General features: G+C 67.6%; 49 protein-coding genes and 1 pseudogene (1 of these 50 cut by a window edge). 18 read left to right on the forward strand and 32 right to left on the reverse strand.

Features of this window, described 5'->3' with window-relative positions; translation table 11 throughout:
• Positions 1-184: 184 nt before the first annotated feature.
• Genes ACPUER_RS14945 through phnS form a run of 7 tightly spaced genes read right to left on the reverse strand, consistent with a single transcriptional unit; the run spans position 185 to position 7,473 of the window.
• On the reverse strand, positions 185-736 hold the full coding sequence (locus tag ACPUER_RS14945) for a phosphonate degradation HD-domain oxygenase (RefSeq protein ID WP_175960182.1): 552 nt from the start codon (positions 734-736) through the stop codon (positions 185-187).
• Positions 737-740: 4 nt separating this feature from the next.
• Positions 741-2,195: a phosphonoacetaldehyde dehydrogenase gene (gene phnY / locus ACPUER_RS14950; protein WP_425131462.1), complete on the reverse strand. Its 1,455-nt coding sequence runs from the start codon at positions 2,193-2,195 to the stop codon at positions 741-743.
• Positions 2,192-3,499: a phosphonoacetate hydrolase gene (gene phnA, locus ACPUER_RS14955; protein WP_425131463.1), complete on the reverse strand. Its 1,308-nt coding sequence runs from the start codon at positions 3,497-3,499 to the stop codon at positions 2,192-2,194. The genes phnY and phnA overlap by 4 nt, the downstream gene beginning before the upstream one ends.
• Positions 3,496-4,356 carry a 2-aminoethylphosphonate ABC transport system, membrane component PhnV gene (phnV, locus tag ACPUER_RS14960; RefSeq protein WP_425131464.1) on the reverse strand — a complete coding sequence of 287 codons (861 nt, stop codon included), beginning with the start codon at positions 4,354-4,356 and terminating at the stop codon, positions 3,496-3,498. The genes phnA and phnV overlap by 4 nt, the downstream gene beginning before the upstream one ends.
• Positions 4,346-5,266 (reverse strand): 2-aminoethylphosphonate ABC transporter permease subunit, encoded by a 921-nt coding sequence (locus ACPUER_RS14965; RefSeq protein ID WP_310136523.1) that lies wholly within the window; start codon positions 5,264-5,266, stop codon positions 4,346-4,348. Before ACPUER_RS14965 ends, phnV begins: the two co-directional genes overlap by 11 nt.
• Positions 5,244-6,347: a 2-aminoethylphosphonate ABC transport system ATP-binding subunit PhnT gene (phnT, locus tag ACPUER_RS14970; protein WP_310136524.1), complete on the reverse strand. Its 1,104-nt coding sequence runs from the start codon at positions 6,345-6,347 to the stop codon at positions 5,244-5,246. Before phnT ends, ACPUER_RS14965 begins: the two co-directional genes overlap by 23 nt.
• 34 nt (positions 6,348-6,381) lie before the next feature.
• On the reverse strand, positions 6,382-7,473 hold the full coding sequence (phnS, locus tag ACPUER_RS14975; protein WP_175960176.1) for a 2-aminoethylphosphonate ABC transporter substrate-binding protein: 1,092 nt from the start codon (positions 7,471-7,473) through the stop codon (positions 6,382-6,384).
• 353 nt (positions 7,474-7,826) lie between these two features.
• Here phnS and ACPUER_RS14980 point away from each other — a divergent pair, with 353 nt between their 5' ends.
• Positions 7,827-8,936, forward strand: a complete 1,110-nt coding sequence (locus ACPUER_RS14980; protein ID WP_425131465.1) for a 2-aminoethylphosphonate--pyruvate transaminase — start codon at positions 7,827-7,829, stop codon at positions 8,934-8,936.
• Positions 8,937-9,047: 111 nt separating this feature from the next.
• Here ACPUER_RS14980 and ACPUER_RS14985 read toward each other — a convergent pair whose 3' ends face one another.
• From ACPUER_RS14985 to aroQ, 3 genes are read right to left on the reverse strand one after another with little or no spacing between them, the layout of a single operon-like run.
• Positions 9,048-10,391: an MFS transporter gene (locus ACPUER_RS14985; protein ID WP_175960173.1), complete on the reverse strand. Its 1,344-nt coding sequence runs from the start codon at positions 10,389-10,391 to the stop codon at positions 9,048-9,050.
• Positions 10,392-10,424: 33 nt separating this feature from the next.
• Positions 10,425-11,294, reverse strand: a complete 870-nt coding sequence (locus ACPUER_RS14990) for a shikimate dehydrogenase (protein ID WP_175960172.1) — start codon at positions 11,292-11,294, stop codon at positions 10,425-10,427.
• Positions 11,291-11,746: a type II 3-dehydroquinate dehydratase gene (gene aroQ / locus ACPUER_RS14995; RefSeq protein ID WP_034181783.1), complete on the reverse strand. Its 456-nt coding sequence runs from the start codon at positions 11,744-11,746 to the stop codon at positions 11,291-11,293. The genes ACPUER_RS14990 and aroQ overlap by 4 nt, the downstream gene beginning before the upstream one ends.
• A 257-nt stretch (positions 11,747-12,003) precedes the next feature.
• On the opposite strand from aroQ, the gene ACPUER_RS15000 reads away from it, so the two are divergent.
• Positions 12,004-13,896, forward strand: coding sequence for a TIM barrel protein (locus ACPUER_RS15000; RefSeq protein ID WP_310136526.1), 1,893 nt, complete (start codon positions 12,004-12,006; stop codon positions 13,894-13,896).
• Between the two features lie 287 nt (positions 13,897-14,183).
• The gene (locus ACPUER_RS15005; RefSeq protein ID WP_072444620.1) at positions 14,184-14,447 is read left to right on the forward strand and encodes a hypothetical protein; all 264 of its coding nucleotides are present in this window, start codon (positions 14,184-14,186) and stop codon (positions 14,445-14,447) included.
• Positions 14,448-14,517: 70 nt separating this feature from the next.
• Here ACPUER_RS15005 and ACPUER_RS15010 read toward each other — a convergent pair whose 3' ends face one another.
• A complete protein-coding gene (locus ACPUER_RS15010) occupies positions 14,518-15,312 on the reverse strand; it encodes an AraC family transcriptional regulator (RefSeq protein WP_034181780.1) in 795 nt (264 codons plus the stop codon).
• A gap of 649 nt (positions 15,313-15,961) precedes the next feature.
• Between ACPUER_RS15010 and ACPUER_RS15015 the strand changes: the two genes are divergently transcribed.
• Positions 15,962-17,098: a branched-chain amino acid ABC transporter substrate-binding protein gene (locus tag ACPUER_RS15015; RefSeq protein ID WP_425131466.1), complete on the forward strand. Its 1,137-nt coding sequence runs from the start codon at positions 15,962-15,964 to the stop codon at positions 17,096-17,098.
• A gap of 313 nt (positions 17,099-17,411) precedes the next feature.
• Positions 17,412-18,722 carry an MFS transporter gene (locus tag ACPUER_RS15020; protein ID WP_425131467.1) on the forward strand — a complete coding sequence of 437 codons (1,311 nt, stop codon included), beginning with the start codon at positions 17,412-17,414 and terminating at the stop codon, positions 18,720-18,722.
• Between the two features lie 99 nt (positions 18,723-18,821).
• On the opposite strand, the gene ACPUER_RS15025 is transcribed toward ACPUER_RS15020, so the two are convergent.
• The 4 genes from ACPUER_RS15025 to garD form a co-directional block, all read right to left on the reverse strand.
• Complete coding sequence (locus tag ACPUER_RS15025) at positions 18,822-19,259, reverse strand: DoxX family protein (protein WP_175960130.1); 438 nt, start codon at positions 19,257-19,259, stop codon at positions 18,822-18,824.
• A 195-nt stretch (positions 19,260-19,454) separates the two neighbouring features.
• Positions 19,455-19,910 carry an RbsD/FucU family protein gene (locus ACPUER_RS15030; protein WP_034181777.1) on the reverse strand — a complete coding sequence of 152 codons (456 nt, stop codon included), beginning with the start codon at positions 19,908-19,910 and terminating at the stop codon, positions 19,455-19,457.
• 77 nt (positions 19,911-19,987) lie between these two features.
• Positions 19,988-20,380, reverse strand: a complete 393-nt coding sequence (locus ACPUER_RS15035; protein WP_425131468.1) for a nuclear transport factor 2 family protein — start codon at positions 20,378-20,380, stop codon at positions 19,988-19,990.
• A 218-nt stretch (positions 20,381-20,598) separates the two neighbouring features.
• A complete protein-coding gene (garD, locus tag ACPUER_RS15040; protein WP_105391105.1) occupies positions 20,599-22,152 on the reverse strand; it encodes a galactarate dehydratase in 1,554 nt (517 codons plus the stop codon).
• 230 nt (positions 22,153-22,382) lie between these two features.
• Here garD and kdgD point away from each other — a divergent pair, with 230 nt between their 5' ends.
• Positions 22,383-23,297 carry a 5-dehydro-4-deoxyglucarate dehydratase gene (kdgD, locus tag ACPUER_RS15045; RefSeq protein ID WP_175960127.1) on the forward strand — a complete coding sequence of 305 codons (915 nt, stop codon included), beginning with the start codon at positions 22,383-22,385 and terminating at the stop codon, positions 23,295-23,297.
• 198 nt (positions 23,298-23,495) lie between these two features.
• Here kdgD and ACPUER_RS15050 read toward each other — a convergent pair whose 3' ends face one another.
• Positions 23,496-24,047, reverse strand: coding sequence for a hypothetical protein (locus ACPUER_RS15050; protein WP_034181774.1), 552 nt, complete (start codon positions 24,045-24,047; stop codon positions 23,496-23,498).
• Positions 24,048-24,314: 267 nt separating this feature from the next.
• Between ACPUER_RS15050 and ACPUER_RS15055 the strand changes: the two genes are divergently transcribed.
• Positions 24,315-24,512, forward strand: coding sequence for a type II toxin-antitoxin system VapB family antitoxin (locus ACPUER_RS15055; RefSeq protein ID WP_072444647.1), 198 nt, complete (start codon positions 24,315-24,317; stop codon positions 24,510-24,512).
• Positions 24,509-24,880 carry a type II toxin-antitoxin system VapC family toxin gene (locus ACPUER_RS15060; protein ID WP_310136531.1) on the forward strand — a complete coding sequence of 124 codons (372 nt, stop codon included), beginning with the start codon at positions 24,509-24,511 and terminating at the stop codon, positions 24,878-24,880. The genes ACPUER_RS15055 and ACPUER_RS15060 overlap by 4 nt, the downstream gene beginning before the upstream one ends.
• Before the next feature lie 133 nt (positions 24,881-25,013).
• Here ACPUER_RS15060 and ACPUER_RS15065 read toward each other — a convergent pair whose 3' ends face one another.
• A complete protein-coding gene (locus ACPUER_RS15065; protein ID WP_310136532.1) occupies positions 25,014-26,591 on the reverse strand; it encodes an aldehyde dehydrogenase (NADP(+)) in 1,578 nt (525 codons plus the stop codon).
• A 253-nt stretch (positions 26,592-26,844) separates the two neighbouring features.
• Between ACPUER_RS15065 and ACPUER_RS15070 the strand changes: the two genes are divergently transcribed.
• On the forward strand, positions 26,845-28,221 hold the full coding sequence (locus ACPUER_RS15070; protein ID WP_279610693.1) for an MFS transporter: 1,377 nt from the start codon (positions 26,845-26,847) through the stop codon (positions 28,219-28,221).
• 74 nt (positions 28,222-28,295) lie between these two features.
• On the opposite strand, the gene ACPUER_RS15075 is transcribed toward ACPUER_RS15070, so the two are convergent.
• Together ACPUER_RS15075 and ACPUER_RS15080 are read right to left on the reverse strand one after the other, a co-directional pair.
• Entirely contained in the window at positions 28,296-29,021 is a 726-nt protein-coding gene (locus ACPUER_RS15075) for a site-2 protease family protein (protein WP_072444600.1), read from the reverse strand.
• Positions 29,018-29,971: a DUF2167 domain-containing protein gene (locus ACPUER_RS15080; RefSeq protein WP_425131487.1), complete on the reverse strand. Its 954-nt coding sequence runs from the start codon at positions 29,969-29,971 to the stop codon at positions 29,018-29,020. The genes ACPUER_RS15075 and ACPUER_RS15080 overlap by 4 nt, the downstream gene beginning before the upstream one ends.
• A 254-nt stretch (positions 29,972-30,225) precedes the next feature.
• On the opposite strand from ACPUER_RS15080, the gene ACPUER_RS15085 reads away from it, so the two are divergent.
• Together ACPUER_RS15085 and ACPUER_RS15090 are read left to right on the forward strand one after the other, a co-directional pair.
• Positions 30,226-31,071, forward strand: a complete 846-nt coding sequence (locus ACPUER_RS15085; protein ID WP_175960123.1) for a helix-turn-helix domain-containing protein — start codon at positions 30,226-30,228, stop codon at positions 31,069-31,071.
• Positions 31,072-31,490: 419 nt separating this feature from the next.
• Entirely contained in the window at positions 31,491-33,218 is a 1,728-nt protein-coding gene (locus ACPUER_RS15090; protein ID WP_425131488.1) for a YadA family autotransporter adhesin, read from the forward strand.
• A gap of 111 nt (positions 33,219-33,329) precedes the next feature.
• On the opposite strand, the gene ACPUER_RS15095 is transcribed toward ACPUER_RS15090, so the two are convergent.
• Genes ACPUER_RS15095 through ACPUER_RS15120 form a run of 6 tightly spaced genes read right to left on the reverse strand, consistent with a single transcriptional unit; the run spans position 33,330 to position 39,571 of the window.
• Positions 33,330-34,544, reverse strand: a complete 1,215-nt coding sequence (locus ACPUER_RS15095) for an acyl-CoA dehydrogenase family protein (protein ID WP_425131469.1) — start codon at positions 34,542-34,544, stop codon at positions 33,330-33,332.
• Positions 34,541-35,398: a hypothetical protein gene (locus ACPUER_RS15100; protein ID WP_310136537.1), complete on the reverse strand. Its 858-nt coding sequence runs from the start codon at positions 35,396-35,398 to the stop codon at positions 34,541-34,543. Before ACPUER_RS15100 ends, ACPUER_RS15095 begins: the two co-directional genes overlap by 4 nt.
• A 54-nt stretch (positions 35,399-35,452) precedes the next feature.
• Positions 35,453-36,109, reverse strand: coding sequence for a methionine ABC transporter permease (locus ACPUER_RS15105; RefSeq protein WP_027781522.1), 657 nt, complete (start codon positions 36,107-36,109; stop codon positions 35,453-35,455).
• Positions 36,102-37,277, reverse strand: a complete 1,176-nt coding sequence (locus ACPUER_RS15110; RefSeq protein WP_425131470.1) for a methionine ABC transporter ATP-binding protein — start codon at positions 37,275-37,277, stop codon at positions 36,102-36,104. The genes ACPUER_RS15105 and ACPUER_RS15110 overlap by 8 nt, the downstream gene beginning before the upstream one ends.
• An 18-nt stretch (positions 37,278-37,295) precedes the next feature.
• Positions 37,296-38,708 (reverse strand): LLM class flavin-dependent oxidoreductase, encoded by a 1,413-nt coding sequence (locus tag ACPUER_RS15115; protein WP_425131471.1) that lies wholly within the window; start codon positions 38,706-38,708, stop codon positions 37,296-37,298.
• Positions 38,709-38,719: 11 nt separating this feature from the next.
• Positions 38,720-39,571: a MetQ/NlpA family ABC transporter substrate-binding protein gene (locus ACPUER_RS15120; RefSeq protein ID WP_175960113.1), complete on the reverse strand. Its 852-nt coding sequence runs from the start codon at positions 39,569-39,571 to the stop codon at positions 38,720-38,722.
• A 433-nt stretch (positions 39,572-40,004) separates the two neighbouring features.
• Between ACPUER_RS15120 and ACPUER_RS15125 the strand changes: the two genes are divergently transcribed.
• The 5 genes from ACPUER_RS15125 (at position 40,005) to ACPUER_RS15145 (ending at position 46,267) form a co-directional block, all read left to right on the forward strand.
• Positions 40,005-41,369, forward strand: a complete 1,365-nt coding sequence (locus tag ACPUER_RS15125; RefSeq protein ID WP_175960112.1) for a 2-hydroxycarboxylate transporter family protein — start codon at positions 40,005-40,007, stop codon at positions 41,367-41,369.
• Between the two features lie 173 nt (positions 41,370-41,542).
• Positions 41,543-43,426, forward strand: coding sequence for a sensor histidine kinase (locus ACPUER_RS15130; protein WP_425131472.1), 1,884 nt, complete (start codon positions 41,543-41,545; stop codon positions 43,424-43,426).
• Positions 43,416-44,777, forward strand: a complete 1,362-nt coding sequence (locus ACPUER_RS15135) for a sigma-54-dependent transcriptional regulator (RefSeq protein WP_425131473.1) — start codon at positions 43,416-43,418, stop codon at positions 44,775-44,777. Before ACPUER_RS15130 ends, ACPUER_RS15135 begins: the two co-directional genes overlap by 11 nt.
• 25 nt (positions 44,778-44,802) lie before the next feature.
• Positions 44,803-45,168, forward strand: coding sequence for a DUF3579 domain-containing protein (locus tag ACPUER_RS15140; protein ID WP_425131474.1), 366 nt, complete (start codon positions 44,803-44,805; stop codon positions 45,166-45,168).
• A gap of 247 nt (positions 45,169-45,415) precedes the next feature.
• Complete coding sequence (locus ACPUER_RS15145; RefSeq protein ID WP_175960108.1) at positions 45,416-46,267, forward strand: alpha/beta fold hydrolase; 852 nt, start codon at positions 45,416-45,418, stop codon at positions 46,265-46,267.
• A gap of 92 nt (positions 46,268-46,359) precedes the next feature.
• Here the strand turns inward: ACPUER_RS15145 and ACPUER_RS15150 are convergent, their stop codons facing one another.
• Complete coding sequence (locus ACPUER_RS15150; protein ID WP_175960107.1) at positions 46,360-46,800, reverse strand: PACE efflux transporter; 441 nt, start codon at positions 46,798-46,800, stop codon at positions 46,360-46,362.
• A 97-nt stretch (positions 46,801-46,897) separates the two neighbouring features.
• Here ACPUER_RS15150 and ACPUER_RS15155 point away from each other — a divergent pair, with 97 nt between their 5' ends.
• The gene (locus ACPUER_RS15155; RefSeq protein WP_425131475.1) at positions 46,898-47,788 is read left to right on the forward strand and encodes a LysR family transcriptional regulator; all 891 of its coding nucleotides are present in this window, start codon (positions 46,898-46,900) and stop codon (positions 47,786-47,788) included.
• 65 nt (positions 47,789-47,853) lie between these two features.
• Here the strand turns inward: ACPUER_RS15155 and ACPUER_RS15160 are convergent, their stop codons facing one another.
• Positions 47,854-48,285, reverse strand: coding sequence for a Tautomerase enzyme (locus tag ACPUER_RS15160; RefSeq protein ID WP_425131476.1), 432 nt, complete (start codon positions 48,283-48,285; stop codon positions 47,854-47,856).
• A 125-nt stretch (positions 48,286-48,410) separates the two neighbouring features.
• On the opposite strand from ACPUER_RS15160, the gene ACPUER_RS15165 reads away from it, so the two are divergent.
• Complete coding sequence (locus tag ACPUER_RS15165; RefSeq protein WP_425131477.1) at positions 48,411-49,007, forward strand: TetR/AcrR family transcriptional regulator; 597 nt, start codon at positions 48,411-48,413, stop codon at positions 49,005-49,007.
• Positions 49,008-49,095: 88 nt separating this feature from the next.
• Here the strand turns inward: ACPUER_RS15165 and ACPUER_RS15170 are convergent, their stop codons facing one another.
• The 5 genes and pseudogenes from ACPUER_RS15170 to ACPUER_RS15190 all read right to left on the reverse strand — a co-directional run.
• On the reverse strand, positions 49,096-49,500 hold the full coding sequence (locus ACPUER_RS15170) for a hypothetical protein (protein ID WP_425131478.1): 405 nt from the start codon (positions 49,498-49,500) through the stop codon (positions 49,096-49,098).
• 188 nt (positions 49,501-49,688) lie between these two features.
• Positions 49,689-51,221: pseudogene (opcM, locus tag ACPUER_RS15175) on the reverse strand (multidrug efflux transporter outer membrane subunit OpcM); the annotation flags it as partial.
• A 10-nt stretch (positions 51,222-51,231) separates the two neighbouring features.
• Positions 51,232-54,447, reverse strand: coding sequence for a multidrug efflux RND transporter permease subunit CeoB (gene ceoB / locus ACPUER_RS15180; protein WP_175960100.1), 3,216 nt, complete (start codon positions 54,445-54,447; stop codon positions 51,232-51,234).
• A 45-nt stretch (positions 54,448-54,492) separates the two neighbouring features.
• Complete coding sequence (gene ceoA / locus ACPUER_RS15185; protein WP_425131479.1) at positions 54,493-55,710, reverse strand: multidrug efflux RND transporter periplasmic adaptor subunit CeoA; 1,218 nt, start codon at positions 55,708-55,710, stop codon at positions 54,493-54,495.
• Between the two features lie 32 nt (positions 55,711-55,742).
• Positions 55,743-56,557 carry the 3' portion of an alpha/beta hydrolase gene (locus ACPUER_RS15190; RefSeq protein ID WP_027781544.1) on the reverse strand. Its footprint extends 46 nt past the window's final position, so the window shows 815 of its 861 coding nt (coding positions 47-861); the start codon falls outside the window, past its right edge; its stop codon occupies positions 55,743-55,745.

Here is a 56,557-nt window from a genome sequence, read left to right on the forward strand (position 1 = left end):
CCGTGCGCCCAACCCGCTGCACACCGCCGACTTCGCTTCCCCTCTCCCGCGCCGCGTTTCCGTTAGCGCGAAAGAGGCGTGATTCTATGCACCTCGCTTCGATCGCGCAAGGGGTTTCGCAAAAAAATTCAAGGCCCCGCACGCTGCCGCGTGCGGGGCCCTATATAAAGAAGCAACGGGATCGTCAGGCCGCGCGCACCTGGCGCGCGACGATCCCCATATAGTGATCGAGATCCGGCGTCACCTTTCCTGCTTCCTTCGCCGTATCGTCCCAGCGGCGCAGACGCAGCGCGTCCTCCGCAAACGGGCGCTGCAGGAATGCCACCGCCTCCTCTTCACTGAAGATGCCGCCCTGCAGCGCAAGGCTGCGCACCGAGTCCGGCGACAGGCCCTCGAAGTAGCCGGCGTCCGTGCGGCACAGGCAGCGCTTCGCATCGACGTGCAGCCGGATCGGCTCCAGCACCGCGTCGGAAAATAGCGGCCGTAGGAACGGTAATACGTAATACTGATGCAGATCGTCGATCCCGCGCGCACTCGGCGTCTCGCCCTGGCGATTCAGCAGATGCCCGAGGTCGTGCAGGAACGCCGCCGCAACCAGCGCTTCGTCCGCGCCCGCCTCTTCCGCCAGCAATCCGCTTTGCAACGCATGCTCGAGCTGCGTGACCGGTTCACCGCTATAGGCCACATGGCCATGCTCGCGATACAGCCCGTGGATCTCTTCCACCGTCAGTGCCATTCGCTCACTCCCAAGGCAGCGAAAACGTCTTCAGGTTCGTGAAGCTCTTCATCGCCTCCTGAACGCCTTCCTTGTAACCGAGCCCCGAATCCTTGATCCCGCCGAACGGCGACAGCTCGATCCGGTATCCGGGTACCTCCCATACATTCACGGTGCCGACGTTCAGCTCGTTCACGAAGCGCACGACGGCCGCCGTGCTGTCCGTACAGACCCCCGACGACAACCCGAACGCCGTTCCATTGCCAATCCGGATCGCGTCGTCGATCGTGTCGAACGCGATGACGGGCGATACGGGGCCGAAGGTCTCCTCGCGCACGATCGTCATCGACGGATCGACGTTGTCGAGGACGGTCGGCGCATACAGCGCGCCGCGCCGCACGTTGCCGGTCAGCAGGCGCGCACCCTGCGCAACCGCCTCGTCGACCCGCGCCTCGAACAGCCGCGCCGCCGCCTCGTCGATCACCGTGCCCATTTCGTTCGCGGGATCGAACGGATCGCCGTACTTCCACGCGCGCGTCTTCTCGACGAGCAACTCGGTGAACTCGGGCGCGATCGAGCGCTGCACCAGCATCCGCTTGACGGCCGTGCAGCGCTGGCCCGAATTCCGGTACGAGCCGAGCACCGCCAGCGATGCCGCGCGTTCGAGATCGGCGTCTTCGAGAACGATCAGCGGGTCGTTGCCGCCCAGCTCCAGCACGATGCGCCGGTAGCCGGCCCGCGCGACAATCGCCTTGCCGATCGCAACGCCGCCGGTAAACGTGATCAGCGATGCATGCGGATGCGTAACGAGTTCGTCCGCGATCTCGCGCGGATCGCCGGTCAGCACCTGCAGCATCGGCTCCGGCAGCCCGGCCTCAACCAGCAGGTCGGCCAGATAGAACGCCGACAGCGGCACCTTCTCCGACGGCTTCACGATCACGCGGTTGTTAGTCGCGATCGCCGGCGCGATCTTGTGCGCAACCTGGTTCATCGGATGATTGAACGGCGTGATCGCGACGATCACGCCGTCGAGCGGCTGCCGCTGCGAGAACACGCGCCGCGCCTTGCCGTGGGGCGTCAGGTCGCACGAGAAACTTTGCGCGTCGTCACGCAGCGCCTCGACCGCCGCGAACTTCAGCACGTCGGCAACGCGGCCGATCTCGTAGCGGGAATCCCGTTTCGACAGCCCCGATTCGAGCGTAATCAGGTCGGACGCTTCCTCGGTGCGCTCGCGCAGCAGCGCGGCCGCACGTTCGAGGATCTGCGAACGCTCGTAGCGCGTAAGCTTCGGCCGGTAGGCCATCGCGTAATCGAACGCGGCGCGCACGTCGTCGACGCTGGCGAGCGGCGCGGTACCGACCCGGGCGCCCGTATAAGGATCGTCGATATCGAAGGTGCGCTCGCGCGTCGCGCGCGTGCCGCACCAGCGCAGCGCCTCGGCGCGAAACTCGGGGTGGTCTTGCCGGGGGTGGGCCATCATGTCGCGATCCGGTTCAGCACGAAATCGAACACGTCGAAGTTGCGCGGGCGACGCGCGGGATCGTCCCGCTCGACACGCCGATTGAACAGCAGCGGCACCTCCTGCTCCGACACGCCGCCATGCGAACGCAGCGGCACCGTGAGGCCCGACAGGTCGTGTTCGCGCTCGCGCGTACCGAGCGTCATGTCGCGACGGCCGATCACGACGAGATCGCCGATCCGGTCGGCCGGCAGCTCGAAGCGTGCGGCGGCTTCCGCGTTGTCGAGCACGAGCTCGACACCGTCGAGGCCGCCGACGCGCCACATCGCCTCGGCCCGGTCGACGCCCGGCGCCAGGTAGATGGTTGCAAACGAGCCCAGCGCGCCGTGGTGCACGACATACGGATCGGTAATCGGCAGGATCACGCGCGCGGCCTGCGCGCCGTACCAGCCGTCGAACGCATCCTGCAGATAGATCACGTTCGGGCGGCCGGTCGCGGGATCGTGCTTCGCGTTCATCCCGTGGTCGGCCGTGAGCCCGATCGCCCAGCCAAGCGCGTCGAGCTGCGCGAGATAGCCGTCCATCATCGCGTAGAACGCGTTCGCGCCGGCGCTGCCCGGCTCGCACTTGTGCTGCACGTAGTCGGTGGTCGACAGGTACATCAGGTCGACCTGCCGCGTCTGCGCGAGCCGCACGCCGGCCGCGAACACGAATTCGGACAACGCCGCGCTGTAGACATCCGGCGACGGCAGGCCGACCCAGTCGAGCACGTCGACGATGCCGTTTTCCGCGAGATTCGCCTGCGCGGCCTTCTCGGCGGAAAAGCAGATGCCGTTCAGCTGCCAGCCAAGCAGCCGGCGCAGCTTGTCCTTCGCCGTCACGACGGCCACCCGCGCGCCGGCGTCGGACGCCGCCGCAAGCAGCGTGCCGGCCCGCAGATAGGCCGGGTCGTTCATCATCACTTCGGCGCCGCGCCCGCCGACGGCGGCCGAATCCCAGAAATAGTTGCCGCAGATCCCGTGGACCGACGGCGGCACGCCGCAGACGATCGACAGGTTGTTCGGGTTGGTGAAGGTCGGCACGACACAATCGGCCCGCCATGCCGTGCCTTCCGCGATCATCCGGCCAATGAACGGCGCGACGCCCGCTTCCACCGCACGTTCGAGATAGGCGTACTCGCAGCCGTCGACGCAGACGACGACGGTCGGCTCGACCGGCAGCCGGTAGCGCCGGCCGTTGACGTCGACCGAGCGTCCCGCGAGATCCGGCGATGCGCCGGCCGCCGACGCTTCACCGGGACGGCGCAATGCGAACGCGGCGTTCATGATGCAGCCCGCGTGCCGCGCGGCACGCGCGCGGCGATCAGCAGCAGCGCCGCGAGCGACGCGCCGAGCATCAGCAGCGACAGCGCCGATGCCGGAAGGTAATAACCACGCTCGACCTGGCCGATCACGACGATCGGCACGGTCGCGAAACCGGGCGGATAAACCGTCAGTGTGGCGCCGAGCTCGCCGAGCGACAGCGCGAAGCCGAGCGCGAGGCTCGCGCGCAGCGCCGGCACGAGCTGCGGCAGCAGCACGCGGCGCAGCACCATCGCGGGTGGCGCACCGAGGCTCGCCGCGGCTTCGCGCAGCACGGTCAGTTCCGGACGCAGCGCGGCGGCCGCGCAGCGATAGCAGAACGGCAGAATCAGCGCGAGCTGCACGAGCACGACGATCGCCGCCGAGCTCGACAGATCGAGCGGCTTCTGGTGATACGCGATCAGCACCGCGAGCCCGAGCACGACGCTCGGCACACCGTTCGGCACCATCACGAGCGCGTCGACGACCGCGCCGAGGCCGCGCCGGTCACGCCCTTCGAGCGCAAGCGCGAGCCACAGCCCGAGGATCGTGCCGATCGCCGACACGCCGAAGCCGATTTCGAGGCTCGTCAGCAGCGCATCGTATTCCGGCGAGCCGAGCCGCTCGAACCAGCGCAGGCTGTAACCGGCCGGCAAGATCGTGCCCGACCATTGCGTCGACACGCTCGACAGCGCGACGACGATGACGGGCAGCACGAACAGCCAGAAGCATGTGAACGCAGCCAGCGCGAGCGCGGCGCGCGACGCATGCTTGAGCAGCGCGTCGCTCCAGCCGATCTGGTGACGCGGCACGCCCTGCCCGATACGGAATTCAGCGGACATCGTTCCCTCCCGTCGCACGCCGGTTCACCCGGCGATAAACCGTATACAGCGCCAGCGACAGCGCAAGCATCACGACCGCGCCGGCCGACGCGGTCGGCAGGTCGAGATCGACGGTCGCGCTGCTGTAGATCGCGACCGGCAGCGTCACGAGCCGCGCGCTGCCGAGCACGAGCAGAATCCCGAATTCGTTCAGCGTCAGCAGGAAACACAGTACGGTGCCGGCGGCGATGCCCGGCCACGCGATCGGCAGCACGACGCGGCGCGCGAGCATCCAGCCCGACGCGCCGAGGCTGCGCGCGGCTTCGATCAGCCGCAGGTCGAGCGTCGCGAACGACGCGAGCGTCGGTCGCACGACGAACGGCGTATAGAACACGGTCTGCGCAAGAATCACGCCGCCGATGCCGAACAGGAAGTCGAGCGGCGGATTCTCGAGATGAAACAGGTGCTGCAACGCGATGCCGATCGACCCTTGCGAGCCGTACAGGAAGATCAGCGTGAACGCGACGAGGAACGACGGAAACGCGACGTACAGTTCCAGGAAGCGCGTGACGAGCGACGCGCCCGGAAACGGCTTGAAGAACAGCAGCGCGGCCAGCAGCACGCCGAGCACCGATGCGGTGCCGGCGCTCGCGAACAGCACGCCGAGCGTCGTCAGCAGCACGTTGCGCGTGTCGGGGTTGCCGAAGAAGGTCCGGTATGCGGCAAAACTCAGCCCGTGTTCGCCCGATACGCTCAGCAGTACGAGCCGCACCAGCGGATACACGACGAGCGGGCCCAGCACGACGACCGCGAGCGCGGCCAGGTGCAGGTCGCCCATGCGCTTGCGGCGCCGCGCGACGGCAGCGTGCGCGGCGGCCGACGCGAGCACGTGCGGCGGCAGGCCCGTTTCAGGGCTCGATAAGGACGACATCGTCTGCCTCGCAATGCAGGGAAACGCGCGCACCGCGCTCGGGAGCCGCGCCGCGGCCGCGTTGCATCGTGACGCGCACGGGTTCGTCGGGCGCCGCGTCGATCACGACCGCGATCGACAGGTCCGCGCCCTGCCATTCGACCGACGACACCGTGCCGTGCAGGCCGCCCGCCGCGAGCGGCATCACGGTCAGGCGCTCGGGGCGCACGCACGCGACCTTGTCGCGCACTTCGTGACGCGGATCGCCGAGCGGGAAAATCACGCGCGGCGGCAGCAGGTTCGCCGGGCCGAGATAGCGCGCGACGTAGCCATCCTGCGGCGCGTCGTACAGTTGCTGCGGCGTGCCGAGCTGCGCGATGCGGCCGTCGCGCAGCAGCAGCGCGCGGTCGGACAGCACGAGCGCGTCGTCGCGGTCGTGCGTCACGCAGACGACGGTCAGGTTCGGCAGGCGCTCGTGCAGCGCCTTCAGTTCGCTGCGCACCGATGCGCGCAGGTTGGCGTCGAGCGCCGACAGCGGCTCGTCGAGCAGCAGCACGTCCGGCTCGATCACGAGCGCGCGGGCCAGCGCGACGCGCTGCTGCATTCCGCCCGAAAGCTGCGCGGGCAGGTGGTGGCCCGCATCGCCGAGCTGCACGAGCTTCAGCGCGTCGGCGACGCGTCGCGTCACTTCCGACGACGCCATCCCGCGCGCGCGCAGCCCGAATGCGACGTTCTCGAACACCGACAGGTGCGGGAACAGCGCGTAATTCTGGAACAGCAGACCGAGATTGCGCTTGTGCGGCGGCGCATAGGTCAGGTCGCGTCCGGCAACGGTCAGCGTGCCGGTCAGGCCGTCGGCCTTCACGAACCCGGCGATGAAGCGCAGCAGCGTGGTCTTGCCGCAGCCGCTCTTGCCGAGCACGGTCAGAAATTCACCGGCGCCGATCGACAACGACAGATCTTCCAGCACCGTGCGTGCGCCGTAGCGCACGCTCAGGTGCTGGATCTGCACGCCGCCCGGCGCGCCGGACCGCAGCGTCGCGTGCGGTTCGGCGGCGCCGAATGCGCCGGGATGGGTCAGGGTGGTTTCCACCGGGTTCATCCTCTTGCTCGCTGATACAGGCGGCGTGCGCCGATCACTTCGGCTTGACGACGTCGAGCTGCTTGCCCGAGCTGCCGATCACGTCCTTCTTCCAGCGCTCGATCCACACCGGCTTCTTCGCCATCACCTGGGCCCAGTCGACCGGGATCAGCTTCACGCCGGCGATCGCCTTCTTGACCGCTTCGCCGTTCCTGCCTGCCAGCGGCACGTCCGTGCGGCCCGGGATGCCGTACATGTCCGGCACCTTCGACTGCACTTCCGTCGACATCAGGTAGTCGATCAGCTTCTTGCCGGCATCCTGGTTCGGGCCGCTCTTGATCAGCCCGATGCCGTACGGGAGCTGGAACGTGGTCGGCTGGTCGCCGTCCTTCGCGGCCAGGAAGATCGGCTTGACGGACAGCGCGCCGTGTTCGGCATCGTCGAGGTCCATCTGCAGGTCGCCGTTCGCGACGCTGATCTCGTTACGCGACAGCAGCACGTTCAGGTAGCCCGTGCCCTTCGTGTGGAACTTCACGCTCTGCGACAGCTTCGCGAGGTAGTCGAACGCCTTGTCCTCGCCCATCAGCGAGGTCGTCAGGATCAGCACGGCCATCCCGTCGCCGGCCGTGGCCGGGTTCGAGTACGCGACCTTGCCGGCATAGCTCGGCGACAGCAGGTCGGCGAACGTCTTCGGCTGGTTCTTCACGACGTCCGGGTTGATCGCGAACGAGAAGTAGTTGTTCACGAACGTCGCCCACGTGCCGTCCTCGGCCTTCGCAATCGCCGGCACGTTCTTGTAGTTCACGCTCTGGTACGCCTGCAGCAGGCCCATCTGGCCGGCCTGCTGAATGAACGGCGGCAGCGTGACGATCACGTCGGCCTTCGGGGAATTCTTCTCGATGTTCGCGCGGTTGACGACCTCGCCGCTGCCCGCCGTCACGATGTTGACCTTGACGCCTTCCTTCTTCTCGAAGGCCGGCAGCACATCGCGATAGAGGTTCTCGAGACCGTCCGCCGTATACAGCACGACCGCGTTTGCCGCATGCGCCGGCAGCGCGGCTCCTTGCAGCAAACCGGCGGCGCAGGCGGCCAGCGCGAGCTTGCGGAACGCGCCGGCAGCGGCGCGCGAGGAATTCTGCAGTGTCATCTCACTTCTCCGTAGGCGGAACACCAAACGGCCGGGGCATGTCCGGCACTGTCGGCCAGAGTTGGCGCTTCAGCGCTTGCTCTGGCCCCATGCAAAGCTGTCGGCCAGAGTTAGCGCTTCAGCGTTTCCTCCGGCCGCATGCAAGGCCTGTTATCTCCGGGCAGGCCGATAAGCGGCCCGCCTCGCCGCCGCGCTGCGGTTGGTTTCGCGCGGCAACCGAAGGATCACAGCGTTCAATGACAAACCCGTGACGAGTGCCACAATTTCCAAAAAATGACACATTTTGCCAATATCATGCACGTCATTCAGAAATGCCGCCCGGCGTTTCGCCCGACCTTTGCTGGAGACAAACCATGCCCGACCCGATCCTGCTTACGCCCGGCCCGCTCACCACGTCCGCCACAACCCGCCACGCAATGCAACATGACTGGGGGTCGTGGGACGCCGCTTTCAACCAGCTGACGGCCAGCGTCTGCACGGACCTCGTCGCGATCGCGCGCGGCGGCGACGACTACGTGTGCGTGCCGATGCAGGGCAGCGGCACGTTCTCGGTCGAGGCCGCGCTCGGCACGCTGGTGCCGCGCGACGGCGTCGTGCTCGTGCCCGACAACGGCGCGTATTGCGCGCGCATCCTGAAGATCCTCGGCCGGCTCGGCATCGACGCGATCGCATTGCCGTTCGGCGAGGACGCGGCCGTCGACGCGGCCGCGGTCGAGGCCGCGTTCGCACGCGAGCCGCGCATCACGCACGTCGCCCTCGTGCACCTGGAGACGAGCGCCGGCATCCTGAACCCGCTGGACGCGATCGCGGCCGCATGCCGGCGGAACGGCAAGCGGCTGATCGTCGATGCGATGAGTTCGTTCGGCGCGCTGCCGATCGTGCTGGCGGACAGCGGCATCGATGCACTGATCTCGGCGAGCGGCAAATGCCTCGAAGGCGTGCCGGGGATGGGTTTCGCGATCGTGCGGCGCGACGCGCTCGACGCGAGCGAAGGCAACTCGCGGTCGCTCGTGCTCGATCTCCACGATCAATATGCATACCTGCGCAAGACGGGCCAGTGGCGCTTCACGCCGCCGACGCACGTGATCGCCGCGCTGCGCGCCGCGCTCGACCAGTATCTCGCCGAAGGCGGCCAGCCCGCGCGCGGCGCGCGCTATGCGGAGAACTGCCGGACGCTGGTCGAATCGATGCGCGCGCTCGGCTTCGTGCCGTTCCTCGACGCGAGCGTGCAGGCGCCCGTGATCGTCACGTTCCACGCGCCCGACCATCCGGCCTACGATTTCTGCCGCTTCTACGACGCGGTGCGCGACGCGGGCTTCATCCTGTATCCGGGCAAGCTCACGCAGCTCGAGACGTTCCGCGTCGGCTGCATCGGCGCGATCGATGCCGACGATATCCGGCGCGCGGTGGCGGCGATCGCGCAAGCAGTCGAATCGCTCGGCATCGCCGTGCGGCGCGCGTAACGCGGCACGGGAGCCGGGACTCGAGCCGGCACACCAGCCGGCGCCCATACAAAAAAAACGGCGGCCAACCGGCCGCCGGGCGAACGCACGAGATGCGCGTGGAGTGGGTGCTTACAGTTCGATCCGCTTGATGTCGCCGACGACGAAGATGTACGACAGCGCACCGACCAGCGCGATCACGCCGATGAACACGAGCGCGCCGACGAACGAGCCGGTCGACGCGACGATGAAGCCGACCACCAGCGGCGTGACGATCCCCGCGAGGTTCGCCGCGAAGTTGAAGATGCCGCCCGTCACGCCGAGCAGGCCGTCCGGCGCGATGTCCGACACGAGCGCCCAGCCGAGCGCGGCCATCCCCTGCGCGAAGAATGCGACCGACATGATCGCGATCACGGCCTCGTTGCTCTGCACGTAGTTCGCGAGAATGATCGTCGATGCGAGCAACAGGCCCGCGATGATCGGCAGCTTGCGCGCGAGGTTCGCGGACTTGCCGCGGCGCAGCAGCCAGTCGGACAAGATCCCGCCGAACATCACGCCGACCGACGCGGCGATGAACGGCATCACCGCGAAGAAGCCGATCTTCAGCCAGCCCATGTGGCGCTCGGTCGCGAGATAGGTCGGGAACCAGGTCAGGAAGAACACGAGCGTCGAATTGCCGGCGAACTGGCCGAGGCAGATGCCCGCGAGCTGGCGCTTCTTCAGCAGCTGGCCGGCCATCGCCCAGCTGAACTTCTTCTGCTCGCCCTTGCCGCCGTTGTTACCGTCCTTGCGTGCGGCGTGCACGAGACCGCCGCCCGCCTCGATATACGCAAGTTCCTCCGAGTTCGCGCCCGGATGATCACGCGGCTCGTGATAGAACTTCCACCAGACCAGGCCGAACGCGATGCCGACCGCGCCGACGACCCAGAACAGCGAGCGCCAGCCGAACGCGCCCATCAGCGCGAACAGCACGGGGCTGAAGAACGCGAGGCCGATGTACTCGCCGACGGTATAGGTGCCCGTCGCCATCGCGCGCTCGTTCTGCGGGAACCACGTCGCGACGACGCGGCTGTTGGTCGGGAAGCACGGCGCCTCCGTCACGCCGAGGCCGAGCCGGCATGCGAGCAGCGTCGCGATGCCCGGCACGAAGCCCTGCAGGAACGTGCACAGCGACCACAGCGTCATCGACCAGTAATAGGTGATCTTGCTGCCGAAGCGGTCGAGGAACAGGCCGCCGGGCACCTGCATCGCGGCGTACGTCCACGAGAACGCGGAGAACATGATGCCCATCACGGCCGCGTTGATGCCGAGCTCCTTGGTGAGCTGCGGCGCAGCCACCCCCAGCACGGTGCGGTCGAGGTAGTTGATCATCGTGCCGATCGCGAGCAGCGCGAGAATCTTGTAGCGCGCCGAGGTGCGCCGGACCGTGCCGGCCGCCTGCGCCGGCGCGGCACTCGTATGGGTGGTGTGCTGCATGGTCGTCTCCTGGTTTCTCTTTCTATAAGGGGGTCAGCGCGCGACGAGCGACTGAAAGTGATCGAACATCCGCTCGGGGTCGGGCGTGCGTCCGGTGAAGATCTCGAACGCGTCGACGGCCTGGTAGACGGCCATCCCGCCACCTGGCAGCGTGGCGCAGCCGGCCGCGCGCGCGGCGCGGATCAATTCGGTTTCGAGCGGGAAATACACGATGTCGGCCAGCCACATGCCCGCGTGGAGCAGCTCGGCCGGCAGCGGCAGGCCCGGGTGCTTGATCATGCCGGTCGGCGTCGCGTGGATCAGGCCCGTCGCGGCGCGCATCGCGGCCGCGAGATCGTCGCCGGACGGAGCGCCGCCCGACGCAACGCGCGCGGCCGGGAAGCGCTGCTGCAGCTCGCCCGCGAGCGCGGTGGCGCGCGCACCATCGACATCGAAAATCGTCAGTTCGGCCGCGCCCATCTGCAGCGCCGCATGGGCCACGGCCGCGCCCGCGCCGCCCGCACCGAGCTGGACGACGCGTTCGAGCGACGCACCGGGCAGCCCGCGGCGGAACGATTTCGCGAAGCCCGACCAGTCGGTGTTGTGGCCGATCCGCTTACCGTCCTTGAACAGCACGGTGTTCACCGCACCGAGCGCGCGGGCATCGTCCGACAGCTCATCGAGGTGTTCGATCACGCGCTGCTTGCACGGGTGCGTGATGTTCAGACCGTTGTAGCCCATCCGCTGCGCGGCATCGAGCAGTTGCGGCAGCGCGTCGGCGGTCACGCCGAGCACGTCGAGATCGATACGCCGGTAGACGTAGCCGAAGCCCTGGCGGAATCCTTCTTCCTCGTGCATCGCGGGCGACAGCGAACCACCGATACCCTGGCCGATCAGGCCGATCAGAAACGACGGGCGGCTCATCGCGCGGCTCCCTGCGCAAACAGCGTCGACAGACGCTGCAGCGCGAACACGTAGCCTTCGGTGCCGCAGCCGCAGATCACGGCTTCGGCGACCGCCGACACATAGGAATGGTGACGGAACGCCTCGCGGCGATGCACGTTCGAGATATGCACTTCGATCACCGGCTTCGCGATCGCGGACAGCGCATCGGCCAATGCCACCGACGTATGCGTATAGGCGGCCGGGTTGATCACGATGCCGTGCGTGTCGTGACGCGCCGCATGCAGCCAGTCGATCAGCTGGTGCTCCGCGTTCGACTGGCGGAAATCGATCTCCAGCCCGAGCCCGTCGGCCGCCGCGCGGCAGCGCTGCTCGACGTCGGCGAGCGTTTCCGCGCCGTAGATATGGGGCTCGCGTGTCCCCAGCAGATTCAGGTTCGGGCCGTTCAGCACCAGCACCTTGTGCTTGCTCATGGTGATTCTGCTCCTAAAACGGGGGCGAATCGCTAGCCGGCTTCGCCCCCTGACGTCAAGATTTGGCGCTAGTGTGCGCTTGCGCAAGCGCAATGTCTTTTCGGGTTTTCGCTAATTTGTACCAACTAGTTAGTTTGTATAATCCATGTCACTTATCCAGTAAATTCGGGATATGGCGCGCGCCCGGAACTCAACGACTGGTTCATTCAGGGCCGGCTCGACCGACGCCATGCCCCGCTCATCCGCAGGAATCGCCCATGCAGCGCTCGATCGCCACCGTGTCTCTGTCCGGCACGCTCGCCGATAAGCTCGCCGCCATCCAGGCCGCAGGCTTCGACGGCGTCGAAATCTTCGAAAACGACCTCGTCTACTTCGACGGATCGCCGGCCGACGTTCGGCGCATGGCCGCCGATCTCGGCCTCGACATCGTGCTGTTCCAGCCGTTTCGCGACTTCGAGGGCGTGAGCGCGGCACAGCTCGCACGCAATCTCGATCGCATAAAGCGCAAGTTCGACGTGATGCACGCGCTCGGCACCGACCGCATTCTCGTGTGCAGCAACGTGTCGGCCGACACGATCGCGGACGACGGGCTGCTCGTCGACCAGCTCGGCGCGCTCGCCGAAGCCGCCCGGGAGGCCGGCGTGGTCGCCGCGTACGAAGCGCTTGCGTGGGGCCGCGTCGTGAACCGGTACGGCCATGCGTGGAAACTCGTGAACGCCGTGAACAACCCGCATCTCGGCCTCGCGCTCGACAGCTTCCACACGCTGTCGCTCGACGATTCGCCGGATGCGATCGCCGAGATTCCCGGCGACCGCATCGCATTCGTGCAGATCGCCGATGCGCCGAAACTCGCGATGGACGTGCTCGAATGGAGCCGCCACTACCGCTCGTTCCCGGGCCAGGGCGACTTCGACCTCGCGCGCTTCACCGCGCGCGTGATCGAATCGGGCTACACCGGGCCGCTGTCGCTCGAGATCTTCAACGACGGCTTCCGCGCGGCGCCGACCGCGATCACGGCCGCCGACGGCCATCGCTCGCTGCTCTATCTGGAAGAACTGACACGCGCGCGGCTTGCGCAGGACGGCCGTGCGCCGGCCGCCGGCCAGCCGCTCTTCGCGCCGCCGGCGCCGCCCGCGCACGTCGGGTTCCAGTTCATCGAATTCGCGGTCGACGCGCAGGCGGCGGCGACCGTCGGCGAATGGCTTGGCAAGATGCGCTTCCGGCTCGCCGGCCGGCATCGCTCGAAGGACGTGACGCTGTTCCAGCACGGCGCCGCGTCGATCGTGCTGAACGCGGAGCGCGACTCGTTCGCCGATGTGTTCTTCCAGCGGCACGGGCTGTCGCTGTGCGCGTCGGCGTTTCGCGTCGACGACGCGAAAGTGGCATTCGAACGCGCGGCCGGCTTCGGCTACGCGCCGTTCTCCGGCCGCGTCGGGCCGAACGAGCGCGTGCTGCCGAGCGTGCAGGCGCCGGACGGCAGCCTCGAGTATTTCGTCGACGAAGCGCCGAACGCGCCGACGCTGTATGAATCGGACTTCGTGCTGACCGACATCGACGGCCCGAGCGAAGTCGGCCCGCTGACGGGCATCGACCATGTGTGCCTCGCGCTGCCGGCCGACGCGCTCGACACGTGGATCCTGTTCTTCAAGACGGCGTTCGGCTTCGAGGCCGAGCGCAGCTGGCTCGTGCCCGATCCGTACGGGCTGATGCGCAGCCGCGCGGTGCGCAGCGCCGACGGCTCGGTGCGGATCGCGCTGAACGCGTCGGTCGACCGTCATACGGCCGTCGCCGAATCGCTCGAGCGCTACCACGGCACCGGGCTGAACCACGTCGCGTTCCGCACCGACGACATCGTGAAGACGATCGCCGCGTTCGCGGCCGACGGCGTGCCGTTCCTGCGCATTCCGCCGAACTACTACGACGATCTCGCCGCGCGCTACGCACTGCCGGACGAACTGATCGACACGCTGAGCGCGCACCACCTGCTGTACGACCGCGACGAGCACGGCGGCGAATTCCTGCACGCGTATACGGAACTGGTCGACAACCGCTTCTCGCTCGAGATCGTCGAGCGGCGCGGCGGATACGACGGCTACGGCGCGGCGAACGCGGCCGTGCGGCTCGCCGCGCAGGCGCAGCGCAGGAAATAACGGAAGGACGCGAATCGGGAGTCTGGGGCAGGATCACGCCGCAGCCCGCGCCCGACTCAAAGGGCCGCATCGCGCGTGCACCATCGTGGCGAATCGAGCGGCCGAGAACCAGCCCGCGCGGCTGACCGCGGCCGGGCCGGAAGCCGCGCTCCGTATGACGTTACATACGGTAACCCGTACCGCAGCGCAGCATCCCGTCGCCCGCCACCGTTTTAAGAATCGCTTAAGTCTTCGACGGCACCATCCGCAACCAGTACCCGATGGTTATCCCGAAAAGGAGGAAAGCGATGAGCGCCGTAGAAGCACCCGCGGGCCGCCAGGCCGCGCCCCCTGCAAAGAAGACGATGCTGCGCCGCCTGCTCAGTCATCACGAAATCGCGACGCTGCTCGTGCTGCTGCATGCACCGATCGGCGCGAACGCCAAACCCGAATTGCCCGCGCTGCAGGAAGCCGGCCTCGTCGAGATGATCAAGCTCGACGCCGATACGGCCCCGAGCTTCCGGCTGACCGAAGACGGCACGGCCGTCCTGAAAGGGCTCGGCTACCGCTGAGCCGCCGTTTTCCCCGCTTCCCCGCATCGCCCCGATCCCTGCGACGCGCCGGCCCTTCCGGCGTCTCGCGTCACCCCGCCCGCTCCTGCAGCATCAACCGGTATTCCGTCGGCGTCACGCCGACCGTCGCCTTGAACTGGCGCGTGAACGCGCTGTGATCCGTATAGCCGCATAGCGCTGCGACGTCGGTCACCTTGTCGTGCGTGACGAGCAGCGCGGTGGCCGCATCGAGCCGCGTCTTCAGCAGCACCTGGCGCGGCGTCAGGTGGAACACCTTGTGGAAATAGCGTTCGAGCTGCGCGACCGACATCCCGGCCATCTGCGCGAGATGCTTCAGGTTCAGCGGCTGCACGTAGTGATCCTGGATGTGCTGGACCACGTCGGCGAGCTTGCTGTAGGCCGGATGCGATCCCTCGTGCGCCTTCAGGTCGCGCGAGATGCCCGCGAGGCCGACCACCTTGCCCGCGGCGTCGCGCAGCGGCTCCTTGCAGGTCAGGCACCAGCCCGGCTGGCGGCCCGGATACAGGTGCAGCTCGAGCTGGTCCATCAATTGCTGGCCGGCGTTGATCGTCGCCATGTCCTGCTCGAAATAGCTGCGGCCGAAGCGGCGCGGAAACACTTCGTCGGTCGTCTTGCCGAGCAGGTCGCGCTTGTCCTTGTAGCCGCAGCGCATCGCCAGCGTGCGGTTGACGAGCGCGTAGCGGCCGCTCGCATCCTTCACGAAAAACGCGACGTCCGGCAACGCGTCGAACACCGGTTCGAGCAGGCGGAAGTGCGCGAGCATCGCGCCGAAATCGGCGTTGTCGGGCTGGTAGCGCAACGTGTCGGACAGGCTCATGGGCGGTACGGCAAGCAAGGTCGTCATCCCGGCATCCGCGAAGCGAGTGGCAGATGGCGTCGATTATAGGAGCGCCCCTTCAATCGCGTCGCGCCGATCGCGGGGGCGGGCAAGCTGGCGGCAGCCGTCGCATCGCGCCGCCGATCGGCCGGCATCGGCAAGCGACATACGTTGCGCGCGCAACTACCGCGCTGCGGGTACGGCGGCCGGCCGCGAATCCGCTTGCGCCGCCGCATGCAGTCACGCATGCGCCGATGCCGACCTGCCGCATTGGCGCACCGGCACTGCGCGCCCGGATCCACCATCCTAAAAATGCGGACGTGCAGCGTCTTGGCGCGATTGCGCATTCGACGTGACGATTTCGGCATATATCAGGGTTATCGACGATATGCCGATATCGTCGCCGGCCGCGCACCGAACGCGCAAGACGCGCGCATTTTCGCTATCTAGACTTCGCTTCACGGTCACGAGACGACACCGCGCCGCTGCAGCAATCGGCGCGCACGACCCCGCCGCATCACCCGCAGCGCACGCCGATTCCGGCACAACCCGAGCTGCCAGCGGCGAGTAGGCATGGCCTTCGCATCGGCCTGCCGGCCGAACCGTCTCGCCCGGTTTACCGGCGCCGGCCCGCTAGCCGGCGGCGGCCCAACCACGCCACCAAGGGGAAGTGAAAGTGAAGCTGAAGGTATCGTACGTCGCGCTGGCTGCCGCCTGCGCACTGTCGGGCACGCACGCCATCGCCGCCGACGTCGTCAAGATCGGTTTCGCCGCACCGCTGACCGGCCCGCAGTCGAACTACGGCTCGGACATGCAGAAGGGCGTGCAGCTCGCGATCGCCGACTTCAACGCGACGCGTCCGACGATCGGCGGCAAGCCCGTCACGTTCCAGCTCGACTCGCAGGACGACCAGGCCGACCCGCGCACCGGCACGACCGTCGCGCAGCGGCTGATCGACGACAACGTCCGCGGGATCATCGGCCACTTCAACTCGGGCACCAGCATTCCGGCGTCCGACCTGTACGATCGCGCGGGGCTGCCGCAGATCTCGATGGCGACGTCGCCGCAATACACGGCGCGCGGCTACAAGACGACCTACCGGCTGCTGACGAGCGACGCGCAAGCGGGCCGCATCGTCGGCACGTACGCGGTGAAGACGCTGCGCTTCAAGCGCATCGCGATCATCGACGACCGCACGGCCTACGGCCAGGGTATCGCCGACGAATTCGCGAAGGCCGTCGAGGCGGCGGGCGGCACGATCGTCAAGCGCGACTTCACGAACGACAAGGCGCTCGATTTCTCGGCGATCCTGACCAACCTGAAGGGCGTCAATCCCGACGCGGTCTTCTACGGCGGCGGCGACGCGCAATCGTCGCCGATGATCCGCAAGATGCGCCAGCTCGGGATGAAGTCGGCGTTCGTGACGGGCGAGATGTCGCGCTCGCCGACGTTCCTGAAGGTCGGCGGCGAAGCGGCCGAAGGCGCGATCGTCTACATGGGCGGGCTGCCGAAGGAAAAGATGCCGGGCTTCGCCGGCTACGCGGCACGCTACAAGGCGCGCTTCAACGAAGACGTGATCACGTACTCGCCGTACTCGTATGACGGCACGATCGCGCTGCTCACCGCGATGAAGGACGCGAACTCGACCGACCCGAAGGTGTACACGCCGTATCTCGGCAAGGTGTCGATCAAGGGCGTGTCGGCCCCCAGCATCGCTTACGACACGAAGGGCGACCTGAAGGATGCGCCGGTCACGATCTACAAGGTCGAGCACGGCACGTTCAAGCCGGTCGATACGATCGCCGGCAACTGATACGCGCGACCTGCCCCGGGCGGCGCGGGAAGCGGCTCACCGGTCGCCCGCGCCGCGCACGCTTCGGCCGGACGTCCGAAGCCTTCCTCGGTGCGCACCCGCGCGCGCATTTCGCGCTCCTGTAGAATCCCCCCACCCGCTTTGACGCTTCGTCTGCGCCGCGCCCCATCCCGGTGCGGCGGTGCGTGTTTCGTGCCCTATCCGGCACCCTGCCCGCCTCGACGACGCAAGCCGCGCCTTGTCAGTCCATGCCGATAGCGGGCCCTGGAGACGCAGCACCGACAACAACATTCGAAAACCGATCGTCCTGACCATGCAAGCTTCCGAATTGAGCGGCGTGCCTCGCGCCGCCGAACGCGCGCTCACGCGCAGCGACTACAAGACCCTTGGCCTCGCCGCACTCGGCGGCGCCCTCGAGTTCTACGACTTCATCATCTTCGTGTTCTTCGCACCGGCGATAGGGCAGCTGTTTTTCCCGCACGACATTCCCGACTGGCTGCGCCAGTTGCAGACGTTCGGCATCTTCGCGGCCGGCTATCTCGCGCGTCCGCTCGGCGGCGTGATCATGGCGCACTTCGGCGACCTGTTCGGCCGCAAGCGGATGTTCACGCTGAGCGTGCTGATGATGTCCGTGCCGACGCTGCTGATGGGCCTGCTGCCGACCTACGACTCGATCGGCATCCTCGCGCCGGTGCTGTTGCTGCTGTTCCGCGTGCTGCAGGGCGCGGCGGTCGGCGGCGAAGTGCCGGGCGCGTGGGTGTTCGTGTCCGAGCACGTGCCGTCGCGCCATATCGGTTATGCCTGCGGCACGCTGACCGCGGGCCTCACGGCCGGCATCCTGCTCGGCTCGCTCGTCGCCGCGGGCATCAACAGCCGTTACTCGAGCGCCGAAGTCGGAGCATTCGCATGGCGCATCCCGTTCCTGCTCGGCGGCGTGTTCGGGCTGTTCTCCGTGTACCTGCGCCGCTGGCTGCATGAAACGCCGGTGTTCGCCGAGATGAAGGCGAAAAAGGCGCTCGCGGCCGAGATTCCGCTGAAGGCCGTGCTGCGCGACCACGGCCGCGCGGTGATCGTGTCGATGCTGCTCACGTGGATGCTGTCGGCCGCGATCGTCGTCGTGATCCTGATGACGCCCGCGCTGCTGCAGAAGCAGTTCCACCTGACGCCCGCGACGACGCTGTTCGCGAACAGCGCCGCGACGCTGTGCCTGACGGCCGGCTGCATCACCGCGGGTTCGCTCGCGGGCTGGATCGGCGCGAAGCGCGTGCTCGGCATCGGCGGCCTCGGGCTGGCTGCGTGCTACTACCTGCTGTTCGTGCAGGTCGCGGCGGACGCGTCGACGCTGCCGCTCTACTACGGGATCGCGGGCTTCATGGTCGGCACGATCGGCGCGGTGCCGCTCGTGATGGTCAAGAGCTTCCCGGCCGTCGTGCGCTTCTCGGGCATCTCGTTCTCGTACAACGTCGCCTATGCGATCTTCGGCGGCCTCACGCCGGTGATCGTGTCGCTGATGATGAAGTCGAATCCGCTCGCACCGGTCGTGTACGTCGCGGCGATCTGCGTGCTCGGCGCGATCGCCGTGCAGTTCTCGAAGGATGCGAAGGACGTGAAGGACGCGCACTGAACGCGGCGCACGCGCCCGTTCCATGAACAAAGGGCCGAATCCCGCGGCGTGCGGGATTCGGCCCTTTCGTTTTGCTTCAGCGCAACGGCGCGCGTGCGATCAGCGCAGGCCGCCGTACGACGAACTCGGACGACGCAGGCCGTCGATGCTCGCGCCGCCGGCGCCGGTGACGAACAGCAGCAGAAAACCGCCGGCGATCGCGATGTTCTTCCAGAAGTGGATCACCATCTCGTGCTGGACCGCGGCGTCCGTCGCGTCCCAGAAATTGTGCCCGACCATCGCGGTCGCGACCGTATAGAACGCCAGCAGCAGCGCGAGCGGCTTCACCTTGTAGCCGACGATCAGCAGCAGGCCGCCGAGCCCCTCGATCGCGACGACGATCGGCGCGACGACCTGCGGATACGGCACGTTCAGCCCATGCAGGTAACCGACGAAATCGCCGTAGCCGAGCAGCTTCATCACGCCGCCCCACAGGAACAACGCCGCCAGCGCCAGGCGTGCGAAAAAAATGACGCCGGAATCGACGGAACGCGTCATGCCTCTCTCCTCGTATGCAGTTCGGCCGGCCGCACGGGGCGCGCCCGTGAAGCTCGGGGGCCGCGCGGCCCTGCGGGGCCCGCGGCAAATGGGCCAGCATAGAGGGTCTTTCGGCCGTGTCCAAGAAAAAGGTTGTAGCAAATCTTTACACGGCAGCGGTCGCGCGGCCCGCTTGCGGCGGCACGAAAAAAGCGTTTAGCCCGCGTCGCTCAACAGCACGCCTTTCTTGAAGATGAAGCAGCCGTAACCGCGCAGTTCGCCGGTGACGATCACCGCATACGCCTGCTGCGCGCGCTCGTAGAACGCGAAACGCTCGACGCCCGTGAGCGGCACCGCGCGCCCTTCCGCGCGGTCGATCTCGGCCTGCACCTCGCGCTGCACGGGCGGCACCGCGGCCGCGTCGCCGACGACTTCCATCCGCCATGCGGGCGTGTCGACGTACGTGTCGAGCGGCAGCACGGACAGCACCGCACGCGCGACGCGCGCCGAATCGGCGCCGTCGATCCGCAGCGCGCGGCCGACCACCGTGTGCTCCGCGACGGATTCCGCCGGAAAATTCGCGTCGCAGATCGCGATTTCGTCACCGTGGCCCATCGCGCGCAGCGTGTGCAGGATGTCGGCGTGCAGCAGCGGGTCGAGATTCTTCAGCATGTCGGCTTGTCTCCAGGATCAGGAATGAACGCATAAGTTACCCGATCCCTGTCGCCGCCGGGCAGGTATCGCTCGCTTCACGACGCCGCGACGGGCATTTCGTCGATGAAACCCGTGACCGATGCGAGACGGCCCGACGCATCGACGGTGCCGAAGTCCGAGCCCTTCGCGATCGCCGCGCCGTCGGGCGACACGAGCGCCCACGAGAACCGCAGATGCTGGCCGAACGCGTCGACGTCGGTCGTGCGGCGGAAGCGGTATGCGGGGAAGCGCGCCTGCACGGCCGCGATCATCGTGTCGATGCCCGCGTGGCCGTCGCCGGCCATCAGCGGATCGCGATAGGTCGCATCGCTCGCGTAAGTTGCATCGATCAGCGCGCGGCGGCGCGCGACGTCGGGTTCGTTCCATGCGTCGAAGTAGCGGTCGATCAGGTCGGCGTGAGCGGACTGTGCGGATTGGGCGGTGTTCATGGCGAGGCTCCTTGTGTCGATGAGGGGACGGTGTCGCGAACGTTTCGTGTCCGCGTGCCGCTATCGTCGCCGGCCTCGCGCGGGCGGTCGATTACGTGCGAGGTAAGGAATTCGTGCCGGCCGCGTACGACACGCATGCGCCGCATCGCGAGCCCGCCGCCACAGCAAAAACGGGCGCCCGAAGGCGCCCGCATCGTCTGCCGTCGCCACCGCGCGCGTCAGGTCACCGGCGCCGGATTGAACAGCGTCAGCGCATTCGCGAGCTTCCATTGCTCGGCCCACGTGCGGCGCTTGCCGCTCGCAACGTCGAGCATCAGCCGGAACAGTTCCCAGCCCACGTCCTCGATCGTGGCCGCGCCGGTCGCGATCTGCCCGGCGTCGAGATCCATCAGGTCGTGCCAGCGGCGCGCGAGATCGCTGCGCGTCGCAACCTTGATCACCGGCACCTGCGCGAGGCCGTACGGCGTGCCGCGGCCGGTCGTGAAGACGTGCAGGTTCATCCCCGCCGCGAGCTGCAGCGTGCCGCAGATGAAGTCGCTCGCAGGCGTCGCCGCGTACAGCAGCCCCTTCTGCCGCGCGCGATCGCCGGGGCGCACGACGCCGGCGATCGGCGCGCTGCCCGACTTCACGATCGAACCCATCGCCTTCTCGACGATGTTCGACAGGCCGCCCTTCTTGTTGCCGGGCGTCGTGTTCGCGCTGCGGTCGACGCGGCCGCGCTGCAGGTAGCGGTCGTACCAGTCCATCTCGCGGATGATCTCGCGTGCAATATCCTCGTTCGCCGCGCGCGACGTGAGCTGCGCGACGCCGTCACGCACTTCCGTCACCTCGGAGAACATGATCGTCGCGCCCGCGCGCACGAGCAGGTCGGCCGCGAAGCCGACGGCCGGGTTCGCGGTGAGCCCCGAGAACGCGTCGCTGCCGCCGCACTGCACGCCGACGACGAGATCCGACGCGGGGCACGTCTCGCGGCGGCGGCGGTTCAGCCGCTCGAGATGCGATTCGGCCATCGTCATGATCGAGTCGATCATCGAGTTGAAGCCGACGTGCGCGGCGTCCTGCAGGCACACGACGCCGCCGTTGTCGGTCGCGCCGTCGGCGGCCACCGGAATCGTGCCGGGCGGCAGCAGGCGCTCGGGCTGCAGCTTCTCGCAGCCGAGGCTCACGGTCATCACCTCGCCGCCGAAGTTCGGGTTCAGGCTGATGTTGCGCAGCGTGCGGATCGGGATGTCGGCGTCGGGCGCATCGATCGCGACACCGCAACCGTACGTGTGCTCGAGCCCGACCACGTCGTCGACGTTCGGGTAGCGCGGCAGCAGCTCGGCCTTGATCCGCTTCACCGCATGCTCGACGACGCCCGACACGCACTGCACGGTCGTCGTGATCGCGAGGATGTTGCGCGTGCCGACCGAGCCGTCGGCATTGCGGAAGCCCTCGAACGTATAGCCTTCGAGCGGCGCCAGCGGCGGCGCGGCACGCGTCGCGAGCGGCAGGTCGTCGAGCCCCGGCGGCTCGGGCATGCGCATCGTGCGCTCGTTGACCCAGCTGCCGCGCCGCAGGTCGGTCAGCGCATAGCCGATCACCACGTTGTAGCGGACGATCGGGTCGCCGGCCGCGAGGTCGGCAAGCGCGACCTTGTGCCCCTGCGGCACGCCTTCGCGCAGCGTCAGCCCGTCGGCGAACGTCGCGCCTTCGCGCAAACCGCCGTCGTTGACGACGATCGCGACGTTGTCGTCCGGATGCACGCGGATGTAGAGAGGAGAAGCAGTCATCGGAATTTCCTGGAAGCGACCGGTCATATCGTTAGTCATCATACGACACTCGGCCTCAACCAGGGATTCTGCGTAAACCCTTATCCGGAAAGACCCTACTATCGACCGACCAGCAAACCGCTTGCGCCACCTTTCCCCTCGTTGTACGATGACATACAACGACATCGCCAATGTGGCTCGTATGCCGTTCCCGACGAACCCAGCACTCGCGCTAGACGGACGACCCAACCATGACTTCACCGCAAGAACTCAAACAAATCATTTCCCACGGCCTGCTGTCGTTTCCGCTGACCGACTTCGACGCCGACGGCAACTTCCGCCCGACCACCTATGCCGAGCGCCTCGAATGGCTGGCGCCGTATGGTGCGAGCGCGCTGTTCGCGGCCGGGGGCACCGGTGAATTCTTCTCGCTCACGCAGCGCGAGTATTCGGACGTGATCCGCGTCGCGACGGAAACCTGCAAGGGCAAGGTGCCGATCCTCGCCGGCGCGGGCGGCGCGACGCGCGTCGCGATCGAATATGCGCAGGAAGCCGAACGCCTCGGCGCGAGCGGCGTGCTGCTGATGCCGCACTACCTGACCGAAGCGAGCCAGGAAGGGATCGCCGACCACGTCGAGCAGGTGTGCCGCGCGCTGAAGATCGGCGTCGTGGTGTACAACCGCGCGAATTCGAAGCTGAACGCCGACATGCTCGAGCGCCTTGCCGACCGTTGCCCGAACCTGATCGGCTTCAAGGACGGCGTCGGCGAAATCGAAAGCATGGTCACGATCCGCCGCCGCCTCGGCGACCGGTTCGCGTACCTCGGCGGGCTGCCGACGGCCGAAGTCTATGCCGCCGCGTACAAGGCGCTCGGCGTGCCGGTGTACTCGTCGGCGGTGTTCAACTTCATCCCGAAGACGGCGATGGAATTCTACGAAGCGATCGCGAAGGACGACCACGCGACGGTCGGCCGCCTGATCGACGATTTCTTCCTGCCGTACCTGAAGATCCGCAATCGCCGCGCGGGTTATGCGGTCAGCATCGTGAAGGCGGGCGCGAAGCTCGTCGGCCACGACGCGGGCCCCGTGCGCGCGCCGCTCGTCGACCTCACCGACGATGAAGCGGCGGAGCTCGACGTGCTGATCAAGAAGATGGGCCCGCAGTAAGCGGCGGTGGCCGGCGCGGCGCCTGCATCGGCGCCGCGGCCGGCTCGCCGTTACGCAGTGCGCAACGTTTTTGTGTCGCGGCCGGTTTGTACCTGCCGCGGTCGTTTGTATCGGTAATCGTGCACGCATCCGCCGCGATGCGTGCGGCGTCGCAGCGCTCCGCCCGACGCCACCCGCTTCGCGGGCCGGCCGCCTCCGTCACATCTGCGCGATGATCCCGACGATCCGGTAGCGCACGTTCCCCAGCTTGACCCGCGTTGCCTCGATCTGGTCCTGCGCGCCCGTACGCGCACGCGCCTTCGATTCGCCGTCGAGGATCTGCCCGAGCACATCGCGATCGACGACCGCGTCGAAGAACCGGCCGACCGTGATCGTCGCCGACTGCTTCGCGGTCGCGAGCTGGCTGTTCGCCTGCGTCAACGCTTCGGCGCGCAGGCCCTGGTCGCGTTCGTCGATGCTGCGCCGGTATTGGAGCGCGAACACCAGCGCTTCCATGTCCTGCCGGAAACGTCGGACGGCCTGCCCGAACATGAGCGAATGCGCGTCGGCGCCCGTGACGAGCCGCCCCTGATTGATCGTCAGGTCGAATTCGCTGCCGCCCAGGTCCCGCTGGAATTCCAGCAACGCGTTCGCGAGCACGCGCCCTTCGCTGTATTGGCCGATCTGGGTGCGCACGGATTTCGCGACGTCGCCGATCGCTTTCCACAATCCGGCCGCGAACAGGTGATCGCCACGCTTGTTGATGTTCATCGGAGGGTTCCCTCGTTGTCTTTTGTCGGTCTCTCAGGCTCGCCCGCGAACCGTGCGGCCCGGGGCTTCGCTACTGTAGGAGAAATTCGGGCGACGCGGAAGACGGCAAGATCGACGACAGCCCGGCCCCCCGGTGCCGCCGCTCACCCCGCCCGCCCCACCGTGCTGCACCGACATGCTCCCGGTCATCTCCCCCTCAGCGCGAGGCATCACAATCGACATCAATCGGTGACATAATTGATGCACCTATCGTTTCGGAAGCCGATCATGCGCACCACCTTATCCCTGGACGACGCCCTGCTCGCCAAAGCGCAGCAGTTGACTGGCGTCACCGAAAAGTCGGCGCTGGTAAGAGAAGCACTGCGCGCGCTGATTGCCCGCGAAAGCGCACGACGGCTGGCTCGTCTCGGCGGCACCGAACCCGATCTCGAACCCGTGCCGCGCCGCCCGTCGGAGCCAGCATGATTCTTGTCGACACGTCCGTCTGGATCGATCACCTGCGAGCCGGTGATGCAGCGCTCACTACGCTGCTCGAAGCCGAGCGGGTATTGATCCATCCGTTCGTCGTCGGCGAGCTTTCGCTCGGCAGCCTGCGCGATCGCCAGACCGTGCTGGACGCGCTGCGCGACCTCCCCGCTGCCACCTCGGCAACCGACGACGAAGTTCAACGCATGATCGATGTCGTGCCGCTTCACGGACTCGGCATCGGTTACGTCGACGCGCACCTGCTCGCTTCAGTCAGACTGACCAGCGGCAGCAAGCTGTGGACACGCGACCGGCGCCTGCTGGCCGCAGCCGACCGCCTGCAGCTCGCCGCTCGCCCCGCCCACTGACCCGACGAGATCGACGGCACGAACACCCGCCATGCAAAAAGGCGGAAGCGGCCCACCGGCCACTTCCGCCTTTCTGTTTCTCTGCCCCGGCGCACCAACCACCGGGTATCGTGCCCTCAATCGATCCGACCCGTCACTCCGCCTTCCCGTCCCGCAGACGCGGAATCGCGAGCGGATTGCCTTCCTGCAGCCCTTCGGGCAGCAGGTCGTCCGGGAAGTCCTGGTAGCACACGGGCCGCAGGAAGCGCTCGATCGCCGTCGCGCCGACCGACGTGACGGCGGGGTTCGACGTCGCGGGGAACGGCCCGCCGTGCACCATCGCATCGCACACCTCGACGCCGGTCGGATAACCGTTGACGAGCAGGCGCCCGGCCTTGCGTTCGAGGATCGGCAGCAGCCGGCGCGCGAGCGGCTTGTCGTCGGCGTCCATCTGCAGCGTGGCCGTGAGTTGGCCTTCGAGCGCGTCGAGCACACGCGCGACTTCGTCGAGATCGCGGCAGCGCACGATCAGCGACGCCGGCCCGAACACCTCGTGGCTGAACGCCGGCTCGGCCAGGAACGCCTGCGCGCCGACTTCATACAGCGCGCCGCCCGCCTGGCATTCGGTCTGCGCGGCCTCGCCCGCACCGATTTCGCGCACGCCCGGCAGTTCGGCCAGCTTGCCGCGGCCGTTGCGATACGCATCGGCGATGCCGCGCGTGAGCATCACGCCGGCCGGCTTCTTCGCGAGCGCCTGCGCGGCGACGGTCTCGAAGCGGTCGAGGTCGGGGCCGTCGATCGCGAGTACGAGGCCGGGGTTCGTACAGAACTGGCCGACGCCGAGCGTCAGCGAATCGACGAAGCCCGTCGCGATCGCGTCGCCGCGCGCGGCGAGCGCGGCCGGGAACAGCACGACGGGATTGATGCTGCTCATTTCCGCGTAGACGGGAATCGGCTGCGGGCGCGCGTTCGCGAGCTGCACGAGCGCCATGCCGCCCTGCCGCGAACCGGTGAAGCCGACGGCCTGGATCGCCGGATGGCTGACGAGCGCCGCGCCGGTCACGCGGCCGGGGCCGATCAGCAGCGAGAACACGCCGGCCGGCATCCCGCATTTCGCGACGGCGGCGCGGATCGCGCGGCCGACCAGCTCGGACGTGCCGAGGTGCGCTTCGTGCGCCTTCACGATCACCGGGCAGCCGGCCGCGAGCGCCGACGCCGTATCGCCGCCGGCCACCGAGAACGCGAGCGGGAAGTTGCTCGCGCCGAACACGGCGACGGGCCCGAGCCCGACCTTCTGCAGCCGCAGGTCCGCGCGCGGCAGCGGCGTGCGCGCGGGCTGCGCGGGATCGATCGACGCGGCGAGGAAGCGCCCGTCGCGCACGACGCGCGCGAACAGCCGGAGCTGGCCGACGGTGCGGCCGCGCTCGCCCTGCAGCCGCGCGACGGGCAGGCCCGTTTCGGCGTGCGCGCGCTCGATCAGCGCGTCGCCGAGCGCGACGATTTCATCCGCGATCGCGTCGAGAAACGCCGCGCGGGCCGCGAGCGGCTGCGCGCGGTACGCATCGAACGCGTCGCGCGCGAGTTCGCACGCGCGGTCGACGTCGGCCTGCGTCGCGACACCGAACGCCGGCGCATCGATCGGTGCGCCCTTCGTCGGGTCGAACGCGAGCAGGTTACCGGCCGAGCCGGTCACCGCTTCGGCGCCGATCAGCATCTCTCCAGTCAGTTGCATGGGGTGTGCTCCGTGGTTCGTTCGGGAATGGTCCGTCAATTGTATCTCAACAGATACGATGTCTGCCGACAGCATGGCAGCATTCTCACCGCCTGCGATGGCGTCGACGATACACCGGAAAACCTTGTGCAGTCAGCATAAGCGCGTCTTTCCCATATTGTGATGACGATCCTCAAAGGGAAAACCCGAAGTTTCTGAATTCGGGCTTTCTCAATAAACTTTCAGCCATGTTATACGACGACGTACATTTAAAGTGAACGACCACACCTCTCCCCGCGATCTTCCGATCGAACTCGCCGGCAGCGCGCGCCGCACTGCCGTGCGCTACTGGATCCTGGCGATGCTGTTCGTCGTCACGACGCTCAACTACGCGGATCGCGCGACGCTGTCGATCACCGGTACGCCGATCCGCAAGGCGTTCGGCATCGATCCGGTGACGATGGGCTATATCTTCTCGGCGTTCAGCTGGGCGTACGTGCTCGCGCAACTGCCGAGCGGCTGGCTGCTCGACCGCTTCGGCGCGCGGCGCGTGTATGCGGCGAGCATTTTCCTGTGGTCGGCGTTCACGCTGCTGCAGAGCACGATCGGCCTCGGCGGCAGCGCCGCGTTCGCGGTCGCCGCGCTGTTCGCGATGCGCTTCGCGGTCGGCATCGCCGAGGCGCCCGCGTTCCCCGCCAACGCGAAAGTCGTCGCGAGCTGGTTCCCGACCGCCGAGCGCGGCACGGCGTCGGCGATCTTCAACGCCGCGCAGTATTTCGCGGCCGTGGTGTTCTCGCCGCTGATGGCGTGGCTCACGCATGCGTACGGCTGGCACCACGTGTACCTGTGGCTCGGCCTCGCTGGCATTGCGCTTGCGTTCCTGTGGCTGCGCGTGATGAAGGATCCGGCCGACCATCCGGCCGTGAACCGCGCGGAGCTCGACCATATCGAGCAGGGCGGCGGCCTCGTGCGGTCGAAGTCGCGCGGCACCGGTCCGGCGTCCGAAGGCAGCCGCGTCGCCGGCTGGTACTACGTGCGCCAGCTGCTGTCGAACCGGATGCTGATCGGCGTCTATCTCGGCCAATACTGCGTAAACGTGCTCACGTACTTCTTCCTCACGTGGTTCCCGATCTACCTCGTGCAGGCGCGCGGCATGTCGCTGCTGAAGGCCGGTTTCATGACGTCGCTGCCCGCGATCTGCGGGTTCCTCGGCGGCGTGCTCGGCGGAATGCTGTCGGACGCGCTGATCCGCCGCGGCGTGTCGCTGACGCTCGCGCGCAAGATCCCGATCGTCGGCGGGATGTTGCTGTCGATGGTCATCATCGGCTGCAATTACGTCGACAGCGAAGCGCTCGTGATCGCGCTGATGGCCGTGTCGTTCTTCGGCAAGGGGATCGGCTCGCTCGGCTGGGCCGTCGTCGCGGATACCGCGCCGAAGGAAGCGATCGGCCTGTCGGGCAGCCTGTTCAACATGTTCGGCAACACGGCCGGCATCGTCGCGCCGATCGCGATCGGCTACCTGGTCGGCGCGAGCGGCTCGTTCAACGGCGCGCTCGTGTTCGTCGGGCTGAACGCGCTCGTCACGGTGTTCAGCTATCTCGTGATCGTGAAGGACATCAGGCGCGTCGAGCTGCATCATCGCGACGCTTGAGCTTCGGCGGAAAATTTCGGCGGAAAAGGATGGAAGACGACGGCGGCCGCGTAAAAGCGGCCGCCGTTCTTGCGTCAGGTCGCGGAATGCACGACGCGCAGCATGTCGTGCACGCCGGATGTCATCAGCGCGAGGAACGCGAGCAGGCCGACGTAGCAGAGCGCGTACGTCGTCTTCGTCTCGATCGACGTCGCGTAGTACACGCGGTTCTCCGGCGCGTCGGGATCGTAGCGCCACGCGCGCTTCAGTTGCGGCAGCGCGAGGATCGCCATCACGATCAGCAGCGGGCTCGGGCGATACACGAACAGCGCGATCAGCACCGGCACGCCCGCGAACCAGATGCGCGGCGACAGCACCGCGGTGATCCGCCCGCCATCGAACGGTGACAGCGGAATCATGTTGAACAGGTTCAGGAAGAAGCCCGTGTACGACAGCGCGAGCAGCAGGTTGCTGTCGTAGTGGCGTGCAGCCGCGTAGCAGGCCAGCGCGCCGAGCGTGCCGACGAACGGCCCGGCGAGCCCGACGTACGCTTCGGTTTCCGCGTCGTGCGGCATCTCCTTCAGCTGGATCCATGCGCCGACGAACGGGATGAACGTCGGCAGCCCGACGTCGAGCCCGCGCCGCTGCGCGGCCAGGTAGTGGCCGGCCTCGTGCACCAGCAGCAGCGCGACGAAACCGGCCGCGAACCGCCAGCCGTAGAACAGCGCGTAGACCGCGATCGACGCCAGCATGGTGCCCGCCGAAACGAGCACCTTGCCGAGCTTGAGGCCGCCGAAGATCAGCAGCAACAGCTTCGTCATTCCTTGCGCTCCGTGCCGGTTGCGTCGGACGCATCGGCGACGGCCGGCACCGCGGCCGCCTTCGGCTTGCGCCCGAAGAAGCGCTTCAGCGCCGCGCCGCCGGCCAGCAGCGCGACCGCGCCGATCTTGAAGAACTTCACCGCGAATGCGCCGATCAGCGCGAGCAGGCCGAGCTTCTTCGCGCCGACGCCGACGATCAGCGCCGCGAGGCCGTACTTCGCGACATGGTCGGTCGACTTGTTGAAATCGGCATAGCGCTTGCCGTCGTTGAAGCTGATGTTCGACAGCAGGCCGTCGGCCGACGCCTTGTACTTCGGCAGATCGGCCAGTGTCGACGCCATCGTCAGCGACAGGTAGCCGTCGCGGCCGAGCACGAGCGTCCGGTAGTTCACGCCGTCGTTCGCGGCGTTCGGCGCCGCGCCCTTGTCGCGGATGATCGCGGACCACACGAGCCGGTGCGTGGCCGCGTCGTACGCGGGCGCTTTTGCCCAGCCGACCACCTCGGTTTCGGGCAGGCCGCGTTCCTTGCGTGCCGGGTTGTTTTCCTCGGTGCCGGCCTGCAGGTTCTTCAGCAGTTCGTCGGGCTTCCAGTCCTTCGCGTCGTCGTCGCGGATGTAGCCGCTCGGCTCGAACGACACGACCGAAATCCAGTCGGCGTCGGGATCGTCGGGCAGCACGAGGCCGACCAGCTTCGATTCGTCGATCGAGTTGCCCATCGAACGCAGGTAGCGGCCGGCTTCGGCGGCCGGCACGAACGACTCGCCGGCCTTCAGCTTCAGCACGGCTTCGTGCTTCACGTCGATGTCGGTCGGCCCTTTGACGACGGCCTCGTTGGCGGCCGCGGCGGCGGCCCTCATTTCCACCTGCGCAGCTTCGGTCTGCGCATGGCCGCTGGTCGCGGCGAGTGCGAGCGTCGCCACGCAGGCGAGCCGCACGGCAAGCGTTTTCATTTTCATTGTTGGATTCCCCTGGAATGCCTTGTTGTAAACGTGCGCGGAACCGGCCCATGCATTGTCGTCGCGGGTCCGGAATCGCCTCTCAGGCGGCACGGAAGCTATGGTAACGCAGCGCCGGGGGCGACCGGGGAGCCGCATGCACAACGGGCCGCCGACCGCTGAAGCCAGCGGTCGGCGACGCGCGTCGGATCGGAATGCTTACCTTGCAGGTAATACCCGGCGCGTACAGGATTGCCTATCATCTGCGCATGAACCCGACCGCCACCCTCTCCTCGCCCTCCCCGTCCGCCGGCCGCGCGTCCGGCATCGGCCCGCTGCTGCGCACGTGGCGCCAGCGCCGGCGCCTGAGCCAGATGGCGCTCGCGCTCGACGCGGAAGTCTCGGCGCGCCACCTGAGCTTCGTCGAATCGGGCCGCGCGCAGCCGAGCCGCGAGATGGTGCTGCATCTCGCGGAACGGCTCGACGTGCCGCTGCGTGAACGCAATGCGCTGCTGGTTGCGGCCGGCTTTGCACCGCTCTTTCGCGAGCGGCCGTTCTCGGATCCGCAGCTGGATGCCGCACGTCACGCGGTGGAAGCCGTGCTGCGCGGCCACGAACCGTACCCGGCGCTCGCGGTCGACCGCCACTGGACGCTGCTCGCCGCGAACCGGATGCTCGGCGCGCTGGTCGCGCAGGCCGATCCGTCGCTGCTGCAGCCGCCCGTCAACGTGCTGCGGCTGAGCCTGCATCCTGACGGCCTCGCGTCGCAGATCGTCAACTGGCATGAATGGCGCGCGCACATCCTGCATCGGCTGCAGCGGCAGATCGATGCGAGCGGCGACCGCACGCTGCATGCGCTGCGCGACGAGCTCGCCGCGTATCCGGCGCCGGCCGGCCAGCCCGACGACGCGCACGCGCGCACCGACTTCGCGGATATTGCCGTGCCGCTGCGGCTGCGCACCGCGGGCGGCGAGCTGACGTTCTTCAGTACGACGACAGTGTTCGGCACGCCGGTCGACGTGACGCTGTCGGAACTCGCGATCGAGGCGTTCTTTCCGGCGAATCCGGAGACGGTGGACGCGATGCGGAAGCTGGCGGACGCGTTGGCGGCGTAGTCGCAAGCGCGCAGCGGAGATTGACGGAAGCCGACGCCCGAACGCCCGCTTCCGCGCCCAGGACCGGTATGCCGGCGGTCGGCGCAACCATCAAGACGACGCACTTTCCCCAAAGCATAGAGATCGGGCGCCATGGCAAACATGGGCGCTGGCGAGTCCTATCAAAATGCGTCGTCGCATCTCAATGCTGCAGATCCGGGACGCGTCCGCGTTCCGGAAAACGTCAAATGTAGCGGCCCCCGTGCCATTTCCCCTTGGACTCACTCCGCCGAATGTCAAATTTGTTTAGTACATCTTTTCAATTGGACTGTATTCGAACAAGGGCTTCGGTAAATAAATCGCGAATGCACTGCGATCGGGAAATCGTGAGAACGACAAGCGAGCCACAACACAATTTTTATATCGAGCCTAGGAAAAACATGAGCAAGATGCATCGAGGGTTGGGGAATCCGGCACTGCGCGCGCCGGCGAAGTCGAAAGCAGCGCTGGCCATCGCCGTGAGCGCAGCGGTTGTCGCATTCGCGGCTTCCGCACCCGCGCGCGCCGACTATGTGCAGAACGGGACGTCGACCGAAACGTCGGCTGGCTGTGTCGGCAACATCGCCATCTCGGGAAGCGGCACGTATCCGGCCGCTGCAACGGGCTGCGACAACGTGGCGATCGGCACTGCGGCAGTCGCGAATTCGGGCTCGTCGACCGGAGCCTATAGCGAAACCGTCGCGATCGGCCGCATGGCGGCCGCGACCGGTACGTTTGCGACGGCCGTCGGCGGAAATGCCGTGGCAACCGGCGACCAGGCGACGGCGATGGGAGCGGCCGCAAGCGCGGTCGGAACCCAGGCGACGGCAGTCGGCAACGGAGCCATCGCGAACGGCACGACGGCATCCGCCTTCGGCCAGGGCGCGTTCGCCGTCGACCAGTCGACGGCGGTCGGGCAAAGCGCCAGCGCCACCACGACATTCTCCACGGCCGTGGGCAAGGGCAGCATTGCGGCCGGCGGTACGTCGCTCGGCTTTCAGGCAAACGCCGGCGCGAACGATGCGGTAGCGCTCGGCGTCGACAGTTCGGCTTCTGCTGTCGGGAGCATCGCCATTGCGCGTGCGACGGCATCCGCAGTGAATGCAGTCGCGATCGGCGAAGGCGCGAACGCCGCCGATGCGAATTCCGTCGCACTGGGCTCGAACGCGTCGACGCGCGCTTTCACGACCGTCAACAGCGTGACGCTCAACGGCGTCAGCTACGGCGGCTTCGCGGGCACGCCCGTGGGTGTGGTCAGCGTCGGCAGCGCGGGCGCCGAGCGTCAGATCGTGAACGTCGCGGCCGGCGCAATCAGCGCGACCAGCACGGATGCAGTCAACGGCTCGCAGCTCTTCTCGATCGCAAATCAAGTGTCGACGTTGACGGCGGACCTCGCCAGCCTCACGACGACCGTCGGCAAGATCTCGTCGAGCGTCCCGAGCGGCACGGTCGCCGATGGCACGGGAACCGCCATCGGCAGGAACACCGTTGTCAGCGTGCCGAACGGCACGGCGGTCGGCAACGGCGCGAACGTGTCCGGCGACAACGGCACGGGCGTCGGCGTCAATTCGACCGTCACGGGGACGAACGGAACGGCCATCGGCACGAATTCGAAAGTCACCGCGTCAAACGGAACGGCCATCGGCACCGGCTCGAATGTATCGGGCACGGATTCGACAGCCATCGGCACGAACAGCCGGGCCACCGCGAACAATGCGGTGGCGCTGGGCGCGAACTCGGTTGCCGATCGGGACAACACGGTATCGATCGGTTCGCCCGGTGCCGAACGTCAGTTGACCAACGTGGCCGACGGCACCGCGCCCACGGACGGCGTGAACGTGCGCCAGTTGAACGGTGCGATCAATTCCGTCCGCGAGGAAATGTCGAAGTATCGCAAGGACGCGAATGCCGGCACGGCAAGCGCGATTGCAATGGCAAACCTGCCGCAGGCGGTGCTGCCCGGCGAGAAGGTGGTCGCCCTCGGCGGCGGCACGTATGGCGGCCAAAGCGCAATGGCGGTCGGCCTTTCCGTCGCCACGGCGAAATGGCTGGTCAAAGGCTCGGTGACGACGGCCGTGTCGGGCCACGGCTCGTTCGGCGCGGGCGCCGGCGTCGGCTACCGCTGGTAATCCAGCTGCAGCGGCAACGCGTCGGGAGCTGTTTCCCGACGCCCGCAGGCCGGCCATCGGCGCCCATGCGCCGACGACATGACGGCGTGGCCCGTGCGGCCCGCCGTTATGTCACGTATACAGCGACGCCGGCGGCAATTCTCCCGTCAGCGCGAATCGGCCGACATCGCGCAGCCGATAGTCGAGCGGATCGTGCAGCGTATGCGTGCGCGCATTCCGCCAGAAGCGGTCGAGGCCGAGCGACGCAGCCGTCGCACGCGCGCCGCATGCGTCGAACAGCGCCTCGCCGTTGTCGAGCGCCGCGCGCTGCGCGACGATCTTCGCGTCCGATACCGCAAGCGCCACCTCCGCTCGCTCGTCCGCCGTCAGCGCATCGTGCCGCGCCCACGCGTGCTGCAACGCGCCGGCCGCGCGATCGGCCAGCGCCGCCGCGGCAACGGCCCGCACGCGCATGTCGCCGAAGCGCTGCAGCGTGTACGGATCGTCGCTCGCCTGCGCGGCGTCCGAGTGAATCCACGGCCGGCCATGCTTCAGCACATAATCGCGTGCCTCGACCAGCGCGCCTTCCGCGAGCCCGACGAACAGGTTCGTCAGCACGAGCTGCGACACGAGCGTGCGCAGCGTCGCGCGCGGCGTCGGCGGCGTCTCTGAACGGTGCAGCACCTCGTCCGGGGCGAGCGTCACGCCGTCGAAGCGCACGCTGCCGCTATCGGTCTGGCGCTGGCCGATCGGATCCCAGTCCTCGTTGACCGTGATCCCGTCACGATCGGTCGGCACCACGCCGAACACGGTGCGGCCGGTTTCCGGATCGTGCGCGGACACGGTCATCCGCTGCGAGCCGCGCGTGCCCGAACAGAAGCCCTTCACGCCGTCGAGCCGGTAGCCGCCGTCCGGCGTCGCGGTGGCCACCAGCCGCGTGTCGAGCGGATTGACCGCGTTACCCCACCACCAGCGCTGCTCGACCGTGCCGCGCAGATAACGTTCGCGCTGCGCGGCGCTGCCCCACACGTCGACGCTTACCACCTGCAGGCACTGGAACCCGACGAGATGCGCAAGCGCACTGTCGACGCGCGCGATCTGCCGGATCGCATCGTAGATCGCGGGCCACGCGGCTTCCTGCCCGCCGAACGCGCGCGGCACCGCGAGCGTCAGCAGGCCCGCGTCGGCGAGCCACTGTTTCTCCTGCGCCGCGTGACCGCCCGCGCGGTCACGTGCGGCGGCGGTTGCACGCAGTGCGTCGAGCGCGCGCGTCAATGCGCTCCGGTCGAACGCCGGCGCATCGTCGGTGTCCGGCGCAAACGTCGCCGGGCCGCGTGGATCGTTCATGCGACGGCTTCCTGTCGAGCAGCTTCCTGCGCAACGGCTTCGCCCGACAGCGGCACGAGCGCGCCGAGCCGGCGGCCGGTCAGCCGCGACAGGATCTCGCGCCGCCAGTCGTCGTAGATCGCGCGGTATTCGGCGATATCCGCACCGAACACATGCGCGGTATGCGCGTACTCGTCGTGCAGATAACCGTCGAGCCGCGCCTGCGTTTCCTCGTCGGCCGCGATCACGCGATCGATCAGCGCGTCGCGCTCCGCCGCCGGCAGCGCGGCGAGCTTGTCGAACCACCACTGGACGATCTGCACGCGATGCCACTCCTCGTCCGGCCGGATCCGGTTCTCGCCGTGCTCGCGCATCGCGCCGTCGCCGATGCGGCCGGTCTTGCGCTGGATCCACAGCTTCGCGAGGATGTGCAGCTCGTAATGCCATTCGAACGCGAGAAACCCCGCGACGTCGCGCACCGCGATATCGCCGATGCGCGTCCAGTGCGCGGCGACGAGCCGGTCGACTTCCGGCAGCGGATCGCGCCCCGTCAGTTCGGTCACGCGCTCGCGGCCGATCACCGCATGCGCGCCGTCGTCGCCGAGCTGGCGCGACAGGATCAGCTGGAAATGCGGATCGTCGCGGAACAGCGTGTCGATCGCCTTCGCGACGACCTGCACGATGAACAGGTCGTGCGACGCCATCTTCGTGTAGTAGTCGGCGACGGCGGCCAGCTCGTCCGCGTTGGCCGGCTCGCGCGGCGGCGTGGCGAGTTTGTCGGGGAAGCCGGGACGATGGCGTCGCGCCACGTCGAGAAACAGCGCTTCCTCGAATTGTCCGTTCCATTCGCGCGGCGCGCCGATGGGCAAGGTCATAGGGTTCGTTCTCTCAGGATCATGAATGAAACGAGCGGGTGCTTGTGGCACTGCTCAGGTACGCCGGGTCACGCGTCGGACCAGGCGGTCGCCCGTGATTTGCACGGCCGAGACGAGCGCGATCAGGATCACGATCACGGTCGCCATGACGGTGGTGTCGAAACGCTGGTAGCCGTAGCGGATCGCGAGATCGCCGAGCCCGCCCGCGCCGACGGCGCCCGCCATCGCGGTCGAGCCGATCAGCGCGACGACGGTGATCGTGAAGCCGCCGAGCATGCCGGGCAGCGCCTCCGGCAGCAGCACGTGCCACACGATGTGGCGGCGCTTCGCGCCCATCGCGAGCGCGGCCTCGATCAGCCCGCGATCGACCTCGCGCAGGCTCACTTCGGCGATCCGCGCGAAAAACGGGATCGCGGCGATCGACAGCGGCACGACGGCCGCCCATACGCCGATCGTCGTGCCGATCAGCACGCGCGTGAACGGCAGCAGCGCGACGAGCAGGATGATGAACGGCGTCGAGCGGAACACGTTGACGAGCGCGCCGAGCACCGCGTTCACGCCGCGCCGCGCGTAGATGCCGCCGGGCGCGGTCGTCACGAGGATCACCGCGAGCGGGATGCCGATCAGCGCCGCGATCGCGGCCGACGCGGCGACCATCGACAGCGTGTCGCGGATCGCGTCGAGCAGTTCGGGCCACCAGAGCTCAAACATAGCCGAGCACCTCCGCGTGATTTGCATGGCGGCGCGCGCGTTCGAGCAGCGCGGCAACCGCGCCGCGTGCAGACTGTGCGCCCGCATCGTCCGCACCGGGCGAAGCCGCGATCACGAGCCGCCCTTGCGCATGCCCCTGGATGCGCTCGATCCCGCCGTGCAGGAAACGCACGGAGCCGCCGAGCGCCGCCGCGAGCGCGCCGACGTCCGGCTCGCCGCCGCTCTCGCCCGTATAACGAACGTCGAGCACGACCTGCGCGCCGTCCGGCAACGCGGCCTGCTCGGGCAACGGCTGCACGCGCGCGGCCAGTTCGGCCGGCAGGTCGTGCACCAGCGTGCTGAGCAGCGCGCGCGTCGCGCCGTGGCGCGGATCGCCGAACACGCGCCACACCGGGCCCGTTTCGACGACTTCGCCCTGTTCGATCACCGCGACCGTGTCGCACACCGCGCGGATCACCTCCATCTCGTGCGTGATCAGCACGATCGTCAACCCGAGGCGGCGGTTGATGTCGGCGAGCAGCGCGAGGATTGACTGCGTCGTCTCGGGGTCGAGCGCCGACGTCGCCTCGTCGCACAACAGCACCTCGGGATCGTGGACCAATGCCCGCGCGATTCCGACGCGCTGCTTCTGCCCGCCCGACAGGCTCGCCGGATACGCGTCGCGCTTCGCGGTCAGCCCGACGAGTTCGAGCAGCGCGTCGACCTTGCGCACGCGCTCGGCCTTCGGCACGCCGGCGATCTTCAGCGGCAGCGCGACGTTCTCGAATACCGTCTTCGCGGACAGCAGGTTGAAATGCTGGAACACCATGCCGGTGCGGCGGCGCAATGCGACGAGCCCGTCCTCGTCGAGCGCGCCGACGTCGACGCCTTGCACGCGCACGCGGCCCGAGCTCGGCCGTTCGAGGCCGTTCAGGAGCCGCAGCAGCGTCGACTTCCCGGCGCCGCTGCGGCCGATGATCCCGAACACCTCGCCGCGCCGCACGTCGAGCGTCACGTCGCGCAGCGCGGCGGCCTGGCCGCGCGGCGTCGCGAACACCTTGCCGACCTGCTCCAGCGACACGGCCGCACCATCGGCCGGCGCAGCCGTTGTCTCATGCACCGTTGCTGCGGCGCCTGCGCGCGCGGCCGATGCGTCGATGAAACCCAGCGTATCGAACAATTGCGTCATCGCTTCGCTCCGTCACGTTCAGGCGTGCGCGGGATGCGCGGGTTCGGGCGCGGCGGCCGGCCGATGCTGTGCGCCGGTGTGCCATGCAGGCAGGCGTGCGCCCGCGCCGAACAGCTTCTCGCGCAGCGTCGGCGCGGGATCGTAGTCTTCCTTGTAGACGCCGCGGTTCTGCAGCTCGGGCACGACCCAGTCGACGAAATCCTCGAACGACTCGGGCATCACGGTGCGCGTCAGGTTGAAGCCGTCGATGCCCGTCTCGTCGATCCACGACTGCAGCTCGTCCGCGACCTGCGACGGCGAACCGACGATCGGCGCGTAGCGGCCGCCGAGCGACATCTGTTCGAGCATCCGGCGCACGGTCCACGTGCCGGTCGTGCTCTTGCGCGAGATCGCGTCGACGGCCGACTGGATCGAATCGGTCTTCACGTACGAGATCGGTTCGTCGAGGCCGTACTTCGCGAAGTCGATGCCGGTCGAGCTCGCGAAGTGCGCGAGGCCGGCTTCGGGGCTCGCGTAGCGCCGGTATTCGTCGAATTTCTCGCGCGCGAGCCGCTCGGTCTCGGCCGTCACGACGCTCACGCCCGCGAAGATCCGGATCGACGCCGGGTCGCGCCCCTGCCGCGCGGCGGCCGCGCGGATGTCGAGCGCCGCCGCTCGCGCGGCCGCCTTGCTCTGCCCGTTCACGAACACGCATTCCGCATGCCGGCCCGCGAACTCGACGCCGCGCGCGGACGAACCGGCCTGGTACAGCACCGGCGTGCGCTGCAGCGACGGCTCGCTCAGGTGGATCGCGTCGACCGAATAGAACGGCCCGTCGTGCTTCACGCGCCGCACCTTGCCCGGCTGCGCGAACACGCGTGCCTGTGCATCGCGGATCACCGCGTCGTCGTCCCAGCTCTGTTCCCACAGCTTGTAGACGACGTCCATGAAGTCGTCCGCGCGCTCGTAGCGGTCGTCGTGGCCGATCTGCTGCGCGAGGCCCATCCCGCGCGCGGCGCTGTCGAGATAACCGGTGACGATGTTCCAGCCGACGCGCCCTTTCGTCAGGTGATCGAGCGTCGACATGCGGCGCGCGAACAGGTAAGGCGGCTCGTAGGTCAGGTTCGCGGTCACGCCGAAGCCGAGATGCCGCGTGACCTGCGCCATCGCGGGCACGAGCAGCAGCGGATCGTTGACGGGCACCTGCACGGATTCGCGCAGCGCGGCGTCGGGGCCGCCGCCGAACACGTCGTACACGCCGACGATGTCCGCGAGAAAGATCCCGTCGAACTTGCCGCGTTCGAGCGTCTTCGCGAGATCGGCCCAGTAGTCGAGATCGGTGTAGTGCGCGGAGCGGTCGCGCGGATGCGTCCACAACCCGTGATTGATGTGCCCGACGCAGTTCATGTTGAATGCGTTGAGCAGGATCTTCTTGCGGTTCGCCGTCGTCATGTCAGCCTCCGTCACCACGCGATCGCGTACAGCGAGCCGAACGCGTTGTCGAGCGCACGGCGCACGGCCGGCGAGTGCTGGTAGATCGCGATGAACTTGCGGATGCGCGGGTCGTTCACGCTATCGGGCCGCACGACCCACTGGATCGCAAAGATCTTGTTCTCGGTGCCGTCGAACAGCAGCGCGCTGTTCGGGTCGGTCGTGCCGGCAAGCTTGATGAAGCTCGGATAGCCCTGCGCGAGATCGACGTCGTCGAGCGAACGCGCGAGCTGCGATGCTTCGAGCGGAATGATCTTCAGGTGCTTCGGGTTGGACACGATGTCGTGCGTCGTCGCGCGGTAGTCGGCGCCCGGCTTCAGCGTGATCAGCCCCGCGCGCTGCAGCAGCAACAGCCCGCGCCCGCCGTTCACCGGATCGTTCGCGATCGCGACGCGCGCGCCGTCCTTCAGCTCCGCAAAGCTTTTCACCTTCTTCGAATAGAGGCCGATCTTCATGATCGTGCCGGGCGCGATCGACACGAAGTTGTAGCCGCCCTGTTTGTTCGCGTTCTCGAGAAACGGGATGTGCTGGAAGTAGTTGACGTCGATGTCCTTGTTCGCGAGCGCCGCGTTCGGCGTATTCCAGTCGGTGAACTCGACGATCTTCACGTCGAGCCCCTGCGCCTTCGCCTCCTTCGCGGCGATCTTCAGCGCTTCGATCTGCGGGCTGGTCGAGATGCCGACCTTCAGCGGCGCGGTGTCGGCGCGTGCACCGTTCGGCAGCCCGACGCCGAACAACCCGGCGAGCAGCACGGCCGCCAGCAGGCGGGCCGGCCGCGCGAAGCGGCCGGAGGAAAAGCGGGCGGAAAAAACGGCATGCAGCATGGAAACCACTCTCCTGTCCAAAGACGGTATCGACGGATGAGCGACGCCGCGGCGAACGCGCAGGCGTTCTCCGGACAGTCGTCGTCGCATCGGAAAAGGATCAGCCGATGATAGAGAGCGGCGAGGGGGCGGTCTACGAAGCGATTGTGCGAAGAAAATCGCGCGCGGCGATATGGCGGGTGATCGGGCGCGGCCGGGGGTCCGGCCGAGTAGCAGGCCGGCCACCCGGCCGAAATCTCGGCCTGCCCGCCGCACGAATTCCGAAATCTCGGAACGGCCTTCGCGCCGCCCTTTCCGCAGACGATAAAAATCCCTTATGAATCAATGATCTGCAAACAAGCCGACAGGCCGATACCTTGGCACGGAGGTTGCGTAATAGTCGGCACACGATGCCGCGAAGCAAAGCAGGCATTCCAACATCAGGAGACACGTCTTGCAGACCTCTATCCATACCCCGTCCCATCCCGAGCCGATTGCCGAAGCCGGCCCCGCCACGCGCGCACGCTTCTGGCCGGAAGGCTGGTGGAAGCTGATGGAAATCCGCGTCGGCATCATCCCGCTGCCGGTCTACGTGATCCTGTTCGGGCTGATCGTCGGCTTCGCGGTGACGGGCAAGGTGCCCGGCGAAATCTCGATGGCGATCGCCGTGCTCGCGTTCTTCGGCTTCACGTGCGCCGAACTCGGCAAGCGCCTGCCGCTGCTGCGCAACATCGGCGCGGCCGCGATTTTCGCGACCTTCGTGCCGTCGGCGCTCACGTACTACCACGTGCTGCCGAAGCCGGTGCTGAACCTGACGGTCGAATTCACGAAGTCGACCAACTTCCTGTACCTGTTCATCGCTTCGATCATCGTCGGCAGCATCCTGAGCATGGATCGCCGCGTGCTGATCCAGGGCTTCGTGAAGATCTTCGTCCCGCTCGCCGTCGGCTCGGTCGCCGCGGCGATCGTCGGCACGGCGGTGGGCACCGCGCTCGGCCTCGGCGCGCGCCACACGCTGCTGTACATCGTCGTGCCGATCATGGCCGGCGGCGTCGGCGAAGGCGCGATTCCGCTGTCGATCGGCTATTCGGAACTGATGCACCTGCCGCAAGGCGAGATGTTCGCGATGGTGCTGCCGTCGGTGATGCTCGGCAGCCTGACCGCGATCATCCTGTCGGGCGCGCTCGACATGCTCGGCAAGCGCCTGCCGCACCTGACGGGCAACGGCCGCCTGCAGGTCGGCGAAACCGGCGACATGACGCCGGAAAACGAAGAAATCCGCGGCCACGTCGACGTCACGCACATCGCGGGCGCCGGCATCACGGCGATCACGCTGTACCTCGTCGGCCTGATGGCGCACAAGCTGTTCGGCCTGCCCGCACCGGTCGCGATGCTGTTCCTCGCGGTGCTCGTGAAGCTCGCGCGCGCAGTGTCGCCGCCGCTGCAGGAAGGCGCGTTCGTCGTCTACAAGTTCTTCTCGACCGCCGTCACGTATCCGCTGCTGTTCGCGATCGGCGTCGCGATGACGCCGTGGGACAAGCTGACCGCCGCATTCACGATCGTCAACGTCGTGACGATCGTGTCGACCGTCGCGACGCTGATGGGCACCGGTTTCGTGGTCGGCCGCCTGATGAAGATGTACCCTATCGACACCGCAATCGTGAACGCGTGCCATAGCGGGCAAGGCGGCACCGGCGACGTCGCGATCCTGACCGCCGCGAACCGGATGCAGCTGATGCCGTTCGCGCAGATCGCGACGCGCATCGGCGGCGCGATCGTCGTCACGGTCACGCTGATCCTGGTCGCGCACTTCGGGTGATGCGCCGCCGCGCGCCCCGTCGCGCCGGCTGCTTCGCACGCGCCGCCGCCGGCCTTGCCGGCGCGCGGCGCGCGTCGTTCCGGACGACCGGTTGCGGACGACCGGTTGCGGACGACCGGTTGCGGACGGCCGGTTGCGGACGGCCGGTTGCGGACGGCCGGTTGCGGGTTTCGATGAGGGCGAACGTGCAGAAAAGCTTCAAGGGAATCCCGTGGTGGGGTTGGGGGTTGACCGCCGTGCTGTATGTCGGCGTGGCCGCTGCGGCCGTCGATTTCGCATGGGAACGCGCGATCGACGCGCTCGAGGAAACCGGCGCGCACCGGCTCGACCTGTATGCGTCGAGCCTGAAGAGCGAGCTCGGCCGCTTCGAGATCCTGCCCGGCCTGGTCGCGCGGCAGGACGGCGTGCGTGCGATGCTGAAGGCCGCGCCGCACGACGCGCCCGACCTCGTGCACAAGGTGAACACGTACCTCGAAGCCGTGAACCGCGACGCGGGCAGCGGCGCGGTCGACGTGATCGACCTGCAGGGCGAAGTGATCGCCGCCAGCAACTGGAACGAGACGATCAGCTTCGTCGGCACCAACGTGTCGTACCGGCCGTACTTCAAGGACGCGCTCGCGCGCGGCAGCGGCCGCTTCTTCGGCATCGGCACCAACACGGGCGTGCCGGGCGTCTACTTCGCCAGCGCGGTGCGCGACGACGGCGTGCCGATCGGCGTGGCCGCCGTGAAGATCAGCGTCGATTCGCTCGAATCGGCATGGCGCGCGCCGGGCGTCGCCGCGATGGTCGTCGACAGCAACGGCGTGGTCGTGATCTCGACCGAACCCGCATGGAAATTCACCGCGCTGCGCCCGATCACCGCGCAGCAGCAGCACGACATCCAGGCGTCGCGCCAATACGCGGGCCGTACCGTCGACGCGCTGCCGTACCGCCACATCGGCGAGCGCAGCGCGGCCGCGTGGCTCGGCGCGTTCCCCGATCCGCGCCGCGCCGGCCGCAGCACGCGCTATCTGGTGATGTCGCGGCCCGCGCCGCAGGCCGGCGATTCGCTGATGGTGCTGCTCGACATCGCGGGCGCGCGGCGCCAGCAGCAGACGGCGTTCGTGTTCGTCACGGGCGCGTTCCTGATCGCCGCGCTGCTGGCCGGCTACGCGATCCAGCGCCGCCGGGCGATCGTCGCGCGGCTGAGCGCCCACGTTGCGCTGCGCCCCGCCAACCACCGGCTCGAACAGACCCTCGCGCAGCGCACGGCCCCGCTGACGGCCGCGAACGAGCGGATGCAGAACGAGATCGACGAGCGCGAGCGCACCGAGCAGCGGCTGCGCGATTCGCAGCAGGAAGTCGTGCACGCGGGCAAGCTCGCGGTGCTCGGGCAGATGGCCGCCGGCCTCACGCACGAGCTGAACCAGCCGCTCGTCGCGATCCGCACGCTGTGCGACAACGCGCGCACGTTCTTCGCGCGCGGCCAGCCGGCGCAGGCGGATGCCAATCTCGAACGGATCGGCAAGCTCGTCGACAGCATGGCCGTGCTCACCGGCGAGTTGAAAACCTTCGCGCGCAAGCCCGACGTCGAGCGCGTCGCGGTGTCGCTGAACGAGGCCGTTGCGCATGCGCGGCTCATCTACGACGCGCGAATCCGCGACGAAGGCGTGCGGCTCGACGTGAACATCGCGCCCGGCACGGCGGTGTCCGCTGAATCGAGCCAGTTACAGCAGGTGATCGTGAACCTGCTCGGCAACGCGCTCGACGCGGTGCACGACGCGCCCGTGCGCCGCATCGTCATCGAGGCGGCCGAACCGGACGAAGCCGGCCGCGTGCGCTTCACGATCGCCGACAGCGGCGCCGGCATCGCGCCCGACGTGCTGCCGCACCTGTTCGAGCCGTTCGTCACGACCAAGCCGCGCGGCCAGGGCCTCGGGCTCGGCCTCGCGATCACGTCGCGCATCGTCGAGGCGTTCGGCGCGAAGATCGCCGCGACGAACCGCGACGAAGGCGGCGCGCAGTTCAGTATCGAATTCGCGGCGGCGACGCTGCAAAGGACAGAGCATGGAAGATGAGATTCGGGTGCTGGTCGTCGAGGACGATGAAAACGTCCGGATCGGCGTCGAGCAGGCCGTCGCGCTCGCCGGGTTCCCGGTCGACGCGTTCGCGTCGGCCGCCGACGCGCTCGCGTATGTCGCACCCGGCGCGCCGGTGGTGATCGTGTCGGACGTGCGGATGCCGGGCATCGACGGGCTGCAGCTGCTCGACCGCGTGATGGCCGTCGATGCGCAGATCCCGGTCGTGCTGATCAGCGGCCACGCGGATATCTCGACGGCCGTCGGCGCGATGCAGGTCGGTGCGTACGACTTCATCGAGAAGCCGTTCTCGTCGGACGTGATCGCCGGCCGCGTCGCGCGCGCGGTCGAGAAGCGCCGCCTGACGCTCGAGGTGCAGGGGCTGCGCGCGGCGCTCGACAACTGGCAGGGCATCGAGGCGTACGTGCTCGGCAAGTCGCCCGCGATGGCCGACGTGCGCAAGAAAATCCTGCGCCTCGCCGATACGTCGGTGTCGGTGCTGATCACCGGCGAAACCGGCACCGGCAAGGAACTGATCGCGCGCAGCCTGCACGACTTCGGCGGCCGGCGCGACGCGCATTTCGTCGCGCTGAACTGCGGCGGCCTGCCCGAGCAGATCTTCGAGAGCGAACTGTTCGGCCACGAAGCCGGCGCGTTCACCGGCGCGATCAAGAAGCGCATCGGCAAGATCGAATGGGCGCACGGCGGCACGCTGTTCCTCGACGAGATCGAGACGATGCCGATTTCGCTGCAGATCAAGATGCTGCGCGTGCTGCAGGAGCGCGTGGTCGAGCGGCTCGGCGCGAACGAGCTGATTCCGGTCGACTGCCGCGTGGTTGCCGCGTCGAAGGCCGATCTCGCCGAACTCGCGGCCGACGGGCGCTTTCGCGCGGATCTTCTGTATCGCCTCAACGTCGCGCAGATCGAGCTGCCGCCGCTGCGCGAGCGGCGCGAGGACGTGCCGCTGCTGTTCGAGCATTTCGTGCTCGCGGCCGCGCGGCGCTTCGGGCAGCCGGCGCCGGTCGTCACGGCTGCGCAGGTGTCCGAACTGATGACGCACGCGTGGCCCGGCAACGTGCGCGAGCTGCAGAACGTGGCCGACCGCTTCGTGCTCGGGCTGACCGGCGACAGCCTGCTGTCGACGGGCGGCGCGCCGGCCGTGGGCGGCACGCTCGCGGAACAGCTCGCGTATTTCGAACGGATGCTGATCGAGGACATGCTGCAGCGTCACCACGGCAACGTTGCGGACGCAAGCGTCGCGCTCGGCATGCCGAAGAAAACGCTCTACCACAAGCTGCGCAACCTGCGGATTCCCGCGCGCGGCGACGCGGCGGCCGACGGCGGCGAATGACGCGGACAAGGACACGCACCACAGCATGGATCGCATCGAAGTCACCGAACACGGCCGCCTCATCGACCAAACCCACGACCAAACCCACGACCAAACCCACGGCCACCTGATCCGCGGCGTCACGCGCGCGCGGAAGACCTTCCGCCCGAGCGACTGGCCCGAACGCCTCGCGGGCGTCATCACGCTGTTCGTCGGCGAACGGCGGCCCGGCTATCCGTGCGCGCTGTCGCGGCTCGCGATGCCGGTCGTCGACGGCGGCGTCAAATGCCTGTTCGTGTCGGACGAATTGCGCGGCGTATGCGCGGACGCGTTCGATTTCGCGATGCAGTTCGCGGCCGACAACGATCTGCCCGTCGAGCTGCAGGCCGCGCCGGCGTTGACGGTGCGCTGACGCGCAGCCCCCTGCTTCCCTCTTTTTCCGGTGCGTTTGCGCATGTGCGCAGGCCGCCGCACGCCCTTTCTCCGCCGAAATAAATCGTCAGATGATTGAAGGCTTCGACATATGACCACGCTCCGACAGGGGTTTCCGGCACAGCCATCAATAAAATTGATCGTCACGATGAAAATTATGCGTTTTCCTTGCAGGTCGCCGTGATGCATAGTTGCGTCGTGTTGACGCACCTTTGAGTCTTTCAGTCATGAACATGCGAATCGAGCCGTCCGTGCTCGCGAACCCCGACCTGCAATTTGCGACGCTTTCGTCAGGCATCAGCCTGCCGTATGTCGAGCGGGGCAGCGGCGCGCCGATGGTGTTCGTGCACGGCTCGCTGTGCGACTACCGCTACTGGGATCCGCAGCTTGCGTCGCTGTCGGCCCACTACCGCTGCATCGCGCCGAGCCTCAGCCATTACTGGCCGGCCGTCGAAGCGGGCATCCAGGACGAGTTCAGTTGGCAGAACCACGTCGACGAGCTCGCCGAATTCATCGACGCGCTCGATCTCGGCCCCGTGCACCTGGTCGGCCATTCGCGTGGCGGCAGCGTCGCGTTCAACGTCGCGCGCCAGCATCCGCACCTCGTCGAATCGCTCACGCTTGCCGATCCGGGCGGCCCGCTGCAACAGCAGGGCGTGCGCGAAGCCGCGCTGCCGGCCGCCGCGCTCGCGCTGCGCACGAAGGCGGTGAACCTGATCGAGCAGGGCGAAGTCGAAGCGGGCCTCGAAATGTTCGTCGACTCGGTGAGCCTGCCGGGCGCATGGAAGAAAAGCACGTCGCGCTTCCGCACGATGGCGATCGACAACGCGAGCACGCTGCCGAAGCAGTTGCGCGACCCGCTGCCCGCGTATTCGCAGCACACGGCCGGCGACATCGCATGCCGCACGCTGCTGATCGACGGCCAGCGCAGCCCGAAGATGTTCCGCCACAACGTCGACACGCTGTCGCAGTGGATCGGCGATGCGCAACGGCAGACCGTCGCCGGTGCGTCGCACGGGATGAATGCGGCGAGCCCGGCCGTGTTCAACCGCTACGTGCACGAGTTCGTCGCCGCGTAACGTCGCGGGCGGCATGCGCGCCGCCCGTCTTCCTCTCTCTTGCAGAAGCGAAACGGCGCGGAGCTGTCCGCATCGTTTCGCATCCCTCTGCATCACGCAGCCGGCGCCGCCTTGCGCGTCACCGCATCCGGCAACCCGAACACGCTGTCGAACGCCCAGTTGTACGTGAACGTGAAGATCGGGAAGAACACGATCAGCACCGCGTCGTACAGGAATGCCTGCAGCAGCGGCACGTCGAGCCACCACGCGATCAGCGGAATCAGGAACGTCACGAGCGCGGCCTGAAAGCCGATCGCATGCACGACGCGCCGCGCGACGGTGCGCGTCGTTTCCGCACGCCGCCGTTCCCACGCCTCGAACCCGAGGTTGTACAGAAAATTGACGATGACACCGGTCGTCGAGATCATCACGCCAAGCAGGCCGCTCGTCGCCGCGCTAGCGCCGCTCAGCATGCCGAGCACCGACGACGCGACGAGGATGCCGAGTACCTCGAACATCACGACGTAGACTATGCGTCTCTTCCATCCTTGCATGACCAACCACCTTCGTTTCGAACCAGGTGGCGAGACTACAGCGGGCACTTCGTCCGCAAAAGTCAGGTCCTTTCAATTTTTCTGACAGGAGGCGCGCGTGCTGACCAGCGACCACATCGACATGCTGCTGACCGTCATCGACAAAGGTTCGTTCTCGGCCGCCGCGCGAGCGCTCGGCCGCACACCGTCGGCGGTCAGCATGGCGATCGCGAACCTCGAGGCCGAACTCGACCTCGTGCTGTTCGATCGCGGCACGCGCGAGCCGACGCCGACCGCCGCGATGGCCGCGCTGCTGCCCGACGCGCGCGCGATCGCCGAGCGGCTGCATGCGCTGCGTGCGCATGCGCAGCACTTGTCGGAAGGTGTCGAGGATACGTTGCGGCTCGGGCTCGCGGCCGAGATCGACGGCGCGCCGGTCGCCCGCGCGCTGACGGCGGTGGCCGCGAAATACCCGGCGCTCGCGATCAGCATCGTCACCGCACCGCAGGACGCGATCGTCGACGCGCTGCATCGTGGCGCCGTCGATCTGTGCGTCGCATACGGCGGGCTCGACCTGCATCCGCAGGAACAGATCCACGCGCTGTGGACCGAAACGCTCATTGCAGTCGCCGCGCCGAGCCATCCGCTGATCGCCGAAGCCGCACGTCCTGAAGCGATAGAACGGCTGTCCGGCTTCCGGCAGATCGTGATCGCCGATCCGGAGCGGCCGCTGACCGACGTGCGGCCCGTGATCGGCAACCGCACGTGGAAGGTGACCGACATGGCCACGGCGATCGCGCTCGTGACAGCAGGTCATGGCTGGGCGAACCTGCCCGCATCGATGATCGGCCGGTATGTCACGGCAGGCGAACTCGCGCCGCTCGCGTTCGCGAACATCCGCAACGGGCTGCCGCTGCCCGTGTATTTGCGGCGGCAGAAACACACGGGGCTCGGCAAGGCGGCGAGCGAACTGGTGCGGGCGCTGCGGGCTGCCGGCGACAACAGGTAATCGGTGCGGCGGCGATCGCCGCCGCACCGTTGGTCACCGCATGACCGCTCGACCGTTAGTTGCAGTTACTGTGCGGCCACCACCGCACTCTGGATCGAATCGACGAGCGATGCGTTGTCGAAGCGTCGTCCGGCAATACCCCATCCGCCGTCGACGGCATGAACGACGTTCACCCACACTTGCGCCGGCGCCAGCCGCCCGCCGGCCCGACGCAGCACGATCGCGGTCGCGCGTTCGACGAATTGCCGCTGCTTGTCGGGCGCCGCGAGCGCCACGGCGGGAAGCTTCAGTTCGACGAACGCCGCCGGCTCCGCCCGTCCGTGCACGAAAGTCCGGTTCCGTGGCAGCACATTGAGCGTGCCCACCACGTTCGGCGCCAGGAACGCATTCCCGGCCAACCCTTCGACATCCAGCAGCGCATCGGTCAGCTCGGCAAACACCGGCCCTTCGTCGTCCGGCGTGAAAACCCCTTCGGATACTGTCAGCGTAATCGGCATCGCACTTCCTCCTGGTCAGGTCATCGGAATCGTGACGTGATATAAATATCAGTCACTCTCTATACATTAGACACTGATTGCTCTCTATGCAAGATAAAGAGCGATCGCTCTGAAGCGAGCCAGTCATGCGTTATTCCGTCGAGCACAAGCACGAAACCCGCGCGCGCATCCTCGATGCCGCGAGCCGATTGTTCCGTCAGGAGGGATATGGCGGTTCGGGCATCGGTCCGTTGACGAAGGCGGCGGGTGTCACAAACGGCGCGTTCTACGGACATTTCAAATCGAAAGGCGAAGCGTTCCGCAGCGTCGTGCTGTCGGGCCTCGACCAGTTGCGGCAAGGCGTCGCCGCGTTCAAGGCGGAGCACGGCGCGCGCTGGCGGCGCCCGTTCGTGTCGTTCTATCTCGGGCCGCGGCGCACCTGCGCGCTCGGCGAAAGCTGTGCGCTGCCGAGCCTGTCCCCCGAGGTGATGCGCGCCGACGACGACACGCGCGACGCGTATGAGAAAGCATTGCGGCAGATCGTCGACGAAGTGTCGTCCGGGCTCGGCGACCAACCCGACGACGACCGCGCGATCGCATTCCTCGCGCTGCTGTCGGGCGGCGTCACGCTCGCCCGCGCGGTGCGCGATCCCGTGCTGGCGGAGCGCATCGCCGACGCAGTCGGGCGATATGCGGTGCTGATCGCGGAACGTCCGGATGGGCTGCCGGAGGAACGCGCTTAGTGCAGCGCGGTGTGCCGGGCGTCAAACGAGGTCGCCGAGGATTGGCGGGAGAGCGTTGGGTGTCCGAGGTCGGCCACGAAACGCGGCATCAGTCCAGTGGGGCGAGCGCATCCAGTCCATCCGGAAGGCCCGACGCCCCGTTGAGTTTGGTGATGTTCCATCTCGTGGAGTCGTTCCACTCGTAATCCATTCGATAGGAATACCGAGAGTTGGCACGAAGGAGGCAGACGCGAAATTTCTTTCCGTTGTTCGATAACGCGTCGCGCAGTTGCACGCCGATGTGGGCAATGCCGTCAATGAAATCCCGATGCTGCATCGTCGGGATCAATTCGATGCCGCCTGTCATGGTGTAGGACGCTCGCACCCCATACTGGGAATCGCTCGGCGCGTCAAAACGAATATAGACTTCGCGCCAACCTGGAAATGTCGCCAGCATATGACTGACGACGTGTTTGGCCAGCGCAATCACGTGTTCTGTTGCGTCGTCGTTCATTGACTTTCCTTGATGTCGGATCCACGCCGGAGCGTAATTGGAGGGCAGGCGGGACGTCAATTACAGGCGGTATATGGCCACACGGAATGGTGACTTCCCTGCAATCCGGCTGCTTCCTTCTTGCAGTCGGTTTGAGCCCTTTCTGGACTGCTGGAACGGCAAGTGGCTGGGTTCGGCTGCGGATTTCGACGCGCGGCCACGTTCTCCTTGCCCGACCCCGCATCGCCGACCGCCGTCGGCGCATTACCCCACCCGCCGCCCAACGCACGGATCAGGTTCACGGTCGACACGGCCTGCGCGCCGGTCAACTGGTTCGACTGCAACTGCGACTGCAGCACCGAGCGCTCGCTGTCGATCACGTCGAGATACGCGACCTGGCCTTCCTGATACTGCGTGCGCGACAGCGTCGCCGCGCGGCGCGACGCATTGACGGCCGCATCCTGCGCGCGGATCTGGTCGTCGAGCAGGCGCAGATCGGCGAGATTGTCCTCGACTTCGCGGAACGCGACGAGCACCTGCTGCCGGTAGTTCGCGACCTGCTCGTCGTACTGCGCGCGCGCCTGCTGCACGCCGGCCGCACGGCGCCCGCCGTCGAACAGCGGCAGCGTCAGCGCGGTGCCGGCGAACGGCCCGAGCAGGAACGTGCGACTCGACCACAGGAACAGGTTGCCGAGCGTCGACGCTTCATAGCCGAACGCCCCCGTGATGTCGAGCTTCGGGAAGTACGCCGACTTCGCGAGGCCGATCCGCGCGTTCGCTGCCGCCATCGCGCGCTCGGCCGCCGACACGTCCGGACGGCGTTCGAGCAGCGCGGACGGCAGGCCCGCCGGAATCTTCACGCCGACCGGCACGATCGGCGTTTCCTTGAACGCGAAATCCGCGGGCGCCTTGCCGAGCAGGATCGCGAGCGCATGCTCGGAAGCCGCGCGCCGGCGCGCAACACCGACCGCATCGGCCTGCGCGCTGGCCAGCTCGTTCTTCGCGCGCGACACGTCGAGCTCGCTGATGTCGCCTTCGTTGAAGCGTCGCTGCACGAGCTTCAGCGCCTGATCGCGCAACTCCACCGTGCGGCGGTACAGGTCCTGGTCCGAGTCGAGCTGGCGCAGTTCGAAGTAGTTCTGCGCGACGTCCGCCTGCAGCGCGAGCTGCACCGAACGGAACAGCGCTTCGCTCTGCGCCTGGTCGGCGCGCGACGCCTCGACGTTGCGGCCGACGCGGCCGAACAGGTCGGCCTCGTAGGACACCGTGCCCTGCGCGCGCCACAGCGTCGCGTTGGTCGGGCCCGTGCCTTGCGGCTGGAGCTGCGACGCCGACGACAGCCCTTCGCGCGTCGGCCCGAAGCCGGCGCCGACCTGCGGGAACCATTGCGAGCGTGCCGAACGCGTCGCCGCGCGCGCTTCCTCGACACGCGCGGCCGCGGCCTTCAGGTTCTGGTTCGCGGCGAGCGCCTGCGTCTCGAGCGAATCGAGCACCGGGTCGCCGAACACCGTCCACCATTCGCCGCGGTGCGCGCCGTCCGACGGCTCGGCCGTCTTCCACGTGCCGGCCTGTTCGCCCGCGGCGAGCGTCGGCGCTTCCTTGAACGCGGCGGGCGTCGGCGCATCCGGGCGCTTGTAGTCGGGGCCTACCGCGCACGCGGCGAGCAGCGTCGCGAGCAGGGTGCTCGCGGCCGCCACCTTCGCGAAGCGCATCAGGCCATTCGTGTTGTGCATGTTGTCCATCTTCTTATCCTCAAGCATCCGAAGCCGGCACGCCCGAAGCCGGTACGCCCGGGGCCGTCACGCCGTAACCGGCCGAGTCCTTGCCCGCGACGTGGATCTTGCCGCCCGCGAGCGTGCGCAGCACGACGTAGAACACCGGCGTCAGCATCAGCCCGAACAGCGTCACGCCAAGCATCCCGAAGAACACCGCGACACCCATCGCATGGCGCATTTCCGAACCCGCGCCCGTCGACGTGACGAGCGGCACGACGCCCATGATGAACGCGATCGACGTCATCAGGATCGGGCGCAGCCGCAGCCGGCTCGCCTCGATCGCGGCCTCGAGCGGCGTCCTGCCGTCGTGTTCGAGTTCGCGCGCGAATTCGACGATCAGGATCGCGTTCTTCGCCGACAACCCCACCAGCACCATCAAGCCGATCTGCGTGAAGATGTTGTTGTCGCCCTGCGTGAGCCACACGCCCGTCAGCGCCGACAGAATGCTCATCGGCACGATCAGGATCACCGCGAGCGGCAGCGTCAGGCTTTCGTACAGCGCGGCGAGCACCAGGAACACGAGCAGCACGCTGATCGGGAACACATACATCGCCGAATCGCCCGCGAGGATCTGCTGGTACGTGAGATCGGTCCACTCGAAGCGCACGCCGCGCGGCAGCGTCTCGTGCGCGATCCGCTCGACCGCGGCCTGCGCCTGACCCGACGAGAAGCCCGGCGCCGGGCCGCCGTTGATGTCGGCCGCCGTGTAGCCGTTGTAGCGCACCACCATTTCAGGGCCGAACGTCGGCGTCACCGTAACGAGCGACGACAGCGGCACCATCTCGCCCTTGTCGTTGCGCGTCTTCAACTGCAGGATGTCGTCCGCGCGCTGGCGGAACGGCGCATCGGCCTGCACGCGCACCTGGTACACGCGCCCGAAACGGTTGAAGTCGTTCACGTACAGCGAGCCGAGATACACCTGCATCGTGTTGAACACGTCGGTGACCGGCACGCCGAGCTGCTTCGCCTTCACGCGGTCGAGATCGACGTTGAGCTGCGGCACGTTGATCTGGTAGCTCGTAAACAGCGGGCCAAGCTCGGGCGCCTGCTGCGCGCGCTTGATGAAGTCGTTGGTCGCATCCGCGAGCCGCGCATAGCCGACCGCACCGCGATCCTCGATCTGCATCTTGAAACCGCCGAGCGTGCCGAGGCCGAGCACCGGCGGCGGCGGGAACACCGCGACGAACGAGTCCTTGATCGCGCCGTACTGCTGGTTCAGCGCGCCGGCGATCGCACCGGCCGACAGCGCCTTGCCGTGCCGTTCGGAGAACGGCTTCAGCGTGACGAACACGATGCCCGCGCTCGAGCTGTTCGTGAAGCCGTTCACCGACAGCCCCGGGAACGCCACCGCGCTCTCGACGCCCGGCTGCTTCAGCGCGATCGAACCCATGTCGCGGATCACCTTCTCGGTGCGGTCGAGCGACGCACCGTTCGGCAGTTGCGCGAACGCGATCAGGTATTCCTTGTCCTGCGCGGGCACGAAGCCGCCCGGCACGACCTTCGACACCAGCACGGTCGCGCCCACCAGCACGAGGTACACGCCCAGCATCAGCGTCTTGCGCGACAGCACGCCGCGCACGCCGCGGCCGTAGTTCTCCGCGCCGCGATGGAACACCTTGTTGAAGCCGCGGAAGAAGCCGCCGAGCACGCGATTCATCACGCGCGTGAGCCAGTCTTCCTTGTCGCCATGGCCCTTCAGCAGGATCGCGGACAGCGCCGGCGACAGCGTCAGCGAGTTGAACGCCGAGATCACCGTCGAGATCGCGATCGTCATCGCGAACTGCTTGTAGAACTGGCCGGTCAGGCCCGACATGAACGCGAGCGGCACGAACACGGCGACGAGCGTCAGCGCGATCGCGATGATCGGCCCGCTCACTTCCTGCATCGCCTTGTAGGTCGCCTGCCGCGCGTTCATCCCGCTCTCGATGTTGCGCTCGACGTTCTCGACGACGACGATCGCATCGTCGACCACGATCCCGATCGCGAGCACCATCCCGAACAATGACAACGCGTTGATCGAATACCCGAACGCGAGCAGCAGCGAGAACGTGCCGATGATCGACACCGGCACCGCGATCAGCGGAATCAGCGACGCGCGCCAGGTCTGCAGGAACACGATCACGACGATCACGACCAGCGCGATCGCTTCGAGCAGCGTGTGCACGACGGCCTTGATCGACGAACGCACGAACTGCGTCGGGTCATAGACGATCTTGTAGTCGACGCCCGCCGGCATGTCCTGCTTCAGCTCGGCCATCGTCTTGCGCACTTCGTCCGAGATCTGCAGCGAGTTCGCGCCCGGCGACTGGTTGATCGCCATCGCGACGGCCGGCTTGTTGTCGAGCAGCGAGCGCAGCCCGTATTCGGACGCGTCGAGCTCGATCCGCGCGATGTCGCGCAGGCGCGTGACGCCGCCGTCCGGCGTCGTCTTCACGACGATGTCGCCGAACTCGTCTTCTGTCTGCAGACGGCCGCGCGCGTTCACCGACAGCTGCAGCGGCGTGCCGGGCAGCGACGGCGACGCGCCGATCACGCCGGCCGCGACCTGCACGTTCTGCTCGCGGATCGCCTGCACGACGTCCTCGGCGGACAGCCCGCGCTGCGCGACCTTCTGCGGATCGAGCCACACGCGCATCGCGTAGTCGCCCGAACCCCACAGCTGCACCTGGCCGACGCCCTGGATCCGCGACAGGCGATCCTTCACGTTGATCAGCGCGTAGTTGCGCAGGTAGGTCATGTCGTAGCGGTTGTCCGGCGAGATCAGGTGCACGACCATCGTCAGCGTCGGCGAGCTCTTCACCGTGGTGATGCCGAGCCGCTGCACGTCTTCCGGCAGGCGCGGCAGCGCCTGGTTCACGCGGTTCTGCACGAGCTGCGTGGCCTTGTCCGGATCGGTGCCGAGCTTGAACGTGACGGTGATCGTCATGTTGCCGTCGCTGTTCGCCTGCGACTGCATGTAGAGCATGTCCTCGACGCCGTTGATCTGCTCTTCGAGCGGCGACGCGACCGTCTCGGCGATCACTTTCGGGTTCGCGCCCGGGTACTGCGCCTTCACGATCACGGAAGGCGGCACGACTTCCGGATATTCCGAAATCGGCAGCAGGAACATCGCGATCACCCCGCCAAGCAGGATGATCACCGATAGGACTCCTGCAAAGATCGGCCGGTCGATAAAGAATTTGGAAATGTTCATGTGTGGCTCTGTCTGGTTGAACGCGGATGCGAAGCGGCGCGCCGCTTACGAATCCGCCTTCGCCGGTGCGGCCGGCTTCGCGGTGCTCGCGAGCGGCGCGGACGGCGCATCGCCGCCCGTCATCGGGACCATGTGCGGCTTCACCTGCTCGCCGGGCCGCACGCGCTGCGTGCCGTTCACGATCACGCGGTCGCCCGCGGAAAGCCCGCTCACGATCACGCGCCGGTTGCCGTGCTGCATCCCCTGCTGCACTTCGCGGTACGACACGCGGCCCTGCTGGTCGACGACGAACACGAACTTCTTGTCCTGGTCGGTGTTGATCGCCGCGTCGTCGACGAGCAGCGCCTGGTGCGGCGCGCTGCCGCCCACCTTCACGCGCGCGTAGAGGCCCGGGACGAGCGCGCCGTCGGCGTTGTCGAAGCGCGCGCGCACGCGGATCGTGCCCGACGACGTGTCGAGCCGGTTGTCGACCGAATCGATCACGCCGCTGCGCGAGTAGCCGGCTTCGTTCGCGAGGCCGAGCTCGACCGGCACCTTGCGGCCGTCGCGCGCGCCGTTGATGTATTGCAGGTAGGTCTGTTCGTCCGCATCGAACGACGCATAGATCGGCGACACCGACACGAGCGTCGTCAGCGGCGCGGCCGACGCACCGGCCGACACGACGTTGCCGACCGTGATCTCCGCGCGCGACACGCGGCCCGACACCGGTGCCGTGATCCGCGTATAGCCGAGGTTGATGCGCGCCGTTTCCAGCGCGGCATCGGCCGCCTTCACGTTCGCCGTCGCCTCGCGCGCCGCGTTCTGCTTCTCGTCGTAATCGCGCTTCGCGATCGCGTTGTCGCCGATCAGCCGCTGCGCGCGCTGCCAGTCGGTCTGAGCATAGCCGTTGCGGGCCTGGGCAGCCGCGAGCTGCGCAGCCGCGCGGTCGACTTCGGCCTGGTACGGGCGCGGGTCGATCACGAACAGCACGTCGCCCTTCTTCACGAGCGCGCCGTCCTTGAAATTCACCGCGACGATCGTGCCCGACACCTGCGGGCGTACGTCGACCTTCTCGATCGCTTCGAGGCGGCCCGAATAACCTTGCCAGTCGGTCACGGTCTGCGGCACGACGGTCGCGACGTCGACTTCGGGCAGCGGCGCGGCTGCTTTTTCGGGCGCGTTCGCGTTCACGCGCATTGCGCCGAACGTTCCGAGGCCGACAACGGCGAGCGTCACGATCGCCGCTGTCGCGATTCGGGAACGGGAGGTGCGTAGGATGGCCATGTGGATCTCCAATAAACGTGGATTGGTTCTGGTTATTCGGAACGGTTCGGCTGGCGCGCCTGGAAGCGGCACTGGAAGAAGCGCACGGCTTCCTCGAATGCGGCTTCGTGCGTCGCGAGCGCGGCGTGCGTGATGTCCGGATAGCGGATCACCTGCGTGAGCACGCCCGACGAAATCAGGCAGCCCGCATATTTCTCCGCTTCGACGTGCAGCACGTCGTTCTGCGCGGTGACGACGAGCGTCGGCGGCAACCCCGCGAGGCGCACCGATTCGATCGGCGCCGCGTACGGGTGCATGCGCTGCGCGGCCTGCGGCAGATACGCGCGATAACAGGCCGCGCATTCGCGCGCGGTGATGTCCGACGCGAGACGCTCGGCGTCGCCGATGCGCGTCATGCTCGGGTCGAGCATCGGCCCGAACAGCGCCTGCGCGGCGATCGACACTTCGCCGCGGTCGCGTGCGATGAATGCCAGACAATTCGCGAGCTGCCCGCCCGCGTCGTGGCCCGCGACACCGATCTTCTTCGGATTGCCGCCGAACGCGCGGGCACGCGTCGCGGCCCACACGGCCGCGCGATACGCATCCTCCGGCGCGGCCGGAAAAGGAAAGGCCGGCGCGAGCGAATAATCGACCGACACTACGAGAGCTGGTAAGCGTTCTGCTAAAAAACGCGCGGCGAAATCAGCGTCTTCGAGCGAACCGCGGACGAAACCGCCGCCGTGGAAATAAAGCACTACTGGCAGCCCGGTCTTGTCCGGGCGGCGGTAGAGGCGCAGCACGATGTCCTGTGCGTAGCCGGGAATTTCCACTTCGGCAACCGTCAGCGCCGCGCCCGCCAAGGCTTGAG

The sequence above is a fragment of the Burkholderia sp. DN3021 genome (assembly GCF_049805555.1).
GTDB lineage: Bacteria > Pseudomonadota > Gammaproteobacteria > Burkholderiales > Burkholderiaceae > Burkholderia > Burkholderia pyrrocinia_C.

What these genes read in the sequence shown, in the direction of transcription:
- aroQ (WP_034181783.1), bottom strand. Translation starts at nt 11,746, where the DNA reads ATGAGCAAGCACAAGGTGCTGGTGCTGAACGGCCCGAACCTGAATCTG.
- ceoA (WP_425131479.1), bottom strand. Translation starts at nt 55,710, where the DNA reads ATGGCCATCCTACGCACCTCCCGTTCCCGAATCGCGACAGCGGCGATC.
- ACPUER_RS15075 (WP_072444600.1), bottom strand. Translation starts at nt 29,021, where the DNA reads ATGACGAAGCTGTTGCTGCTGATCTTCGGCGGCCTCAAGCTCGGCAAG.
- ACPUER_RS15065 (WP_310136532.1), bottom strand. Translation starts at nt 26,591, where the DNA reads ATGCAACTGACTGGAGAGATGCTGATCGGCGCCGAAGCGGTGACCGGC.
- ACPUER_RS14990 (WP_175960172.1), bottom strand. Translation starts at nt 11,294, where the DNA reads ATGAGCCGCCCGTCGTTTCTGATCGGCCTGATCGGCCAGGGTATCGGT.
- ACPUER_RS15100 (WP_310136537.1), bottom strand. Translation starts at nt 35,398, where the DNA reads ATGACCTTGCCCATCGGCGCGCCGCGCGAATGGAACGGACAATTCGAG.
- phnA (WP_425131463.1), bottom strand. Translation starts at nt 3,499, where the DNA reads ATGAACGCCGCGTTCGCATTGCGCCGTCCCGGTGAAGCGTCGGCGGCC.
- ACPUER_RS15160 (WP_425131476.1), bottom strand. Translation starts at nt 48,285, where the DNA reads ATGCCGATTACGCTGACAGTATCCGAAGGGGTTTTCACGCCGGACGAC.
- ACPUER_RS15110 (WP_425131470.1), bottom strand. Translation starts at nt 37,277, where the DNA reads ATGACGCAATTGTTCGATACGCTGGGTTTCATCGACGCATCGGCCGCG.
- ACPUER_RS15165 (WP_425131477.1), top strand. Translation starts at nt 48,411, where the DNA reads ATGCGTTATTCCGTCGAGCACAAGCACGAAACCCGCGCGCGCATCCTC.
- ACPUER_RS15150 (WP_175960107.1), bottom strand. Translation starts at nt 46,800, where the DNA reads ATGCAAGGATGGAAGAGACGCATAGTCTACGTCGTGATGTTCGAGGTA.
- ACPUER_RS15085 (WP_175960123.1), top strand. Translation starts at nt 30,226, where the DNA reads ATGAACCCGACCGCCACCCTCTCCTCGCCCTCCCCGTCCGCCGGCCGC.
- ACPUER_RS15140 (WP_425131474.1), top strand. Translation starts at nt 44,803, where the DNA reads ATGGATCGCATCGAAGTCACCGAACACGGCCGCCTCATCGACCAAACC.
- ACPUER_RS15115 (WP_425131471.1), bottom strand. Translation starts at nt 38,708, where the DNA reads ATGACGACGGCGAACCGCAAGAAGATCCTGCTCAACGCATTCAACATG.
- ACPUER_RS15080 (WP_425131487.1), bottom strand. Translation starts at nt 29,971, where the DNA reads ATGAAAACGCTTGCCGTGCGGCTCGCCTGCGTGGCGACGCTCGCACTC.
- ACPUER_RS15030 (WP_034181777.1), bottom strand. Translation starts at nt 19,910, where the DNA reads ATGCTGAAGAATCTCGACCCGCTGCTGCACGCCGACATCCTGCACACG.
- ACPUER_RS15055 (WP_072444647.1), top strand. Translation starts at nt 24,315, where the DNA reads ATGCGCACCACCTTATCCCTGGACGACGCCCTGCTCGCCAAAGCGCAG.
- ACPUER_RS15050 (WP_034181774.1), bottom strand. Translation starts at nt 24,047, where the DNA reads ATGAACATCAACAAGCGTGGCGATCACCTGTTCGCGGCCGGATTGTGG.
- ACPUER_RS15145 (WP_175960108.1), top strand. Translation starts at nt 45,416, where the DNA reads ATGAACATGCGAATCGAGCCGTCCGTGCTCGCGAACCCCGACCTGCAA.
- ACPUER_RS15020 (WP_425131467.1), top strand. Translation starts at nt 17,412, where the DNA reads ATGCAAGCTTCCGAATTGAGCGGCGTGCCTCGCGCCGCCGAACGCGCG.
- ACPUER_RS15090 (WP_425131488.1), top strand. Translation starts at nt 31,491, where the DNA reads ATGAGCAAGATGCATCGAGGGTTGGGGAATCCGGCACTGCGCGCGCCG.
- ACPUER_RS15000 (WP_310136526.1), top strand. Translation starts at nt 12,004, where the DNA reads ATGCAGCGCTCGATCGCCACCGTGTCTCTGTCCGGCACGCTCGCCGAT.
- ACPUER_RS15060 (WP_310136531.1), top strand. Translation starts at nt 24,509, where the DNA reads ATGATTCTTGTCGACACGTCCGTCTGGATCGATCACCTGCGAGCCGGT.
- ACPUER_RS14985 (WP_175960173.1), bottom strand. Translation starts at nt 10,391, where the DNA reads ATGCAGCACACCACCCATACGAGTGCCGCGCCGGCGCAGGCGGCCGGC.
- ACPUER_RS15120 (WP_175960113.1), bottom strand. Translation starts at nt 39,571, where the DNA reads ATGCTGCATGCCGTTTTTTCCGCCCGCTTTTCCTCCGGCCGCTTCGCG.
- ACPUER_RS15035 (WP_425131468.1), bottom strand. Translation starts at nt 20,380, where the DNA reads ATGAACACCGCCCAATCCGCACAGTCCGCTCACGCCGACCTGATCGAC.
- ACPUER_RS14980 (WP_425131465.1), top strand. Translation starts at nt 7,827, where the DNA reads ATGCCCGACCCGATCCTGCTTACGCCCGGCCCGCTCACCACGTCCGCC.
- phnT (WP_310136524.1), bottom strand. Translation starts at nt 6,347, where the DNA reads ATGAACCCGGTGGAAACCACCCTGACCCATCCCGGCGCATTCGGCGCC.
- ACPUER_RS15130 (WP_425131472.1), top strand. Translation starts at nt 41,543, where the DNA reads ATGAGGGCGAACGTGCAGAAAAGCTTCAAGGGAATCCCGTGGTGGGGT.
- ACPUER_RS15170 (WP_425131478.1), bottom strand. Translation starts at nt 49,500, where the DNA reads ATGAACGACGACGCAACAGAACACGTGATTGCGCTGGCCAAACACGTC.
- ACPUER_RS15095 (WP_425131469.1), bottom strand. Translation starts at nt 34,544, where the DNA reads ATGAACGATCCACGCGGCCCGGCGACGTTTGCGCCGGACACCGACGAT.
- garD (WP_105391105.1), bottom strand. Translation starts at nt 22,152, where the DNA reads ATGACTGCTTCTCCTCTCTACATCCGCGTGCATCCGGACGACAACGTC.
- phnV (WP_425131464.1), bottom strand. Translation starts at nt 4,356, where the DNA reads ATGTCCGCTGAATTCCGTATCGGGCAGGGCGTGCCGCGTCACCAGATC.
- phnS (WP_175960176.1), bottom strand. Translation starts at nt 7,473, where the DNA reads ATGACACTGCAGAATTCCTCGCGCGCCGCTGCCGGCGCGTTCCGCAAG.
- ACPUER_RS15025 (WP_175960130.1), bottom strand. Translation starts at nt 19,259, where the DNA reads ATGACGCGTTCCGTCGATTCCGGCGTCATTTTTTTCGCACGCCTGGCG.
- ACPUER_RS15005 (WP_072444620.1), top strand. Translation starts at nt 14,184, where the DNA reads ATGAGCGCCGTAGAAGCACCCGCGGGCCGCCAGGCCGCGCCCCCTGCA.
- ceoB (WP_175960100.1), bottom strand. Translation starts at nt 54,447, where the DNA reads ATGAACATTTCCAAATTCTTTATCGACCGGCCGATCTTTGCAGGAGTC.
- ACPUER_RS15010 (WP_034181780.1), bottom strand. Translation starts at nt 15,312, where the DNA reads ATGACGACCTTGCTTGCCGTACCGCCCATGAGCCTGTCCGACACGTTG.
- ACPUER_RS14945 (WP_175960182.1), bottom strand. Translation starts at nt 736, where the DNA reads ATGGCACTGACGGTGGAAGAGATCCACGGGCTGTATCGCGAGCATGGC.
- ACPUER_RS15135 (WP_425131473.1), top strand. Translation starts at nt 43,416, where the DNA reads ATGGAAGATGAGATTCGGGTGCTGGTCGTCGAGGACGATGAAAACGTC.
- kdgD (WP_175960127.1), top strand. Translation starts at nt 22,383, where the DNA reads ATGACTTCACCGCAAGAACTCAAACAAATCATTTCCCACGGCCTGCTG.
- ACPUER_RS14965 (WP_310136523.1), bottom strand. Translation starts at nt 5,266, where the DNA reads ATGTCGTCCTTATCGAGCCCTGAAACGGGCCTGCCGCCGCACGTGCTC.
- ACPUER_RS15105 (WP_027781522.1), bottom strand. Translation starts at nt 36,109, where the DNA reads ATGTTTGAGCTCTGGTGGCCCGAACTGCTCGACGCGATCCGCGACACG.
- phnY (WP_425131462.1), bottom strand. Translation starts at nt 2,195, where the DNA reads ATGATGGCCCACCCCCGGCAAGACCACCCCGAGTTTCGCGCCGAGGCG.